This is a genomic window from Arthrobacter sp. IK3 (assembly GCF_051337705.1).
Lineage (GTDB): Bacteria > Actinomycetota > Actinomycetes > Actinomycetales > Micrococcaceae > Arthrobacter_B > Arthrobacter_B koreensis.
This window is the reverse complement of record NZ_JBPPSW010000007.1, coordinates 165,780-220,043: the sequence shown is the minus strand read 5'-3', so window position 1 is coordinate 220,043 and position 54,264 is coordinate 165,780. Positions and strand designations below refer to the sequence as shown.

Below are 54,264 nucleotides of genomic sequence, written 5' to 3'. Positions count from 1 at the left end.
CAAAGGAGGTTGACATCGTGCCGATGAGGCCGATGTTGCTGGTCCGCGCCGCCAAAGCGGAAAGAACACTGATGGGTTCGTAGAACCCGTTCATCATGATGTCGTCACGGAAAAGGTTGTTTGCGTGGACGATGTCCCCGAAGAAGACCGCATCCAGCTTCGCTTCCTCGGCCATCTGCGTCAGGTCCGCGACGAAATCGAGGTTCCCCAGTTCCTCGGCCCGGCTTCCGGGCCGCCGCCACGCGTCCCGGTGGTACCCCGCCGGGAGCATAAAGGTCGTCAGCACCATATGGTCCGGTTGCATGTTCTTTTGGCTCATGGCTACACCTCATCGTTGGTTGGTTGCGGGGATGGGTTCGCGCTGCCCTGCGCGGGTTGGAAAAGTGGTAGGGCCAGGTAGGTCTCAGCGCCCGGCCCACTGTGCACGGTCCAGGTGCCCTTGTTCCTCAGGTCCGCATGCCTGATGACCGGAGAGTTTAGATCCGGGTCCCGGTGGACAAAGTCGTGGCCCAGAATGGAGAGCACCAGTTTCTCCCCTTGGTCGAAGTGCACCCCGGAGGGCCAGACTTCGACATCCAGGGCCCGGGGCTCGCCGGGGATCAGCGGTTCCTCTGCAAGGTGCAGGTGCACGGGCCGCAGCTCGGTGGACCGTTCTTCATCCAGCGGCTGATGGCTGGCGCGCAGCCATCCCAGCGCGACGGGACCGTCGTCGAATAGCGCATTAAAGGCGAACCGCACTTCGGCGCCGTCTCGCGCGAACTTCCGAACCGCCACGAAGATGTCCGCATCCTCTGCATCGTTGGCCCGCAGGAAAAGCCGAAGCCGCATCGGGCCCACCAGGTCGGCCGGTTCCTGGAAGACGTACTCCAGGTCCAGACTCTCCGCCATCGGGTCGAAGGTGACCTGGCTTGATGCAGCCGGCGCCGGGGTAGCAAGTGTGCGTTCCTCCAGCCCTGCGTACAGGCGCACGGCTTGTGTATCGGGAACCGGCCAGAAAATGTCGCTGCGGATGCGCATGGTTTCCGCGGTATCCAGGACTTCCAACTGCACCTGCGGCCAGGAGAGCGGTCCCGGACCGTTGTCGAGGAGGTAGTAATCGAAGAACACCCGTTGGGCTTCCACATTCTCCGGGTCGTAGAAGTATCGCCACTTCTTCTGCCCATGGACCCTGAGCCATTTTTGCGGTGAGGACATCTGTGCGAAAGCCTCCAAGGTGCCGCGGGTGTGGAGTCCGTGATCGCTCCAGCTCGCCACCACGAAGGCTGGGACCTGGATGTCTCTCAGGTCGGGGTATCGGCTCTTGTAGTAGTCCGACATCAGCGGGTTGGCTGCCACGTTGGCCGCCGTGTCTTCCGTCGAGGCGAGCGAATAGCGCATGTTCCGTGAGGCACGGGGAATGAATCCCGTCTCTGGAATTCCCCCGTGATAACAGAACTCCCGGTACCAGTCGGAGAAGCACTCCCATGGACTGATGGCTTTCAGGGATGGCGGCTGCATGGCACCGGCGATGTACTGGATACCAGCCAGGTAGGAGACGCCCAGCATACCGACGCGGCCGTTGGACCAGTCCGCTCCGCCCAGCCACTCAATGGCGTCGTAGACGTCCTCGGCTTCCTGCGGTCCGTTGTGGACGCCGTTGCCCTCCGAATGCCACATGCCGCGGGGATCCACATACGCCACGGCATATCCGTTGCGGCACCAGTACCGGGGATCAGGTGCTTCGAAGCCCGTCAGCGGTGACATCCAGCCGGCTTCGATCCCTGCGGAGGGCCAAAGCATGTCCTTCTGGTTGTGCTTGCCGTACGGCCCCCAAGCAAGGAGCACCGGCAGGTCCCTGTCCATGCCGGCGGGACGGTAGATGTCGCCGTAGATGCGGATCCCGTCCCGCAGCGGGATGGCGGTGTTGCGTTCAACGGTGAGCCCGCCCAGGTCTTCAGTGACATGTTCGAGCGGAGGAAGCGGAGGCTTCCCCTCTGCAGTTGCCGGGTCGAGGCCGGGGCAGGTGATGGGCTGCATAGTCTGGATGTTCATGGGGTCCTTCACGGCTAACGGTCCAGGATGACGAGTGATTCGGATGGCACCCACAGCTGGACACTGGTTCCCCCAAGCCGGTATGAATCGGCGTTGATGGCCGCATCTGGTACGGCTACCGTGATGCTGCGGTTTCCTGGAAGATCCACGATGACCGTCCGGGCCTCCGCTGAGAACGAGGCATCCCGGATCCGCCCTGCCCCGGCCAGGCCCGGCTGTGCGGTTTCACCCAGGACGACGTCGGAGCTGCGGAAGGCTGCGAAGGATCCGGGTACGGTGCGGCTGGCCAGCTCGCTGGACGTCGTCCTGAGACCGCCCTCGAAGGTCGCTTCCGGAGCCCCGGATTCCTGCGTGATGCCCCGGCATTCCAGGATGTTCTCGAACCCGACGAAATCTGCAGCAAAACGGGAAACAGGTCGCCGCTGGACCTCCGAGGGGGTCCCGACCTGCTCGATCACGCCGTCCCGCATGATGATGACCCGGTCCGAGAGGGCGAGGGCCTCGTCCTGGTCATGGGTGACGTAGAGCGAGGTGTTCCCGAACTCGTCGTGCAGCCGCCGTATCTCGCTGCGCATCGCAATTCGCAGCTTGGCATCAAGGTTGGAGAGGGGCTCATCGAAGAGCATGACTCCCTTGGCGGAGACCAGCCCCCGGGCCAGTGCAACGCGCTGCTGCTGGCCGCCGGAGAGCTCATGGGGGTAACGCTTGGCATGGGAACCCATGCCAACGGCTTCGAGGCTCGTGGCTACGCGTTCGCGGAGCTCTGCTGCCGGGGTCTTGCGGCGCTTCAGGGGGTACGCAACATTCGCGGCCACGGACATGTGCGGCCATAGGGCGTAGCTCTGGAAGACCATTCCCACTTTGCGCTTATGCGGCGGAACCATGGTCCTGGTCTCGGCATTGACGAACTCATGGCCGTCGACGGCGATGCTTCCGTGGTCCGGTGACTCCAACCCGGCGACGCAGCGTAGGGTGGTCGTCTTGCCGCAGCCGCTGGGACCGAGGAGGGTAATGAACTCGCCGGACTCAATGGAGAGGTTCAGGTCCTTGAGGATCTGGTTGCCGTTGAAGGCCTTGCTGACTGAACTGATGTTGATGCGCATGGTTTGTCCTCGTTCGGTTGGGAGTTCCTAGCGGCTTCGGGCCAACTGCTGGGCAGGGCCGGCGCTCTCGGTCGTGGGATCCGGCCCCACGGGATCCTGCAGGTCCGCCGGCGTCCCCCCGCCAGGCCCTTTCCCGGCCCTTTGCTCCGGCCGGGTCAGTGCCAGCAGGCGGCCGGCGAGGTAGGCGATGCCGGCCACGACGAGGAAGCTCGCGATGAGCAGCAGGGCAGCCGCCGCGGCGATCGGGGCTTTTCCTTCCACGTAGCGGCTGTAGATCTGCACAGATAGATAGTCGGCGCCCGCGGTCGAAAGCAGGAGCGGGATGGAGAGCACACCACTGATGACCACGAAGCAGAGCAACCAGCCGCTGACGAGGCTGGGCAGCATCAGGCGGATGATGATGTCCCAGATCGCACGGTACTTGGAGGCACCGGAGACCCAGGCCGCTTCTTCCAGCGACTTCGGTATCTGTGCCATCGCCGCGGTGGCTGTCCGGCTTGCCAGCGGGATCGTCGCCACGAACAGCGCAAAGACCATCAGGACCGGTGTCCCGTAGAACGTGGAGAGGAACGGCAGGCCCAGGAACAGCCAGAGCACACCGAGTGCCAGGATGAGCCCCGGCATGGCCAGCCCCAGCCACTGGCTGTATTCGATGAACCGGGACAGCACCCCACTCTTGAAGCGTGCAGCCCAGGCGAAGGCCGTGGCCGCCAACACAGCGAGCAAAGCTCCCAGCATGGCGGTTCCCATGGTGTTCCAGTACCCGGAGACCATCCGGCGGTTAGTCAGTACTTCTTCATAGTTGTCGAAGGAGAAGCCCTCGCTGGCGCCCAGGAACGGGGAGAGCGACACACGGATCAGTTGAACCATTGGAAGGATGATCGTGACGGCTGCGAAGCCCAGCACGAGTGCGGAAAACAGCCAGCGCCATGGACCGATGTCCCGGCGCAGGGCCCGCGATTCCTTCCCTCCGATGGTGACGAAGGACCGGCGCCCGAGGACCTTGATCTGGATGAACACAAGCACCATCAGCACCACCATGAGGAGCACCGAAATGCTGCTGGCCTGCGCGAAAAGCGGGCCGGTCGAATTGGACAAATAGGCGTAGATCTCGGTGGGAATCACGAAGATGCCCGCGGGTACGCCCAGGATCTGTGGCGCATCGAAGGATTCCAGGAAGAGGACGAAGCCCAGGATCATGGCGCCGGTGATGGCCGGAGCCATGATCGGGAGTTCGATCTGGAAGAACGTCCTGACCGGCCCCGCACCGCTGAGCCGGGCTGCTTCGTCAAGGGAACGATCCATGGCCAGGAACGGGCCCAGAAGCAGGAAGAACTGCAGCGCGATTAGGCGCAGGGAGGAGACGAACACGATCCCCCACCAGGACTCCATGTTGAAGATCCGTCCGGCTTCACCGAAAGCTCCGGTCATCAGCTGGTTCAGCAGACCGACGTTCTGGTTTCCGAGCAGGCCCCAGGCGATCGCGAAGAACAGGCCCGGCGTGGCAATGACAATGAACATGATGACCGGGATGGCCTGCCGGAAGACCGTGTTCGTCTTGGCGTAGATAGTGGCGAAGAGCAACGCGAAGAAGGTCGACAGCACGATCGTCGCCAGGCCCATCAGCACTGTCTGGATCATGACTGAATGGGTGTCTGTAGAGCGCAGCACTTCCCAGAACATTTCTGCGGTGTAGGAGCCGCTGGAACCGAACATCTGTGTCTTGAAGGCGCCCTGGACCACCATGGCGGCGGGGCCGACGAAACAGACGAAACAGACGATCGCAATGACCCACTGGGGGTTGCCGGTAAAGGCCCTCCACCCTTTCAGCATTGCAGGGGCTCCCGCTCAGTATCCGTCTGACGGTAACCTCCTCCGATAACCTCGCCCTCCCGGAGGCTGGCGAGGTCATCGTCGGAGTCCGGACGCAGCACCCGGAACCACAGGTCCTTGATCTTCCACTCTCCGTCGACCCGGACGTAGCGGCACTTGTATTTGCCCTCCGACCACGGACCCCAGACGCGCATCATTCCAAATGAGGTCCGGAAGTCGCACTGCATCCTGTGCCAGGTCCATTCGCCGTACGCCGTGTCACCGGACACGGTGATCGACGGAGAGGAGAGAATGTACGCGTCCTGGCTTTTGACGACGTCGGCCAGATCCGCCTGGAACATCCCTGCGATGGCGTCCCGGCCCTTATGGACTCCATGGTGACGTATGTCGCACACGGCGTCCTCGGCGTAGGCACGGGCAACGCCCGCCCAGTTCCGGTCCCCAAGGTCACGAACGTACTGCTGCTGCAGCTTCTCGATGGCCTTGACCGATTCGAGTGCATCGATCCTGCGGCGGAGGTTGGCGAGTTCCTCCGCGAGTTCTGTGTCATTCACTAGGTGCTGCCTTTCCCATCAAGCCGGTGGAGCCGGAGCTAGTTTGCGGTGATCGACTTGAAGAGGTCGCCGTATTCGGTCATCTTCTCCCGCATCACGGTTTGTGCAGGGAGTTCGACGAATGCAGCGTCTTCGAGCTTGGGCCATCCGTGAGGGGACTCGAGGGAGTCGTGCTGGTTGATCGGGAAGTTGCCCGACTCAAGGGTCAATTCCTGGGCTTCTGCGGTGAAAAGAAAGTTCAGCAGGAGCTTTCCCGCGTCGCTGGAGGGCGCATTGGCGGCCAGCATCCACTTCTCGGTGGCAATGACGTTGTTCTCATCGAAGAACTGAACCTCAACCGGCGCGCCGTCCTCCTTGGCGTTCAGGACGGAAATGGTGGCGGACAGGGGCTGGTAGGCGAATTCTCCGGCGCTGATGGATTGGAGGGCCAACTGGTCCTGGGCGACGATTTTCGCGTTGGCTCCGACACTCCGCAGCCATGCCTCGTCAACGGCGCCGGCCTGAAGGAGGGCAGTCGAAACGGTCATGGTCCCACCGGGGGTTGAGGGCGTCATGAAGGTGAGTTTGCCGGCCCACTCCTCACCGGCCAGATCGGCCCAGGACCCGGGCAGATCTGATTCGTCGAGCAGGTTCGTGTTGTAGGAGGACGCGAACATCAGTGCCCAGGGCGAATGGTAAAAACCCTTCGGGTCTGCAATCTGGTCCTCGCTGATACGGCCGTCGATCCAGGCGGGCAGCTCGAAGGTGGCTGGCTGATACTTCTCGGCGAACCCCTGTTCGGCGTACCGGTCCGCGTTGGGGTTGGAAAGGACGTCGACAACGTGGTTTCCACTCTGGCGTTCCGCTTCCAGCGTTGTCTGCAGCTCGGCGCCGACGTAGGTCTGCGGGTCGACGGTAAGGCCCGGGAACCGCTCTTCGAATGCGGCGTAGATCCCCAGAAACTCATCGTGGTGGCCTGCGTAGATGGTCACCTCCGTGTCGCCTGACTCAATCGCGGCGTCGTACAGCGTCTGGAGCTCTTCCTCCTGGGCGCTCTGAATACCGAGGGGACCGAGATCCAGCTCGCCGGAGCCCTGGGCAGAGTCGGCGCCGGCGCAGCCGGATAGGGCAAGGCTGCCGGCTGCGAGGCCGGCAATGACGGCGAGGGGAAGTTTGGTGATCCTGAAGTTCAGCTTCATTGATGTTTCCTTCGTTTCACAACCGGGGGAAGGCTGTGGCGGACACTGTGGTCCTGGCTCCACGCGATGGGGCCTGGACACCACCATTGAGCCAGCACCGTCGAGATATAGTCAATAGGTATACATAAATAAGTATGATTGACGTCACATTTGAATCGCTTTAGTGTTGCAAACACGGCATAGGCTCGTCTCCGAAGACCACAAATCTAGTTTATATTCGTTCTATATTGAGCACAGCTGCGTTCGATTGAGCGCGTTTGCCGCGACTACGAAAGCGATCCGTCGGGAGGCCGAAGAATGCCAGCTTGGAACTACATCATCGTGGGGGGCGGAAGCGCCGGCACAGTGCTTGCCGCCCGCCTGTCGGAGGACCCGAAGTGCAGCGTCCTGTTGCTGGAAGCCGGCCCCGACTACCGGGCCGCCGACACTCCGAAAGAGTTCCGGGACCGGACAAAGGGACTCGGACTGGCACTGGAGGCACCTCGGAACGACCTCAACCCGGACTTTTACTGGCAGGGAATCACCGCCACCAGGGCGGCCGGCCAGCAACCCTTCCCCTACCGGCGCGGCCGTGGCCTGGGCGGCAGCTCAACCGTGAACGGCCTGTATGCCATCCGCGGCGTCCCTGACGATTTCGTGGAATGGGAACGGCTGGGGGCGGTGGGTTGGAGCCCGGAAACTATGCTCGCCGCCTACTGCCGCATTGAGGACGAGCATGACTTTCCGCGGTCGCCCCACCACGGCAAGGATGGTCCGACGCCGGTCTACCGCGAGCCCGAAGCTGGCTGGGGCGGCGTCGACCGCGCGCTGCGGGCTGCAGCAATGGACGCGGGCCATCCATGGCAACCGGACCACAACGAGCCACGGGCCACCGGCGTCTCGCCGATGGCCATGAACATCCGGAACGGGCAGCGGGTCGGTACCAACCACGCCTACATCGATCCTGCACGGGGCCGTCCTAACCTCACCATCCGTGGCGGTGTCCTCGCGGATCGAGTCACCTTTGAAGGAACGACGGCCACGGGTGTGGTGGACGCCGACGGCGCCGTGCATGGGCTCCTACACGGCGGCGAGGTCATCCTCTCCGCCGGATCATGCGGCTCGCCAGCCATCCTGATGCGCTCGGGAATTGGAAGGGTGGAGGACCTGGCCGAGGCAGGAGTCCGCCAGGTCGCGGATCTACCTGTCGGCCGTGGTGCGCAGGACCACGCCGTCACTTTCGTTGAACTGCCGGTGCGTCCCGAGGCCCAGACCTGCGTGGCAAACCGGCCAACGAACGTGGTTCTGCGTTACAGCTCCGGATTTCCCGGCAGCAGGACGAACGACATGATGATCATGGCCACCAACCACAACTACTGGTTCGGGAAGGAGACGGCGGGCCTGGCAGTGTCGCTGGAACAGCCCCTCTCCCGTGGGCGGATGTTGCTCCGGTCAGCCGATCCGCACGCCGATCCCCATTTCGAACTCAACCTGCTCTCCGATCCGCTCGACATGGCCCGGGTCAAGGACGGACTGGACCGTGCACGGCGGCTGATGGAGCACCAGGCGTTCCAGAGTATCGCCACCGGACCCGCCACCTGGCCGCGGGACGATGGCGAAATACAAGCTTCCGTCAAGGACACTATGCATCTCACCAGCACGGTGCGGATGGGAGACCGGGAGAGCCCTGACACCGTAGTTGATCCGCAGTGCCGGGTACTCGGAATGGAAGGGCTGCGGGTCGTGGATGCCTCCATCATGCCCACCGTCGTCAGTGCAAACACCTACCTGACCGTCCTGGCACTGGCAGACGAATTTACTCAGCGGCTCCTGCGGGAGCGCGACACCCTAGCCACTGCATACGAAGGACGGGCCTGATGCCGGATTTGAGCACCACTGGTCTCCACGACCTCGCAGCTTCCATCGCCGCCGACGCGCGGCACCTCATCGGCGGGAACCTCCAGAAGGGGACCGTTCACGCCGATGTATCAGCTCCCTGGGACCGACGCTTGAAGGTCAGCTACACCCAGACGGGACTGGATGACCTGGCCGCGGCAGTATCCGCCGCCCACACCGCCCGTCAGGGCGGCCGCTGGCACCGGTCCCAGGCGAGGAACTGCCTGCTCACCTTGGCGGACCTTCTCGCAGCAGAGCAAGACGTCTTCATCGGACTCATCTGCTTCGAGAATGGAAAGCTGGAATTGGCGGCCCGGGGCGAGGTCCTCGGGGCTATAGCAGGACTCCGGTACTGGGCGGAACAGGCGCCGTCCGAATCTGTCGTAACCCGCACGGAGGCCCGGCTGACCCGCCTGACCCGGGACCCGCTGGGCGTGGTGGCAGCTATCACGCCGTTCAATATGCCGCTGCTCATGATGGTCAACAAGATTGGAGCGGCATTGGCTGCCGGCAACACGGTCGTGTGCAAGCCCTCACCTGACACACCTCTTTCCGCACTGCACTTTGCCCGGCTGGCAGCCGGTGCCGTCCCGGCGGGCGTGCTCAATATCTTGGCAGGGGGACCGGAAACCGGCCCCGCTCTCACCGCCAGCCCGGAGGTCAGCATGGTCTCATTCACTGGAAGCATCGAGACCGGCAAGGCGATCATGGCTGCTGCTGCGCCGACCATGAAACGACTCCAGCTGGAATTGGGGGGAAACGATCCGGCCATCGTGTGCAGGGACGCCAATGTTTCCGACGTCGCCGTGAACATTTTCCGTTCCGCATTCGGCTCCGCCGGACAAGCCTGCGTTGCCGTCAAAAGGGTCTATGTCCACGAGGACCTCCACGACGAGCTCGCCGAGGAACTGGCAGCACTGTCTGCTCGAGCTGTTCCGGGCAGACCCTTCTCCGAGGACGCCACCATGCCTGCCCTGACGACCAGGCGACAGCTAGATCACCTGCGATGGCTGGCCGAGGACTCCCGGAAGCGCGGCGGAAAGTTCATCCATACAGGCGCGATTGACGACACGGTAGGCAACTTCGCCTCACCATCGATCGTTACCGGCCTCACCGACGGGGCCCCGTTGGTGGATGGGGAACAGTTCAGTCCTATACTTCCCCTTGTCCCCTTTTCCGACGTCGATCCCGTCGTTGATAACGTCAACGCGGGCCGTTTTGGCCTAGGCGCCACGGTCTGGACCGAAGACACGGAGCGAGCCGACCGCATCGCAGAAAGACTGGAGACTGGCATGATCTGGGTCAACGCACTCCCGCATCCAGACCCTACGGTTCCCTTCGGCGGAGCAAGGGAGAGTGGCCTGGGGCGTGAGGGTGGACAGGGCGGATTGGACGAGTTCACTGAAGTGAAATGTACTACCTTCAACTCAAAGGAAGCCCAACGATGAGCAGCCCTGAGCACGGCAGGACCAGCATCGGTTCGGCAGGCGAACACCGTCACCCGACGGGGGGCGGCCGGTTCGAATCCTTCGTAGACGCCGCAGTGACCAGGGCTGAGTCCACCCTCGAGTTCGAAGACCCTATGGTGCTGAAGCTGAGCCTGATGCTTCGGAAGGTAAACCAGCTGATGACGGATGATGCCAACCGCCAGGTCCATCAGGCTGAAGGATGGACGCAGGCCAGTTTCAGGGTGTGCTTCGGGCTTTGGGTCGCAGGCCCCATGCCGCCGCATCTGATAGCGGCAACGACCAATATGAGTCGGGCAAGCGTCTCCGCCGCCATCAAGAAAATCGAAGAAGACGGGCTCATTAGCCGCGAACCGTCCCCTGTCGATCAGCGCTCAACAGTCTTGCGACTAACTGACGCAGGCGAACAGGCGGTGATCAGGACCTACCAATCCCACATCGCTCTGGAACACCATTGGCTTGAGCCGCTCAATGAGACGGAACGGCTCATGCTCTTTCTACTCCTGAGAAAACTCCTCACAGGACCAGCAGCTTCCGAAGGCCGAAGCTGATCGCCGCAGCAGCGGTGACCGGGACAATCCCGGCGCGTAGACTCTCAGGCACCGCCAGCGAGAGGAAACCCGGCCATGAGCGATCCGCACCAGCCCGCGTGGTGGACCAGCGCCGTCGTCTACCAGATCTATCCGCGCAGCTTCGCTGACGGCAACGGGGACGGGATCGGGGACCTGCGGGGCATCCTCGCGCATCTTGACTACCTGCAGGACTTGGGCGTGGACGTCATCTGGCTGTCCCCGGTGCACGAGTCACCGCAGCGGGACAACGGGTACGACATCTCCAATTACCGCCGGATCGATCGGCTGTTTGGCACCGAAGAGGACTTCGACGAACTGCTGGGACAGCTTCATGTCCGCGGCATGAAGCTGGTGATGGACCTGGTGGTCAACCACACTTCCAGCGAGCATCCGGTGTTCCAGGAGGCCCGGAAGTCACGGGACAATCCGTACCGGGACTATTTCTGGTGGCGGGACGCACGGCCCGGCTTCGAACCCGGGGAGCCGGGTGCGGAACCGAACAACTGGGGTTCGCATTTCGGCGGACCTGCCTGGACCTACGAGCCCGAGACCGGGCAGTACTACCTGCACCTGTTCACCCCGCACCAGCCGGACCTGAATTGGGAAAACCCCGCCGTCCGGCATGCGGTGTATGAAACGATGCGCTGGTGGCTGGACCGCGGCGTAGACGGCTTCCGGATGGACGTCATCAATTTCATCTCCAAGGACCTCACCCTGCCGGACGGCCTGGTGACTCCGGGCAGTATCTGGGGAGACGGCTCCCCGCACTTCACCAACGGGCCACGGATCCACGAATTCCTCCAGGAGATGCGCCGCGAGGTCTTCTCCGGGCGCGACGGCGATTTCCTCACCGTTGGTGAGACCCCCGGCGCCACCGTTGAGCAGGCCCTGCTCTACACCGACCCGTACCGGGCGGAGCTGGACATGGTGTTCCAGTTCGAGCATGTGAGCCTGGACCAGGTGGGCGGGCGGAAGTGGGATTACCGGCCACTGAGCCTCCCGGATCTGAAGACGTCCTGGAACCGCTGGCAGCGCGGACTCGCGGACCGCGGCTGGAACAGCCTGTACCTGAGTAACCATGACCAGCCCAGGCACCTGTCCCGGTTCGGGGACGACGCCGGTTTCCGCTACGAATCGGCCACCCTCTGGGCCACCCTGCTGCACCTGCAGCGCGGCACCCCTTACGTCTACCAGGGCGAGGAGATCGGCATGACCAACGCCGGCTTCACCTCGATCGACCAGTACCGGGACGTTGAGTCACTGAACTTCTATGCCGAATCGACGGCACAGGGCATGCCCGCGGTGGAAGCCCTGGAGGCCCTGCGTGCCATGAGCCGGGACAATCCCCGCACACCGATGCAGTGGACAGCCGGGCCGAACGCCGGTTTTACCGAGGGGCAGCCGTGGATCGACGTCAGCCCGAACCATGCAGACATCAATGCCGAGACCGACCGTTCCACGGACAAGTCGGTCTTCCGCTACTACCAGGACCTCATCCGGCTGCGGCACACCCAGGATGTGGTGGTCCTGGGCGACTTCCATCTGGAAGCCCCTGAACACCCGCACCTGTTCGCTTACCGCCGCCACCTCGATGAAACGGCATGGTTCGTCCTCGCCAACGTGTCCGGTGACGTCCTCGAGGTTCCGCTGGGTCTCGCCTCGGACGGCCCGTTGATTCTGGGCAACTACGCCGAGCCGGGGGACCCCGCTGAACTGCGCCCGTGGGAGGTGCGGGTCCTGGACGTTTCTGCGACCGAGAGCTGGGTTGGCTAGGCTCGAACAACAGCCAGAGTGAAAGGAAGCGTCATGCCGAACTCCACCGTCCCCACCGTCACCCTCCGCAACGGACTCGAGCTGCCCGCCCTTGGAATGGGCACGTGGCCGATGGACAACGCGCAGGCGGCCGACGCCGTTGCCGCCGCAGTAGAGGCCGGTTACCGGCTGTTCGACACAGCGGAGAATTACGGCAACGAGGCCGGAGTGGGCGAAGGCATCCGGCGCAGCGGCATCGCACGCAGCGACGTTGTCATCACCACCAAGTTCAACAAGCAGTGGCACAGCCGCGACGGCGTCCGCCGCGCCTTTGACGCGTCTGCCCGGAGGCTCGGTACCGAATACATTGACCTGCTCCTGGTGCACTGGCCCAACCCGGACCAGGACCGGTACGTCGAAGCCGTCCTAGGCCTGGCGGGCCTGCTGGAGGAGGGCCTGATCCGCGGGATCGGCGTCTCCAACTTCAAGCCCGCCCACCTGCAGCGCCTTGCTGAAGCAGGCGTCATCCCGGACCTGAACCAGATCCAGGTGGATCCCCGGCACGTTCGGGAAGCCTCCCGCCAGGCAAACAACAGGCTGGGCATCGTCACGGAGTCGTGGAGTCCGCTCGGACGGGACGGCGGGTTGCTCGAGGACACCGTAGTCACCGCACTTGCTGCAAAATACGGAAAGAAACCCGGGCAGATCGTACTGCGCTGGCACGTCCAGCAGGGCCTGGTTCCCATCCCGAAGGCCTCGTCGCCGGCGCATCTCGAGGAAAACCTGGCGGTCTTCGATTTCGCTTTGGAAGAAACAGAAATCGCGGATCTGTCCGCCCTGGACACCGGGGAAGCCGGAATTCTGGACTCGGACAGCTTCGGTCACTGATCCCTGCCGCCTGCCGCCTCGCTTTCCGGCGGCAGGCGGATGCGTTAGCGTCAGGGCATGTCCCGCAGCCCGCTGATCCGCTCCCTGACCGCCCGCGCTCCCCGGTCCAGCCGCCCGCGCCGGGCCGCCGCCGTCGTCCTGGGCCTGTTCCTGGCCTTCGCCGGTACCAGCCATCTGACCTTCGCCCGGGACGAGTTCCAGGCCCAGGTCCCCGGATGGGTTCCCCTGGACAAGGACCAGGTGGTGCTGCTCTCCGGTATCGCGGAAATCGGGCTGGGGTCCGCGCTGGCCCTGCTGCCCAGCCGAAGAGTCCCGGTGGGTCTGGCTGCGGCCGCTTTCTTCGTCGCGATTTTCCCGGGCAATATCTCCCAGTACGTGACGCGGACGGACGGCTTTGGGCTGGATACTGACCAGTTGCGGTTCATCCGCCTGTTCTTCCAGCCCCTGCTGGTCATCTGGGCCCTCTGGTCCACCGGGGCCTGGCAGGCGCTGCGCAACCTCCGCCGGCACTGACGGCGGCGTAACCCGGCGCACAGCACGCCGTGGCCAACACCACGGCACTATATCAGCGGATTGTGAGCCGCGTTATGCAAGTGCCGGTTGCCGGGCCCCTAGGCTTAATGGAGGCACAGCGGCGCGGGCACTCCGGCCTGCGTGCTGGTCCCCTCCCCGTTCTGGAAAGGAGGACATACCTATGTTCCAGACCCGGACAAGCCAACGGACTTCACACCGGACAACCGCCCTCCTCGCAGGGATTGCGGTAGCCTCGGCCCTCGTGGCCGGAGGAGTTTCCGCCGTAGAAATGAGCTTCGATACCGCTCCCGCGCTCTCCAGCTCCGCAGCATCCGCTGCCGTTGAGGCGCAGGTTTAGAGCCGTTCCGGAAAAAGCCGGAAAAGGGCCGCAGGCAATTGCCTGCGGCCCTTTTTGCTGTTCCGGAGCAGTGGCAGAATGTCCCGCAGAACGGCAGCATCCACGCACCATCCCCAGGAGCTGATCGCATGGCCGCATCCCAGCGGGCACCCCACGGACCCGACTACGGCAACGTCCCCGTCATCGCCTCCGGAGTCATCGCCGGATTCGTGGCAGTTACGACGGCGGTGGTTTCCACGGGCGGCGCGGAGAACGAACTGCGCTGGCAGCTGGGGCTGGCTGCCGGGTGCATCACGTTCATCGTGTGCCTGCTGACCTTCCTGCTGATGATCATTGCGGGCAAACCGAACCCTGACTCGATGGGACACGGCTCGGGCGTCAACCGCAGGTTCGGAGCGGTTCCGCGCTCCGAGGACAAAGAGCCGGAGAATCCCGGACGGGATTAAAAAGACTGGGCGGCCGGTTTCCCGGCCGCCCAGTCTCTTCAGCGGGTTAGCTCCTGCTTCCCCGGCGGCGCTTGGCTGCTGCTACTCCTGCTCCGCCCGCGGCGATCAGTCCGGCACCGAGGGCCAGGAAGCCGCCTGCGAACTCAGCACCGGTGGACGGCAGTCGCTTCTTGCCCGGCCGGTCCGGTGTGGGACGCGGTGCCGGCTGCGTTGCGGTGTAGGTGTTGACGACGCGCAGCTCGGATGCCCCGGCGGCGGTGATGCCAACCGGTTCGGGGAGGACCGTGCTGACTTCCAGTCCGCTGCTCACGCCCGTTGCCGTCTCCGTCACTTCGCACTCAGTGCCCTGGGCCAGCCCGCCGAACGTGGACATCACCTCGCCGGTGGCCCCGGCCGGAACGGTCACCGTTTCATCCAGTACCGTTTCCTCGGCCAGGATGCAGACCACGTTCAGCACCACTTCTCCCTGATGCCCCGCGGCCGCACCGGCAATCTGCTTAGTGACGACGAGGGTTCCGGGATTGAAGGTGTAGGTGTTCGTCACCGTTGCTTCGCTGACCGTGGCCGCGGCTATGGTCACCGGTTCCGGCAGGACCGTCGTCACGGCGACGGCGTCCGTCGCGCCGCTGCCGGGTTCGGCGACCGCACACTCGGTACCCACGGGAAGGTCTTCGAACTCCTGTGTTTCGGTACCGGTGGTTCCGGCGGGGATCGTCACCGTCTCATCCAGCACGGTCTCGCCGTCCAAGGTGCACACGATGCCCAGGACAATGTCCTCCTGCGCGCCGGCTGCTTCGCCGTCGATCACCTTGCTGACGCTGAGCGAACCGGGATTGAAGGTGTACGTGTTGGTGACTGCGGCTTCAACCCCGGCACCGGCCGCGATGGTTACCGGGTCCGGCAGCACGGTGCTGACGCCAACCGTTTCCGTTGCGCCGTCCTGCGTCTCGGTGACGGTGCATTCGGTGCCTACCGCCAGGTCCTCATACTGGGTCGATTCAGTACCGGTGGAACCTGCCGGGATGGTGAACGTTTCGTCGAGGACGGTTTCGCCGTCCAGGGTGCAGACCGTTTGCAGGACAATGTCGTCCTGGTTCCCGGACGCTTCACCGTCGATGACCTTGCTCACGGAGATTGATCCGGGAGCGAAGGTATAGGTGTTCGTGACGGTGGCCTCGACGTCACCTCCGGCAGGAACGGTGAACGGATCCGGAAGATCCGTCTCCACCAGGATGGCCGGGGTGCTGCCGTCCTCCAGTTCCGTTACCGAGCAGGACGCCCCCGCCGGCACGTTCAGGAAGCGGCCGAAGACCGGGGAAGCCGCCTGCGGCGGGCCCTGGAAGGTCTCCTCCAGGACGGTCGCCCCGTTCAGCGTGCAGGTGACCTCAACCAGGACAGCTTCCTGGCTGCCGGCAGCCGGACCATCGAAATTCTTATAGACCGTGATGATGCCGGGTTTCTGCGTGTAGGTGTTGGTGACCGCGGCAGTTGCCGTGCCTCCCGCCGGGATGGTCGCGGTGTCCGGCAGGTCGACGACGACGGCGATCTCGTCAGTCTCGCCGGTGGCCGACTCCGTCACTGCGCACGCGCTGCCGGCCGGGATGTCCGTGAATGTCTGCGATTGCGGTGCGGTAGTCCCCGCCGGAATCGTGACCGAAGTGCTGAAGGTCGTGACGTCGTCGAGCCGGCAGAGGATGTCTATCTGTACCTCACCCTGCTGTCCCGCCGCTGCTCCGGCGATGGCCTTGGAGACAGTCAATGAGCCCGGGTTCACCGTGTAGGTGTTGGTGACGGTGATTTCCACACCGTCCTCCGCAGGAATGGTGACCGTACCCGTGGCCGGTTCAAACACTGTCTCGACGCCAATCTCGGTGCTGGACCCGTTGGCCGTTTCAGTGACGGTGCAGCTCGTGCCGGCGAGCAGGCCGGTGTATTCCACCGGATCGGTCTCGGTTGCTCCCGCCGGGATGGTGATCGTTTCGTTGAGGGTAGAGGCGCCGGTGCAGACGACGTTCAGCGTCACGGGGCCCTGCTGGCCCGCGGCTGCGCCCTCGATCAGCTTCCGGACTCCCAGGACACCGGTCCTGAAGGTGTAGGTGTTGGTAACGGCGGCTTGGACACTGCCGGCGGCGGGAACGGTGTACGTGCCCGTACCTGTGGTCTCCACAGCGATGCTGGTGGTTTCTCCGCTGCTGGTTTCCGTGACCACGCAGCTGGTGTTAGCGGGCAGGTTTCCGTACTCGGTGGGGGTGACCTCCGTGGCGTTGGCCGGGATGGTGATGGTGTCATTGACCACCTGCGTTTCGCCTGAGGTGCAGACCACCGTGAGAACTACCTCGCCCTGGGCGCCGGCAGCTTCGCCGGCGATGGTCTTGCCCACGGAGATCGTTCCGGGTACGAAGGTGTAGGTGTCCGTGACGGTGGCCGTCGCGGTGGTCCCTGCCGTGATGGCCACCGGGTCCGGCAGGACGGTGCTCACCGCTACGGTAGCCGTGGCTCCGTTGGTGGGCTCGGTGATGGTGCAGGTGGATCCCACCGGAATCTCGCTGAAGGTCTGGCTGACGGATCCCGTGGTCCCCGCGTCGATGTTGAACGTGAACTGGTAGCCCTCGCCGCAGTCGATGCTGATGGCTACGGCTCCCTGGCTGCCGGCTGCCGCACCGTCGATCGTCTTGGTCACGGCAAGGGAACCAACTTCGAAGAACTCCGCCTCCGCGGTGGCGTTGGAGGTCAGCGTCCGGGTGGCGGCGAGGATCAGCTTCTGGGCAGTGGTTGTTCCTGACGTGGCGCCGTCGTACAGGTACACGTTTCCTGTCGGAACCGATACCGCCGCCTGCGCCAGGATGGTGGCCGGCCCCGTGTCTCCGGCATCACTTCTCACCCATACCTGGGTCCCGGACTCAACCGGGTTGGTGATGGGCACGGTGCCGGCTGCGTCGGCATAGAGAGTGAACCCGTCGGACACGCTGACGGTAATCTCGGCACCTTCCTGCGCCTGCACGGTGTAGGGACCGGCCACGCCGTTCACCGAGGCCTCTGCCGCGGCAGGAGTGACGGAGATATCCGGTGCAGGAGGCTCGGTCTGGGGGCCGGCGGCGATGGTCGCGTTCACGATTCCAGCCACGGCCGAGTAGATCGGAGAGCCGGGCCTCACCACGTAGCCGTCGGTAAAGAACCAGATGGCTGCCTGCACTGCCGCCGCCCGCTGGTTGTTGTTGAGCCCCGCTGGCAGGTTGGAGGACGGATAGTAGGTATTCAGGATCCGCTCCACGTACCCGATGTTGGGGACATTGGCCTCGGACCAGGTGCCGTTGACGTAGCCGATGCCCACACGGGTAGAAGTGCGCAGGTCGATGCAGTACATCTGGGCGGTGGTGGTGCCCTGGGCGTCCTGGGTCTCGATGATTCCCGCGAAGTCAACATTCTCTGTTTCGTAGCCGGCGGGAATGGACGTGGGATAGGAATCGATGGGCCAGGTGGTGCCGACCGGCGGCAGCGCCCCGTTGACGGCCTGCCCAAATCCCAGGGACGTGATGACGATGTCCGTCTCTTCGGAGGTGCCCACCGGATCGTTCCGGACTGGTTCGCCTATGCGCGCCTGCACAGGGCCGGCGAAGGGGAGCAGCAGCAGGAATGAGAGCACCAGGACGGCGATGCCCCTGAGCCTTCGGAGCAGCTTGCGGCGTGTGGTTCCACGGCGGGCAGGAGACTGCTCAGTGTTCATGGTTCCCCTCGGGTGCGAGTAATGAGGTGGAAACGTTCCCGGGGTGACATTGGGACCCTTGTTTCCTACCCTGGCCGCCGAGACTAATCCCGCGCTCAACCCGCCACCAGAGGGGCGGCCCAATGTCCGGCCGCTAGGAGCGGATAATCCTCCGCTCCCGCGCCACAGCAATGGCGGCGGTGCGGTTATCCACACCGAGCTTCTCGTAAATGTGGACCAGATGGGTCTTGACCGTGGCTTCACTGATGAACAGCCGGCGGGAAATGGCGCGGTTGGACATACCGGTAGCGAGGAGCTCGACCAGCTCGATCTCGCGGGCACTCAGGGAAGGTGCCGGGTTACGCATCCGCCCCATCAGCCTCGCAGCCACTTCAGGTGCCAGGGCGGTCTGCCCGGCCGCAGCTGACCGGGCCGCATCACGGATACTGCCTGGCGGAGCGTCCTTGAGCATGTAGCCGCTGGCACCTGCCTCCACTGCTGCGAGGATATCGGCGTCCGTGTCGTACGTAGTCAGGACCAGCACCGGCAGATTCGGGTACTGCTCCTTGATTCGCCGGGTCGCCGTGACCCCGTCCATGCCCGGTGCCATCTGGAGGTCCATGAGCACCAGGTCGATTCTTCCGCCTACCGCAAACTCACGTTCAAGGATCCGCAGAGCTTCATCCCCGTTGGCCGCTTCCTCGGCGACGGACACGTCCTCGAACCCGGAAAACATGGCGCGCAGGCCGGCCCGCACTACGGGGTGGTCATCCACCAGCAGTACCCGCAGTTCAGCCACGGCTTTCCTTTCCTGTGCCTTGAACGGATGCCTGCGGCCCGGGTGCGGACCCGGCCTGCTGTGGTTCGGGAAGCGGAAGCCGGATTCCCACTGCCGTCCCTTCCCCCGGAGCTGATTCAACGTCCAGGCTGCCCCCCAGCGCTGCAATCCGGTCCGCGATGGAGATCAGCCCGTAGCCGGTGCCGTCCCGGCGCGGACCTGATCGGGCACGTTCAGCGTCCACATCGAATCCCCGCCCGTCGTCGAAAATATCCAGCGTGATATCCCCGCCAAGGAAGGCCAGCGTGACCACTGCCCGGCTGGCGTCCGCATGCTGGAGGACGTTGGCAAGCGTGGCCTGCACCGCCCGCAGCACAGCAACTTCGTAGGGTGCCGGCATTGGTACGGGGTCACCTTCCAGCCGGAAACTGCAGGCCAGCTGCCGGCCCTGCGCGGCGGCACGTTCCTGCACCGACTGGCAGACCCGGGCCAGGCGTTCCGACAGGGAGCCGCGGGCATCCTCCGGTTCGCGCAGGTCCCGGACGAAACGCCGGGCTTCGGACAGGTTCTCCGCAGCGGTGTCCTCGACCGTGTCCAGCCTGCCCCGCACGGTTTCGAGGTTCCCGCTGTCCAGCGCTTCGCGGGCAGAGCGGCTCATCAGCACGATGCTGGCCAGTCCCTGGGCCAGGGTGTCGTGGATTTCTCGGGCCAGGCGCTCACGTTCTTCCAGCACGCCCTGTTCGCGCTGGCTGCGCGCCAGTTCTGCACGGGTGCGGCGCAGTTCGTCCAGGGCTTCTCCCTGGCTGGTGACCTCCGCATACAGGGCCCGGTAGGCGAGCGCCATGATGACGGCGAATGCCGCTCCGATCAGCGGCCCCAGCAGCATCGCCGCGTGGAACTCCTGGGCGTGCGCCCACTGCGCGGCAACGACGGCGGCAGTGGTCACCGCAACGGTGAGGAGGGCCGGACGCAGGGGCAGCAAATGCAGCTGCAGGAAGAACAGCGGAAAGGCCAGCCAGGAAAAGTCCGGGCTGAGCAGCAGGAGCAGGGCCCAGAGACCGGTGACCACCCCCAGCCAGGCCAAGACGTGCCGCTCCGGATCGAAACGCAGCCCCCGGCGTCGCCGCACGCCGTCGGACGCGCGCTTTTCGGCGACCGTGCCCACCACATACACCGCAGCCAGCACGGCAGAAAGCAGCAGGGCTGCTGCGGAATTCCAGGACAGCGGAGCCATCAGGAGCATCCGTCCCACTGCAACAGCCAGCAGAAGGGCAAACCCGACGTGCAGGGCCAGGCGCAGCACACGCAGGACCCGCTCGCCGGCCCGCGGCCGGCCCAACTCGGCGGACATACCGCCAGCCTAGCCACCGGGTCACAGCACCGCATCAACCGAATGGTTGACCGCCCGCTGCACCCTTTGATGCGCCCGGACCGTACGGTCCACCGATGCCGGGCAGCCTCCCCGCCGGAAGAGTTGAAGCAGGGGGAAATCCCGAGAAAACCGGTCTACACGATCAAAGGAAAATCCACATGTACCTGGCCCTGCGAGAAATGCGCTTCGCGAAAGGCCGTTTCGCCCTGATGGGAACGGTCGTTGCGCTCATCAGCTTCCTGCTCGTGATGCTCTCCGGCCTCACGGCCGGCCTGTCCAACCAGTCCACCTCCAGCATCAAGCTCCTCCCGGCTGACGAGGTGGTCTTCGGCGCGCCTGCGGGCACCGAACCCAAAGCCTCCTTCACCGAATCCTCGGTCGCCCCCGAGCAGCTGCAGGCGTGGCAGGACGCGCCCGGGGTGAGCAGTGCCGAGCCGCTGGGCATCACCCAGGGACGCATCCAGGCCGGAGGCACGGCTTCCGCGGCGATCTTCGGAGTGAACCCCGGCGCCGGCACCGCGCCGGAGGGCGTTTCTCCGGGGAAGGCCGTGATCAGCCGGCAATTTGCCGATGATCTGGGACTGAAGCCCGGCTCGGAGGCGTCCGTCAACGGCCAGCCGTTCACCGTTGCCTCCGTGGTGGAAGACCAGTGGTACAGCCACACCCCTGTCATCTGGATCTCGCTCTCTGACTGGAAGGACGCGGCCCACACCGAACCGGATGTTGCCGGTACGGTCCTGGCCGTGGACTACGACGGCGGCACGCGGGACGGTGCCGCGATGGACGCTGCGAACAGCGCCGCCGGAACCACCAGCCTGGAACGCTCGGACAGCCTGACGGCGCTGCCCGCCTACAGCTCCGAGAACGGATCCCTGCTCATGATGCAGGCCTTCCTGTACGGCATTTCCGCGCTGGTGATCGTGGCTTTCCTCACCGTCTGGACACTGCAGCGCACCCGGGACATTGCAGTGCTGCGGGCCCTGGGCGCAACCCGTTCCTACGTGCTGCGGGACGCACTGGTCCAGGCCGCCGTCATCCTCGCCGCCGGGGCGGCAGCCGGGGGCCTGCTCGGAACCGCTGCGGGTGCCGTGGCCGCCACGGCTGCACCCTTCGCCGCCACCGCCGCCACCACGGTGCTGCCCGTTGCCGGCGTCTTCCTCCTTGGCCTGGCCGGCGCAGCGCTCGCCGTCCGCCGCGTCACCAAGGTTGACCCCCTCCTGGCCCTGGGCGGGAACTGATCCCCCGGGCACTCCACCAGCTACAGACAGGAACACTCCCATGAACAACACCACCACGGCCCTGGTCCTGAAGGACGTCACCCTCGAATACCCGGACGGGCAGAACAACACCGTCCGGGCGCTGGACAACGTCAGCCTGTCCGCCGTCCGCGGCACCGTCACCGGACTGGCGGGGCCCTCCGGTTCCGGCAAGTCAAGCCTGCTGGCGGTCGCGGCAACCCTGATCCCGCCTACCTCCGGAACTGTGGAGGTCAACGGGTCCGACGTCGGCGGGCTGGATGACACCGGCCGGGCCCGGCTGCGGCGGGAGGAAATTGGGATCGTCTTCCAGCAGCCGAACCTGCTGCCCTCCCTCACCGCCGTGGAACAGCTCGTTGCCGTGGCGCACCTGCGCGGCGAATCCACCGGCCCGGCTGCGGAGCGAGCTGCGGAGCTGCTTGGCATCGTTGGGCTGGGCGGGCAGGCGAGCCAACGCCCGCACCAGCTCTCCGGCGGCCAGCGGCAGCGCGTGAACATCGCCCGGGCCCTGATGGGGAACCCGTCACTGCTCCTGGTGGACGAACCCACCGCTGCCCTGGACCATGAGCGCTCCGCCTCGATCATGAAGCTGCTCCGCGAGGTCACGGAGGAATTCAAGGTGGCCACCATCCTGGTGACACACGACGTCGAGTTCCTCCCCCTGGCGGACGTGGTGGTGCGGATGCGGGACGGCGTGCTGACCCACCCGGCTCCGGTGGACACTCCCTAGTTACCCCGTTACCCCACGGACCGCGAAACGTGCCGCAGCCAGCGGCTCACGGTCTCCAGTTCCTCCTCGGTGAATCCGTTGGTGATGAGGTGGTTGAGGTCCGTGATTGCCGCCCGGACATCCTCAAGGGCGTCCTCACCGGCTTCGGCAAGGTTCACCCGAATGGTCCGGCGGTCCTCCGGATCAGGTTCCCGGTGGATCAGCCCGGCCTGCTCCATCCGTGCGAGCAGGCCGGAGGTACCGGCAGCGGAGCCGTGCAGCGCGGCTGCCACCTCGCCGGTGGTGGTTCCGGGCGCGGACGCGACGTGGAAGAGAACGCCTGCGGCCGGAGCGCTGATTCCGCGGCTGCGTCCCCGGCGGCTGATCCACCGTGCCAGCCGCCGTTCGGCTTCCAGCGTGAGGAAGACCAGCCGAGGAGGTTTGCCGGATTTCATGGCCCGGTAATCCCCGCGCGCTCTGCCAGCCAGCCGGCGGCGTCCGGCCACAGCACGGCCCCGGGACCACGGCGGAAGTACCCCATATGCCCGATTGCCGGCACACCGGCGTCGGACGGCGCGTAGGTCCGGGTCTGGACCTGCGCGTTGACCAGCTGGCGGGCAATCACGCCGATCTGCGCGGGCGTCGCCCAGGGGTCGTCATCCAGGCCCACGCACAGCACGCTGGTCCGCACGCGTGCCGTCCGCTCCCGGGCATGCATGGTGGGGTCGTCGAAGAAGTACCCGGGGGTCCTGGACCATTTGCTCCACTCCAGCATCGCAGCCGCGGGCATGTCCTCCCCGAGCCCCATCCGGCGCCCGGGAACGTAACCCAGCACCCGTGCCGAGCCGGGACCCAGTACCCGCAGGATCAGTTCCACCCGTGCCCGCTCCGCCCGGTCCGGAATTGAACGGGTGACCCCGGCGTGGGAAGCCACGGTCATAAACCCGAGCAGCCCTTCTCCTCCGTTGTCCAGTGCGAGTGCATGGCCGCCCAGGCTGTGCCCGACGGCCACGTGCGGCAGGTCCGGATACCGTGCGCGCAGCCACGCCGCGGCTGCCGGAACGTCCACGTCCATCCAGTCCCGCATCCGCAGCCGCCGGTTCTCCCGGGCGCTGCCGGAGGATCCGGTTCCGCGGTAGTCGTAGGTCAGGACGGCGAAACCCCGGGTGGCCAGATACTCGGCAAAACCGCTGTACAGCCGCTGCGGAACAGCGGTGGCCGGATGGATGGCGACGGCGGCCTGAGGGCCGCCGTCCGGCGGCAGCCGCAGGATCCCGCTCAAACTGTCCTTGGTCCGCACGCCAATGCTGACGTGCTCTGAAGGCGCCCCCGGCAGCCCAATATTTCGCATGCGAAATACCATAGGCCCAACTTTCTGACTGCACCAGAGCCCCCTCACTGGCTTCGGAACCGTTGCGTTAAATGACCTTGTGGCGTTTGCCAGTTTCGCCTCCGGCTCCCGCACCATCGCCCTCAGTGACACCTGGACAGCCCTGACCAACTTTGACCCTTCCCGGGATTCCCACCTGCTCGTGCGCCAGCTGCGGCTGCCACGCACGTTCCTGGCCATCACGGTCGGCGCGGCCCTCGGCCTGGCCGGCGCGCTGATGCAGGCGCTAACCCGCAACCCCCTCGCCGAACCCGGCCTGCTCGGCGTCAACGCCGGCGCTGCCTTCGCGGTAGCCATCGGCCTGGGGTTCTTCGCTATGCGTTCCCCCTACGAGTACATGTGGCTGGGCTTCGCCGGTGCGGCGGCTTCCTCCGTGCTGGTTTACCTGCTGGGACGGGCGCACGACGCCGGGACCAATCCCGTTCGGCTGGTGCTGGCCGGTGCAGGGCTCTCCGTCATGCTGGGTGCCGGCACCAAGATCATCCTCATCGGCGGACCGGACGAGACCATCACTGCCTATGCCGCCTGGGCCTCCGGCTCCCTTCAGGGCCGAGGATACGACGTGCTCCCCTGGGTCCTCGGAGCTTGCCTGGCAGCCATGCTGGCATCCCTGCCGCTCTCCCAAAGCCTGGATTCAATGTCACTGGGCACTGACCTCGGCCGGACCCTGGGCGTGCGGATCCGCCGAACCTGGGTCCTTGGCGCCTTGTCCATCCTTGTACTGGCAGGCGCGGCCACTGCCGCAGCCGGCCCCATCGCGTTCCTGGGCCTGGCGGCACCGCATGTGGCAAGGCTGATCACCGGACCCAACCACCGGCGGCTGCTGCCGCTGTCGATGCTCTTCGGGGCCCTGCTGCTGCTGTTCGCCGATGTTGCCGGCCGCCTGGTGGCCGCACCCGCTGAGATCGGTGCCGGAGTCATGAGCGCGCTGGTTGGTGCCCCCTTCTTTATCGCCCTCGCCCGGCGGCGAAAGCTGGCAAAGCTGTGATCCGCTCCGAACCCTCCCGAACCCGCACACTCTCACTGGGCCCCTTACGCCTGCGCTACCGCCGCCGGACACTGGTGACCGGCGCAATACTGGCAGCTGCCGCCGTCGTCCTGGGCCTTGCCGGCATGCAGACCGGGACCATCTCGCTGGCCTTCGGCGACGTGCTGGGTGCACTATTTGGCCAAGGCGAGAACCGCAGTATCAAAGTCATCCAGAAGATCAGGCTGCCGCGCACACTCACCGCCCTGGGCGTCGGTGCATGCCTTGGTGCAGCCGGCGCCACGTTCCAGTCCATCTCCCGCAACGCGCTCGGCTCACCGGACATCATCGGCTTCACCACCGGTGCGGCCACCGGAGCGGTGGCCCAGATCATCCTGTTCGACGCCGGCCCCGGCGCCACTGCACTCGCAGCGGTTGCGGGCGGCCTGCTTGCCGCCGGCATCGTTTACCTGCTCTCGCTCAGCGGCGGCGTGACCGGGGGCTACCGGCTCGTCCTGATCGGTATCGGCGTGGGAGCCATGCTGACCGCCGTCAACACCATCCTGCTGGCAAAGGGAGACTCGGACCTCGCTGCCGAGGCACATCTGTGGCTTTCCGGATCCCTGGCGGCGCGCAACTGGGGACACACGGTGCCGGTACTGGCCGCCGTCGTACTTCTGCTCCCGGTGCTGCTGGCGCTGTCCCGGAACCTGAACCAGATGGAAATGGGCGACGACGCCGCGCAGGCGCTAGGGATCCGCACCGAGCGGACGCGGATCCTGGCCATGACCGCGGCCGTGGGACTCACTGCCGTGGCCACGGCAGCCGCGGGACCGATCGTCTTTGTTGCCCTTGCGGCTCCGCAGCTGGCCTCCGGCTGACCCGCTCCACGGGCGTCCACATAGGTACCGGCGCCCTGATGGGCGCGGTGCTGGTGGCCGGCTCGGACCTGCTCTCCCAGCGCCTGCCAATCCAGGCCGCGGTGCCGATCGGCCTGATGACCGGGCTGGTGGGCGGCGTGTACCTGCTCTGGCTCCTGACCCGCAGCAAGCAGGTGTAACCATGACCAGCAAGGAGAATCCCATGGAAGACGTCCTTTCCGGCCGAGACCTGACCATCGGTTACGACGGCCGGACCGTCTCCGAGCACCTGGATGTGGTGATTCCGCCGGGCTCATTCACGGCCATCATTGGCCCGAATGCCTGCGGCAAGTCCACCCTGTTTGCGCGCCCTTTCACGCTTGCTGAAACCCCAGGCCGGCCAGGTGTTCCTGCAGGGAAAGGACATCGGGTCCTACCCCACCCGGGAGGCAGCCAGGCGGCTAGCGCTCCTGCCGCAGAGTTCGACGGCTCCGGACGGGATCACCGTAGCGGACCTGGTGGCGAGGGGACGCTTCCCGCACCAGTCGTTGCTGCGCCAGTGGTCCGAGGAGGACCAGAGCGCGGTCAGCGCTGCCCTGCAGGCGACCGGAGTTCAGGACCTGGCGGACCGGACGGTATGCGAACTTTCAGGCGGGCAACGACAGCGCGTGTGGCTGGCCCTTGTATTGGCGCAGGACACCCCGGTGCTGCTGCTGGACGAACCGACAACCTTCCTGGACATATCGCATCAGCTGGAAGTCCTGCGCCTGTGCCGCACCCTGCACCGGACGGGCAGGTACACGCTGGTGACCGTGCTGCATGAACTGGGACTGGCGTTTCGGTTCGCGGACCACGTGATTGCCATGAAGGACGGGCGGATCGTGGCGCAGGGGGCGCCGGCGCAGATCGCGACTCCGGAGCTCATGAAGGAGATCTACGGAATTGACGTCCTCGTCATTACGGACCCTGCCACCGGTGGTCCGATGGTCGTACCCCTGGAACCCGAGTACAGCGATGCGCGCTGAGACACCGGGGGCTGCACCGGCGTTCCTGCCACCTCGCGAGCCTGTCCCCCAGCCACCGGCCGCCATCCATGTCCTGCCCGGGCATTTCCGCGCATACTGGGACTCACTGTCCGGACCTGAACGCGTGCAGCTACTGACCGGACGCGACGCCTGGGAAACCCCGCTCATTGAGGACGCGCCCGACGCAGGACCGGATTACCGTGCCGTGACCTTCCTTTGCCGAAACCCGGAGGCATCCGCCGTGATCCTCTCCGCGAACGCCATGGTTCACCCGGACACCCTCGGATCCTGTGAGTTCGAAGCCCTGCCGGAAGGACTGTGGGCACTGACCTGGATCATGCCGGCTTCATGGGAGGCCAGCTACCGGATCACCGTACATAAAGGGCCCGGTACACCGCCCTGGCGTACGGCTGTGGACCGCCGCGGCGTCCGCCTGGCAGCAGACGCCGGAGGAACGGATCCCCGCAACCCGGCGCGGTCCACCGGCATGTCGGGAGCGGCGACGTCGGTGGCCCGGCTGCCTGCGGCGCCCCCATCCCCGTGGCTCGCAGCCCCGGTTCCCGCTGCAGCGGACGGGTCCATTATGGGCGTGGGGCTCCGCCTAAACGGACTGGCTCCGGCCGGAGCCGCGGCAGGAACCGGAACTGCTGCCGCGCACCACGTCCACGGTGTCCCCGGGCTGGAATTGCGCCACGTCCGTGACCGGCACGCCGGCAGGTCACGCAGGGTTTGGCTGTACCGGCCGCACCAGCCCCAGTCGGGCCCGGCTCCGCTGCTGGTCCTGCACGATGGCCAGGTGTGGGCGCAATACCAAAACCTCGCCGCCACCCTGGATGCAGCCATCGCTGACGGCACGCTGCCGCCGCTGTACGTTGCGATGGTGGACTCGGTGGACGCAGCAACACGGGCACGGGAGCTACCCGGACCGACCGGCACTGTGGATTTCTCTGCCTGCGACCTCATTCCGGAGCTGCGGCGCTCGCTGCCGCTGTCACCGGATCCCCAACGGACCATCGTCTCAGGGGCCAGTTACGGTGGCCTGGCTGCCTTGTGGCACGTGGCCCGATACCCGGAAACGTCCGCCGTCGCCCTGGCGCAGTCGCCGTCGCTGTGGAGGTACAACCTGGAGGAGCCGCTGCTGTCAGTCTCCGGCCGGATTCTGGTCCGGGTGCAGGCCGGAGTGTACGAGCCGAGTATCCATGTCCCGGCGCAGGCTCTTCACCACACGCTGGCTGCTGCCGGGGTGGACACCGGATTCCGTTCGATTACCGGCGGCCACGACTGGGCATGGTGGCATCCATGGCTCATCCGGGGACTGGCAGGAATCCTCTAGCGGTGCCGGCTACTCCCCGTCGTCCGGGAACTCCTCCCCCGCGTTCCGGGGGTAGTCGTCCTCTCCGTCGGCGGCGGAGCCATCACGCTCCTGGTCCAGGCGGTCCGCTTCGGACCCTCCCGGCAGGAGGGGATCGCCGTGTGGCCGGACGGGATCGTCAGCGCCGCCGTCTTCTTCCGGTTCGGGAACGGCAGGCAGCTGCTGTTCCAAGGTGTCTTCCTCAGTGCGGGAAGGAATTGCCGGTTCCTCAAAGGGCGTGGCCATAGCCGATTCTCCTTTGCAGCACGTGCGATGCCTTCACCACAGGCGCGGGCATCGCGGGACGGGGTTAAAACCCTAGGCCATAGAACTCAATGAATCACCAGTCCGAGTAAGTAGCCTGGCTAGTATTCCGTTCGGCTAGACTTGTGCGCATGCCTGAACACGCCAATCCCACAGGGGCCGGATACTGGTACGACCAGTCGCCTTCGACGGCAGGCGGCGTGGACGTACTCAATGCACTCCGCGCCTACCGTGCTGCCGAAGCCGCAATGCGCCGCCGCACCCGAGATTCAATGCGCATGAACGAGACCGACCTGCTGGCCATCCGCTACGTCATGCAGGCCCGCCAGGCCGGTAAATCGATTGGACCCAAGGACCTATCCCGCGTCCTGAACATCTCCACAGCGTCCACCACCGCCCTAATTGACCGCCTGCAGAAGGGCGGATATCTGACCAGGCGGCCGCACCCTACTGACCGGCGGGCCCTGGAGATCATTCCCACCGAAAACGCTGACCTCGAAGTCCGCGACACGCTCGGTGCAATGCACCGCAAAATGCTGGACACAGCCGAGGCTCTGACCCCGGAAGAGGCAGGAACCATCACCCGGTTCCTGCGGGAGATGGCCCACGTTCTCGACGCCGACGGGTAGTATGGATGTCCAAACTTTACATAGCAGGAGCCTTAGTTTATAAATAGTCTGTCTAGCTAGTTGCTAGCCTACCTATCGAAGGGTGCAGTCATGACGGTTATTAATTCCCAGCAGGTCCCCGCTTTCTCCGCCACGGATGATGAATCCCTTTCCTCCCTCGCCATGGCTGCCTCGAATCTCGAAGCCCAGCAGTGGGCCGTGGACCGCGCAGAGCAGGTCCTTACCGAACTGGTGCAGAGCGCGGTGAACGAGGGGCTGGAGACCGGCAGCATCGCCGCCGTTGCCGGACTCACCCAAGAGGAAATCGAACAGATCTCGGCAAAAGGCGCCGGCGCCTAAACCTCCAAACCCCGCCGCCGCGCTTCTCGCCGCAGGCTGCAACGTGTCACATATCTACTCTTAGCCCGAGCGCCCCAACCTCGCGCTAACGTGGTGCATGACACATCCGCAGCTGCAAAGGAGAAGCGTGGCGGTTTTCAGCAGGATGAGGAAGGCGCCGCCCGTCCGGGCAGGCCTGGCCCTGACCGGAGTCCTGCTGATCGGCGTCAACCTCCGCGTCGCCTTCGTCTCCGTCGGCCCCCTGCTCGCGGACATCGGCCGCGAATTCGACTTCTCCAGCGCACAGTCCGGGCTCCTCACCGGCCTTCCGCTCATCGCCTTCGCCCTGTTCTCCCCGCTGGCCCCGGCCGTTGCCCTGCGGACCGGACTCGACCGGGCCCTTTGGCTCTCACTGGCACTTCTGGCCGCCGGTACCGTCTTACGGTCAACTCCGGCCCCGGCGGCGCTCTGGAGCGGGACCCTCCTGATAGGCATAGCCATTGCCTTCCTCAACGTCCTGCTCCCTTCGCTGATCAAGCGGGATTTCCCGGGCCGGATCAGCCAGCTCACCGGCCTGTACATAGCTGCGCAGAGCCTGGTCACCGCCCTGGGCGCCGCAATAGTGGTGCCCGTGTCCCTGATTCCCGGATCCGGTTGGCGGCTTGCCCTGGGGATTTGGGCCGGGCTGGCACTGCTCGCAATGGCCATCCTGCTCCCGGGACTGAAACGCGGAACGGGCGACGGCGGTGCCGCCGCGGCGGGCGCCCCTGCGGCACCGGTACGCTTCCGGTCCCCCTGGAAGACGCTCCTCGGTTGGCAGGTCACCCTGTTCATGGGCCTGCAGTCGGTCGGCTTCTTCGTAGTGACAACCTGGCTGCCCAGCATTGAACGTGATCAGGGAATCTCCGAGACCACTTCCGGGCTGCACGTCTCCGCCTTCCTGGTAGTGGGCACCGCCTCATCCCTGATGACCGGCGCGGTCCTGGGCCGGTTTTCGGACCAGCGGCTGCTGGGCATGGCGGGCAGCCTGCTGGCCATGGCAGGCTTCCTCGGGCTCCTGGTTGCTCCGCAGCTGTCCCTGGTGTGGGTGGTGGTCAGCGCCTCAGGCTGCGGCAGCATGATTGTTACGGCCCTGTCCCTGTTCAGCCTGCGGACTACCAACCATGTCCAGGCGGCTGCCCTCTCCGGCATGGCACAGTCAGTGGGCTACGCCATCGGAGCCGCCGGGCCCGTGCTTTTCGGGTTCCTCTATGACCTCAGCGGAGGCTGGACCGTCCCGCTGGCTGTGAGCGCCGGGATCATGGGGCTGAGCTGTGCCATGGCTTTCCTCGCCGGGCGGGACCGCGTGCTTCCGGAACACCCCCGGGAGCGCCCGGAAGTTCGGCACGGAGCCTAGCTCCGCTCGTAGCGCCAATCGCTGCCGCGCATCACCAGGCGGTGCCGGCGCCCGGGCCGCCCTGCGCCTTCGGCGGGGTACTCCTCATCCCCGTGCCAGGCAATCACCGCGTCCGGTTCATATCCGTCCAGAAGCCGGCTGCTGTAGGTTTCCGGGGCTGCGGCAGCGGCAACCGCCAGGGCCGCCGCCGCGTTCGGGAACTGCTGCAGCAGCGTCAGGGTGACGAAGGTGGGAGCAACCAGAAGCATCTTGCCCCCGCGGTGCAGCTCCAGGGCTGCGTCCGGCGTCAGCCAAGCGGAATCGATCAGTTCACCGGGATTCAGCCGGATTTCTCCGTCCGGCGCCGGCGCCAGGAAGAACCAGGTGCGCAGGCGTTTGGGCGCCTGCAGCGGAGGAACCCAGCAGGACAGTTCCACCAGCGCGTCCGGCTCCAGCACCAAGCCGGTTTCCTCCACCGTCTCCCGCGCTCCCGCGATCCTTGCCGCCGGCACATCTTCCGCCGGGGAGCGCGGCTCGGCCCGGAGATCGGGCGGTAAGGACCCCGCCGCGGCGTAATCCTCGGGATCCACCCGGCCGCCCGGAAAGACCCAGGCTCCCGCGAACGTACCCGTGTGCCGCGGCCGTTCGAGCAGGAGGACCTCGAGGCCGTCCGCGCCGTCGCGCAGCAGGACCACCGTTGCGGCTGTGCCTACCAGTGTCATTCTTCCCCTGTTCTGTTCCCGCTCCACGGAGCGGATGCTTCCTTGGATCGTAGCGAATGCCGAACCCTGCCGCGCACCGTTGCCCCCGGGGGCCCGGGTGACCTTTGATGGTTCTCAGGAGGCGCCCCATGAATTCATCCCCAGGCCCGGCAGGAAGCCAGGCCAAGTATGACGTCAAGAAGGCACTGCGGCAGCTCTACTCCCCTGGGCGCAGCTTCACGCTCTTGGAGGTGCCTCCGCAGCGCTTCCTGGCGGTGGACGGGCACGGGAACCCCAACACTTCGCCGGATTATGCGGCCGCGGTCCAGGCACTCTACGCGGTGGCGTATTCGCTGAAGTTCGCTGCGAAGCGCAGCAGCGGGCAGGACTCGGTGGTGGCACCGCTGGAAGGTCTCTGGCGGGCAGAGGACCCGGCAGCGTTCCTCCAGGGCAGCAAGGATTTGTGGGACTGGACCATGCTCATCAGCCAGCCGGAGTGGGTCAGCGAAGAAACTGCCCTGGAAGCGGCCGCTGAGGTCCGGGCCAGGAAGGACCTCGACGCCGCGGCACGGATCCACTGGCTGGAGCTGAAGGAAGGCCTCGCAGTTCAGGTGATGCACATCGGTTCCTATGACGACGAAGCTCCCTTGCTAGCACAGCTGCACCACGAGTTCATGCCCGAGAACCAGCTGGACTTCAACGGCGACCACCATGAGGTCTATCTCAGCGACCCGCGGCGCACTGCGCCGGAGAAGCTAAAGACCATCCTGCGCCAGCCGGTCCGGCGAAGATAAAAACAGTCCACCTGTTGCAATATCGTGCGTGACACACCATAGTGTGAGTCATGGACGAAGACCTGCTGGGTGGACATCTCCAGGAACTGCGCCGCGGAACGGTGGTGCTGGCCTGCCTCTCCATCCTCAAACAGCCCGGCTACGGCTACGGCCTGCTTGAAGCCCTTGAGCGGGCCGGGTTCGCCGTCGAGGCCAACACCCTCTACCCGCTGCTGCGACGCCTCGAAAAGCAGGGGCTGCTCACCAGCTCCTGGGACACCGAAGAGGCACGCCCGCGGAAGTTCTACACCACCAGCGAACAGGGCACTGAGCTGTTAGACGCCCTGCTGAAGGACTGGGAAGCGCTCCACGCCTCCATCCGCCGGCTCAACGAAGGAAAAGCATCATGAGTACTCTCACTGACCGTTATGTCTTCGCCGCCCTGCGTTCACTCCCGGAGGGAGCACGGGCGGACATTGAGCGGGAACTGCGCGGTTCCATCGCGGACGACGTCGAGGCACGCGTCGAGGCGGGCCAGCCGCCGGCCGAAGCGGAAAACGCGGTCCTCACGGAACTCGGGGATCCGGCACGCCTGGCCGCGCAGTACAGCGGGCGGCCCCTCTACCTGATTGGGCCGGACCTTTTCCTGGACTGGTGGCGGTTGCTGAAAACCCTCGCCGTCATTCTTACGCCGCTTGCGTTCCTCGGCTCGGCCGTGGTGCAGATGGCCCTGGAGCCCGGGGACGCCGCCGGAGCCTTCGGCGCCGCGATCGGCACGGCCATCAGTGTCCTGGTGCACCTCGGTTTCTGGGTCACCCTGGTCTTCGCGGTCATCCAGTTCAACGGCACCCGGCGGAAGGACCTGGGCCTGCAGCCGTGGTCACCGGCCATGCTGCCGCAGGTTCCGCGGAAATCCCAGGTCTCCCTCGGCGACACCATTGCCTCGGTGGCGCTTGCCGCCTTCTTCATCGGCGTGCTGCTCTGGCAGCGGGTGGGTTCCGTGATGTACCTCGACGGCGAACCCGTGGTGGTCCTGCAGGAAAGCCTGTGGAGTTTCTGGCTGCCGTACGTGATCGTCCTGCTGGTCATCGAGGCGGGCTTCGCCGTCGTGCTTTACCTGGCCGGACGCTGGACCTACGCCTTTGCAGGGGTTAACGCCGTGCTGGCGCTGGCGTTTATGGTGCCGGTGCTGTGGCTGCTGTCCACGGGCCAGGTCTTTGAGTGGGCCTTCCTGGCTAACGTGGACTGGGGTGCGGACGCGTCCACCTGGATCAGCGGAATCACCGCTGCGGCCGTCCTGTTCATCGGGCTGTGGGACATTGGCGACGGTTTCCTCAAGGCCAGGAAGTCGGGGCGGTCTGGCCATGTTCCCGCTGCGGTCCGGTAGATACAACGACGGCGCCGGCCGGGCAGTGTCCCGGGCAGCGCCGTCGTGCGTGGCCGTGTCTTAGGAGCGGCGGCGCGCCAGCCACGGCTGCAGGAGGCCGGTGACCCAGGGCAGTACCCAGTACGCCATGATCGGGGTGAGGACCGCCGTCGTAATCAGTACCCGCAGCGGCATGGGCAGTTGCTCCCAGCCGGGGAAAGCCAGCCCTACCAGCCAGGTGAAGGCCAGGTTGACCGGAAAGAAGCCCAGCCAGATGGCCACGGCCTGCTTCCAGCGCGGAGGTGTTCCCGGGGCCTCCAGGTCAGTGGTGGAGGACGGCGAATCGAACCAGCCTTCAATGCCGGTGCGGCGGGTGACGGTGCGGTCCTCAACCATGTCCCGTCCGCGTTCCAGCCATTCGCGCCGCGGTTCGGAGTGTTCCCAGGCGTCCAGGGCCGCGGCATCGGCGAAACGGTAGAGCATGTGCCATTCGTCGGAAGTGGCGGAGGCGCGGACCCATCCGGAGCCGAGGAACCCGGGCCAGGTGTTGGCGAGGTTGACGCCCTCCTGGACCCAGTGTGTGGCCTCAGGCACCCGGCGGGGATCGACCCGCCGTGTGATGGAGACCGTCACCGCCTCCGGCCCGCGGGCCGGAAGGGTGTCAGTGTGCGTTGATGTCATGCCTCCAAGTATCCGGACGGGTTTGGCGGGCGTCGAATTCCGGGAACGTGCTTCCTGCCACATCCGGCCGCCGTACTGCTGTCACCGCGCCCCCTCCTTCCCTCGAGAGGCCAGTTACGGCTCCTTTCAGGCCTGAAAAAAGCCGTAACTGGCCTCTCGAGGGGCGGCGGTCAGCCGTAAAGCTCCGCCGCGAGGCTGAGCATCGCCGCCACACTCCGGGATGGCCGCAGCGCTGCCGGCCACACCATGGAGACGGGAACCGGACGTGCCGCCGGCCGCAGCGGCCGCACCACGAGCGGACGGCCTTCATAGGACAGCTCCCCTGCCGGCTGCTGGACCAGGATGGCGTAGCCCATCCCGCGTCCCACCAGCGAGCGCGTCACCTCATAGTCCGTGGTCCGGAACCGGACACTGGGTGTCAGGCCGGCGGCGCCGAACATGGTCATGGTGTTCTCCCGGCTGGGGTCCACGTCCAGCAGGATCATGGGTTCGGACGCCACATCGGCCAAGGACAGTTCGCTGCGCTCCGCCAGCGGATGTTCGGCGGACAGCACCACGGCCGGTTCGGCAGCGAACAGCGGCTGCCGGTTCAGTCCCGCCGGAAGCGAGAGATCGTAGGCAATGGCGACGTCGAGCTGCCCGTCCGCCAGGCGACGGTGGATTTCCGACTGCGGACCGTCGTAGAAGTCCAGCTCCACCAGCGGATACCGCCGTCCGTAGTGTTCGATCAGCCGGGCCAGCACCGTCGGCGCCAGCGTCAGGTAACAACCCAGCACCAGCGAACCGCGCACCTCGGCGTCCGTGCCGCCGGCATGCAGCTGCAGATCCACGGCATCCACCAGCAGGTTCCGTGCCCTTCCCAGTACGACCTGCCCTGCCGTGGTCAGGGTGATGCCGTGCGCCTTCCGCCGGATGGCCAGCTGTGCCCCGAAGGCCCGCTCGAGGTTGTTCAGCGCCCCGGCTACGGCCGATTCAGAGACGTGCAGGCTCCCCGCAGCGGACGCGATGCTGCCGTGGTCCGCCACGGCGGCGAACACTTCCAGCTGCCGCAGGGTGTACCGGAGCATCCATAACCTCACTAAAGACGTGGATATTCAATGATTTCTTGTACTTTACCGGGGATATGACGCAGGGCACACTGATAGCCAGGCGGGTGCCGCCGCGACGCATACGAGGAGATCACCGATGACCACCCCGGATACCACCCAGTCCCCCAGCTGTCCCTATTCCGGCGTGCAGGCAGACCACGACGCCGCCGCGGCCGCACCCGCCGCCGTGACGGCTACCGTGCCTTCCGCAGTCGATGTCCGGGAAGCACCCGTGGCCGACTGGGTCACCATCCCCGACCTGTACCGGGATCCGTTCCCCATCTACCGGCGGATGCGCGAGGAAGCACCGGTGCACTGGGTCCCGGCGGTGAACCGCTACATGGTGACCAGTTACGCCGCGTGCCACACCATCGAGCAGGACGATGCGACCTTCTCCGCCAACGAAAACGGCTCCCTCATGAAGCGCTCCATGGGCCACTCAATGCTGCGCAAGGATGATCCGGAGCACCGCATCGAACGTGACTCCTACGGCTCCACGCTGCGCCCGGGCACCATCAAGAACCATTGGAAAGCCCTCTTCGAGGCGAACAATGAGAAGTACCTCGGCGAGCTGGAGGCGAAGGGGCCGGGCGCCGACTTTGTCTGGGATTACGCCGCGCCCTACGCCGCCGAGAACCTGCGCCTGGTCTGCGGCTTCCTCAACGCGACGCAGCAGGACCTGCAGCGCTGGAGCCAGACGATGATCGACGGCACCGGAAACTACGCAGACGACGCCGATGTCTGGGAGAAGAGCGCGCGCTCGTCTGCGGAAGTGGATGCCGCGATTGACGAAATGCTGCCGTACTTCCGGGAGAACCCGGACCACTCGCTGCTCTCCGGGCTGGCCTCCATGCCGATCCCGCTGGAAGCCATCCGCGCCAACCTGAAGATGACCATCGGCGGCGGGCTGAACGAGCCGCGGGACGTCCTGGGCACCACGGTCTGGGCCCTGCTGGAGAACCCGGACCAGCTGGCCTCGGTGCGCCGGGACCCGAAACTGTATGCCGCGGCCTTCGAAGAATCCGTCCGCTGGGTGGCTCCGATCGGAATGTATCCGCGGGAGGCTACCCGCAACACCGTGCTCGAGGGGGTCCGGCTGCCCCAGGGAGCCCGCATCGGCGTCGTTATCGGTGCCGCCAACCGGGACCCGGCCGTCTTCGAGGACCCGGAAACCTACAACCTGCACCGGCCCAAGAAGCCGCACCTGGGATTCGGCGGCGGAACGCACTTCTGCGCGGGAACCTGGGTGGCCCGCACCCAGGTGGCCCAGGTAGCCATGCCCGCCCTCTTTGAGCGGTTCCCGCGGCTGCGCCTGGACCCGTCGGCAGAAACGGTCGACGCCGGCTGGGTCTTCCGCGGCATGCTCAAGATGCCCGTGCTCTGGGATTAATCCCGCCTTTCCTAGGAGAACCATGAATTCCATTACCTTTATCCAGCCCTCAGGCACGCCGGCCACGGTGAGCGTGGAGCCGGGAACGTCCCTGATGCGCGCCGCCGTCACGAACGGAGTGGACGGCATTGTCGGGGAATGCGGCGGCCAGGCCATGTGCGCCACCTGTCACGTCTATGTCCGCCCTGAATTCGCCGCTGCCCTGCCGGAACCCAGCGACGACGAAGAGGAAATGCTGGACTGCACCACCGCCGAGCGGACCGAACTGTCCCGCCTGGGCTGCCAGATCAAGGCCTGTGCGGAACTGGACGGGATCGTCGTCGACGTTCCTGCGGAACAGGTCTGAGATGTCCGTAGTCATCATCGGCGGCGGGCAGGCCGGACTGCAGGTGGCGGACTCGCTGCGCAGCGGCGGCTACCCGGAGGCCGTCACCGTCATCGCCGACGAGCCCGGCCTGCCCTACCAGCGTCCGCCGCTGTCCAAGGACTACCTCTCCCCGGAGGGCAGCCCCGCTCCCCTGCCGCTGCGCGCGGCGTCGTTCTTCGCGGACAAGGAGATCACGCTGCGCAGCGGGGTGCGTGCCGCAGCCGTGGACCGCGCCGCGCGGACCGTCACACTCGGCGACGGCGAGCAGGTGGACTACCGGCACCTGGTCTTCGCCACTGGCGCCGCAAACCGTGCACTCACCTGCCCGGGCGCAGATTTGCCTGGCGTCCATCTTCTACGGACACTTTCCGACGCCGAGGCGCTGCACGCAGACCTCGCTGCGGCACGCCGCGTAGTGGTGGTCGGAGCTGGATTCATCGGGCTGGAAGTTGCCGCCGCGGCCCGGGCACGCGGCTGCGAAGTGACGGTGCTGGAGTTCGCACCGGGCCCCATGGGGCGCGCCCTGAGCCCGGTGACGGGCGCCTGGTTCGCCGCCGCCCACACCCGTGCCGGGATCCGGCTGCAGTTCAGCGAAGGCATTGCCTCCCTGGAGCCGGGCATGGACGGCAGGGTTGGCTGGGCAGTGTCCACGACCGGCGCCCGGTACCGGGCGGACCTGGTGGTGGCGGGCATCGGCGTCGTGCCCAATGATGCGCTGGCCGCCGCGGCCGGGCTGGAAACCGGGAACGGCATTGTGGTGGACGCCGCGCTGCGCACCTCGGATCCGTCGGTCCTGGCGGTGGGCGACTGCGCCAGCTTCCCGTCGGCGCACACGGGGGCACGGATCCGGGTTGAGTCGGTCCAGAACGCCACCGACCAGGGACGGCATGCGGCGCGGACCATCCTCGGAGCCGCCGAGCCGTACACGGACCTGCCGTGGTTCTGGAGCAACCAGGGCAGCCTGCGGCTGCAGATCGCCGGCCTCTCCGTGCCCGGGGACCAGCTGGTGATCAGCGGGGATCCGGAGAGCGGGAAGTTCTCCGTGCTGTGCTTCCGGGACGGACGGCTGGCTGCCGTGGAGTCGGTCAATTCGCCCGGCGAGCATCTGGGGGCGAGGAAACTGCTGGCGGCCGGGATCAGTCCGGCCCCCGAGGAGGTTGCTGTCCCCGGCTTCAGCCTGAAGACCCTGGCACGCCAGGCCGTCGCGGCGGCGTCGCCCGCCTAGCACCCGCCGTCACCCGCGCCCACCTCCATCGAGATGGCAGAAACTGCTCTTTTGAGCCCTCAAACGGGCAGTTTCTGCCATCTCGATGGGCGGTCCGGGCTGAGCAGACCGGTTCAGGCCAGCAGCAGGAGCCGCTCGCCGAGCAGGACCAGCGCCACGCACACCATCAGGATCCCGCTGACGAGGGTGACTGCCCGGGCTGCTGCCGGGCGGGAGCGCAGCAGCCGCCGGGCGCCGAGGGCAACGAGTGTGTAGACGAGCACGGAGACACCAAAGTGGGACAGTCCCAGCACCAGCGACTGCAGCGGCAGTGCAAGCGCGGCGGCCGGGTCCACAAACTGCGGGATCAGTGCGAGATAGAGGAGCAGGGCTTTTGGATTGGTACCAGAAGTTCCCAGCCCTTTCAGGAATTCCCGGCGCTCGACGGCGCGGCGGGAGCGTACCGGTGCGCGGACTGCCAGCGCCACAGATCCGCCGGAACCGGAACCGGTCTCCGCAGACGGTTCCGGCTGCCCTTCGGCCGCGGGCACCGGCGTCGTGGTTCCGTCAGTGAACCCGGCACCGCGCCATGACCGCATGGTGGAGACGCCCAGCCACAGCAGGTAGGCGGCGCCGGCCAGCGTCAGGCCGGTGAGGAGGCCGGGCGAGGCCGCGATGAGCGCGGCGAGACCAGCGACGATCAGCGCAGTGTGGAAGAGGTAGCCGGTGCACAGTCCGGCTACCGAGGGGGTCACGCGCCGTGAGCGCAGGCCGGAGGAGATGCAGTACGCCCAGTCAGCGCCCGGGGTCATGGCCAGGGTGACCGAAACGGCCGCGAAACCCGCGAGCTGCGAAAAATCCATTCCTCAACCCTAGGAAAAACACGGCGCGAAGTGCTGACCGGAATGTGCTGCCAAAACCACCCTCACGGTATGATTTTTGCGTGATTGACGCGATTGATCGGGAAATTTTGCGCCTGCTCCAAAATGATGGACGGATGAGTGCGACGGCGGTTGCCGCCCGGGTGGGACTGACGGTCGCCCCGTGCCATCGACGGATCAAGGAGCTTGAACGTGCCGGTGTCCTTACCGGCTACCGTGCCGTGGTTGATCCAGCCGCAGTGGGGCTGGGCTTCCAGACCCTGCTGTTCGTCACCCTGCGCGACCGTGCGCAGATGCTGGCTTTCGAGAAGGCTGTGGGCCTGCACGAGCAGATTGTGAAGGCGGACCGTCTCTTCGGGGATCCCGATTTCCTGCTGAAGGTGATCGCGGCGGACCTCCCCGGCTACCAGCAGTTCTACGACGACGTGCTGGTGAACCTGCCCGGGGTGGAAAAACTCACCAGCACCATCGTGATGAAAACCGTCAAAGAGGAGGCCGGCCTGCCGCTGTGAGGTGAGCGGCGCGAGGACGTCCCGTAAATTGGAACGCATGCCAGTGCAGCAGGAGAACCTCACAGTCTCGGTTGGCGAGGGGACCGTCAGTGCCGTCTTCGCGCAGCCCGCCGGTGCCTGGGCGTCCATGGTGGTGGCGCATGGGGCCGGGTCCGGCATGGAGCATCCCTTCCTCACCGGCTTTACCGATGCGATGAACGACGGCGGCGTGGCTACCTGGCGGTTCAACTTTCCTTACCGGGAGGCCGGGAAGAAGTTCCCGGACCGTGCCCCGGCCGCGATCGCGGCGTGGCGGGCGGTCATGTTCGCCGCGGAAGACAACGCCGACGGCGTGCCGGTCTGGGCGTGCGGCAAATCGTTTGGCGGGCGGATGGCGTCCATGGCCGTGGCCGAGGGGATGCCGGCTGCCGGCCTGGTGTATCTCGGCTACCCGCTGCACCCGCCGGGCAAACCGGAAAAACTGCGCGACGAACACCTTTACGGGCTCGCCCAGCCGATGCTGTTCCTCCAGGGAACCCGGGATCCGTTCGCCCTGCCCGGCGAGCTGGAACCGGTGGCCGCCAAGATCGGGCCGAACGCCGTCGTCGAGCGCGTTGAGGGCGGCAACCACATGTTCGAGGTGGCGGGGAACAAGCGGCCGCAGGACGTCATTGGCGCGTCCCTCGCCGGGCCGGTGCTGGAGTTCATGCAGCAGCATCTTCCCTAGTCAGACGGTATTCTGCTGGGGTGAAAAAGACGCCTCAGGTTACCCCTCCATCCCCGGGTTCCTTCCAGGTGCCGGAAGGCTGGGTCCTCTCCCCGCACCGCAATACCAGCAGGTACGCCATGGAGGTGGCCTATGGCAGGCACGCCTGGCGCGGAATCTACCTCAACGACGGCGCCGGCAACGGTTATTTCGCGCCTGGTTGGAACGGGGTACGGTTGGCGCGAAATATGCGTGTGGTCCAGCGCGTGGCCGGGACCCTGACCATTTTGTCCCTGCTTTTCTTCAGCGGCTGGACTGTGAAAACGGTACTCGAGAATAAGGAGTACTACCGGCTCTCGGCAGAGGGCGTCCAGACCCAGGCCCTGGTGCAGTCGGTTTCGACGGAGACGTCCACCCGACACCGAAAAAACACTGACAGGACCTACACGACCGATACAGCAGCGGTTGTCACCTATTCCGTGGGAGGAGATTCGTTCTCGGGGACGGTGGAGCACCGGTCCCACTCGAAAGACGGATATCCCGAACCTGAATGGCGGCCGGGGGAATCTGTTGAGCTGTATGCCGATCCTGCTGCTCCGGAAAAAATTGTGGTTCTCAGTCCGTATCTTGAAGAACGGACCAACCCCGTCAACGGCTCAACCTGGTTCCTGATGATCATGGGCCTGGGGCTATCCGCTGTTCCCGCCGTCATTTACTTCGTCTCCCGCAGCAGCCGGCGCAAGGCAGAAGCACTTTAGTCCGCTGCCGCCTGTGACGGGTGCCGGTTTTGACGGAAGTGCAGCGTCCTGCCACGATCAGTCTGGGTGTTCGCCGTCGTCAGTGCCCGTCCGTTTTATGCGCCGCAGGGTCCTGCGGCAACCGTCCAGGAGGAACCTTTGTCGCCACATCCCGCCCTGCAGGCCGTTTTCTGGGACATGGACGGAACCCTGGTGGACACCGAGCCGTACTGGTTCGCCGCGGAGAAGAACCTGATGGCCCGGTTCGGGGTCAGCTGGAGCGACGAGCAGGCCATGGAACTGGTGGGCAATGCCCTTCCCGATTCGGCCCGCGCGCTGCAGCAGGCCGGCGCGGACCTGAGCATCCGGGAAATCCTCGACACCATGCTGGCCAGTGTGGTCAGCTCCGTGCAGAAGGAAATCCCCTGGCGTCCCGGAGCCCGCGAAATGCTCGCAGAACTCTATGCGGCCGGAATCCCGTGTGCCATGGTGACCATGAGCGAGTCCCTGCTCGCCCGGGTGATCGCGGACCAGCTGCCGGAGGGCACGTTCCGGTTCCTGGTAACCGGAGAGATGGTCGCTAACGGCAAGCCTGATCCGGAACCCTATCTGCTGGCGGCGAAGCTGATGGGCGAAGAACTGGGCATGCCCCTGGAGCTGGACCGCATTGTGGCCGTGGAGGATTCCCTGCCCGGAGTCGCTTCCGCCAAGGCCTCCGGTGCCGTGACCGTTGCCGTGCCCAACGCCGTCGACGTGCCGGAACAGCCAGGGATCACCCGCTGGGAGACGCTGGCCGGCCGCGGTGTGGCGGACCTGCAGGCACTTGTTGCGGAGCGGGTTTCCGCCTCGGCTTAGCCGCCTACCCCTAGTCCTGCTGCTCCTCAAACGGCGTGTGCTGGTGGACAGCGAGCTTCCACACACCGTTTTCCCGGGCATACACGCTGGTGAGCAGTGCTGTGTAGGGAGTACCGTCCCGGTCGGCACGCACCTTATAGGTGAGCACACCGACGTCGTCCGCCGCCAAGTAGTCCTCCCGCGGTTCGAGGATTTCGAAGGCGGTCCAGGGCGGACCGCCCATCGACTCGATGATCTGCTGCCGGTCCGTAATCCGCAGCCCGTTGGTCAGCAGGACCACGGGTTGGCTCGCCAGCACATTGGAGTAGAACGCCGTCGCCTCCCCCGGTCCGGTGGACAGCGCATGCCAGCCGGCGGTTTCGATTTCCACGAGTTCGTTTTCCATGGTCCGGCACTCTAGCCCCGGTCAGCGGACGGAAAAGTACCGTCCGGAATATCCGGGGCAATACATGCGCTGGCATGAATGTGAAGAAGATTGGATTCCTTTCCTTTGGCCACTATCAGGACGTCCCTGGTTCGCTGACGCCCACAGCAGGCGATGCCCTGCTGCAGGCCATCGAACTCGCGGTTGCTGCCGAGGAGGTGGGTGCTGACGGAGCGTTCGTACGGGTGCACCACTTCGCTCCGCAGCAGGCGTCCCCGTTCCCGCTGCTCGCCGCCATGGCAGCACGCACATCGCGGATTGACCTGGGCACCGGCGTCATTGACATGAGGTACGAAAACCCGCTGTACATGGCCGAAGAAGCCGCCGCGACTGACCTGATCAGCGGCGGCAGGCTGCAGCTTGGGATTAGCCGGGGATCCCCCGAGCCTGCGCTGCGTGGCGCGGAGTCATTCGGCTATGTTCCCGGCGAGGGACAGAACGACGCCGATATGGCCCGCCAGCACACCGAAATCTTCCGTGCCGCCATCACCGGCCGCGGCATGGCACCGGCCAACCCGCAGATGACCGGGCACGCCGGCCTGCTGCCCATCGAGCCGCAGTCCCCCGGGCTGAGCGACCGCATCTGGTGGGGTTCGGGAACCCGGGCAACCGCGAAGTGGACAGGCGAGCAGGGCATGAACCTGATGAGTTCCACCCTGCTCACGGAGGACACCGGCGTTCCTTTCGATGAACTGCAGGCCGAGCAGATCCACGCCTACCACGAGGCCTGGAAAGCCGCAGGGCACCCCGGGCAAGGCAAAGTTTCCGTCAGCCGCAGCGTCATCCCGCTGGTCAGCGAACAGGACCGGCGCTACTTCGGGCTCCGTGCGCAGGCTGAAGCGAAGGACCAGGTGGGCCGGCTCGAAGGCGGGCTGGCGCGGTTCGGTCGCAGCTTTGTGGGCGAACCGAACGTCATCGCCAACGAACTGGCCGACGACGCCGCCGTCCAGCTGGCAGACACCGTGCTGGTCACGGTGCCCAACCAGCTCGGGGTCGACTACAACGCGGCACTGCTGGAGAACATCGTCAAGCTCGTGGCACCCGACGCCGGCTGGCGCTAAGGCATGCAGGCCTCCTGCAGGGAAGCCCAGCGGTAGGATCAGGCACATGAAGAAAGGAAATGGCCCGGTGATCCTGCGAGCCTGCCGCGGTGAGGCGGAGTACCCGGCGCTCGTTGACATCTGGCGCAGCGCAGTCCGTGCTACCCATGATTTCCTCGACGGATCCGACTTCACCCGGATCGAATCCCGTCTCGCTTCCGACTACTTTCCGGCCGTAACCCTCACGGTCGCGGAGAAGGACGGGAAGCCGGTCGGGTTCGCCGGCGTCCACGGCGACTCGCTGGAGATGCTCTTCGTCTCCGATGCAGTGCGTGGGCAGGGCATCGGTTCAACTCTCCTCTCCGAGGTCATTGCCCATCAGGGGGTTTCCAAGGTTGACGTGAACGAGCAGAACCACGGCGCCTACGGGTTCTACGTCAGTCGAGGCTTCGTTCGAGTGGGGCGCAGCGAGCTCGACGCGGACTCTCGACCGTACCCGACCCTTCACATGGAGCTGTCGACAAACCGCTGAGTGGGCGGCGCCTGGCCGCCAGAAGCGGCGTCTTATAACGCCCGACGCCGGCTGGCAGCAGTCCGGCTCACCCGGCGGTGCCCATGATGGCGGCGGCGATCACCGCACCGGCGCCGTCCTGGATCTGACCGTTGAGGCGCAGCGCGTTGACCCGTTCGAGAGGCTCGTTCAGCGGCGCCGTGCGCGGTTCGCCGTCGCAGGCCAGGGTCATGACGTCCAAGCCGGTCCAGGATGACCCTGTACGGACACTTGCACCAAAGCTGGCTTCGCCGCCGCCGAAACAGGCCACGTTAACGCCCTCGATGCGGGCGTCCGACTCATAATCCAGCGTTATTCCTTCATCGGGCTGGGGAACTGCGTCGTGCTGCAGTGCGAGAAAGCTGCCCGCACCGAGGAAGTTCGCACTCACCGCCTCGCTTTCCACAAAGGCGTCCGCCTGCGCCTGGGCTGCCTGCAATTCAGGTTCCGGAAGCGAAGTGCAGGACGCCAGCGCCGTCGAAAGCACCACTGGAAGAACAAGAAGGTATCGGCGTCGGCGCATGGCAGGGAGCCTACACTGCCATGCCCGAAGGTGCCCGACGGCACTTCCTCCGAATCCACATTGCAGAAACTGCCCGTTTGAAGGCTCAAACGGGCAGTTTCTGCAATGTCGGGGAAGGGAGCCCGGTTACTTCCGGCGGCCGAACACCAGGGACGCCAAAGCGGTCGCTGCAGTGACGGTGTAGACCGAGGGCCAGGCGCCGAGCTTCTTGGCCAGCGGGTGGGAGAGGCCGAAGGCCGCCACGTAGGTGGAGGTGAGCGCGACGGCGGTGCCCGTGCCGGCGTCGCGCTTCCACAGGGCGAAGGCTGCGGCACCTGCAGCGGCCAGAACCGCGCCGCCGAGCTGCCGGTTGCCGGTGTCGCGGGCAGTCTTGAAGCCGCCGATCAGGCCGGCGGAAGTGATGAGCGGGGTCAGCAGGGATGCCACGGTGTTCTCCTTTGGATCGACTGCCTCCAGCCTAACCCCGCCTTTCGGAAGGACTGGGCCAGAGCCTCTCGGCACTCAAGTCCGCCGTCGATCCGCAGAACCTGTTCCGGCGCAACCACAACATCGCGCCCTCCGCGCCTGAGCCCCCAAGCGTTCAGCGCCAGTAGTTGTTGGCCGCAGCGATGGTGGCGAACTCAATGGCCACCACGTGCGACGACGCGATGAGCTCCTCGGGGTCCGTCGTGTAGACGTCGCGTCCGGCCCGGAGTACGTTCTCATCCGGCTGGATCGCATAAATGCTGTGCAGTGCCAGTTCCAGGGCCAGCTTGCGGCCCTCCTCCGGCGTCGCGGTCACAAGGGAGTTACCCGGAATGAGTTCCATGCTGCACCTGGTTTCGTGTAGGTCGGTCACAAACCCCATTCCAACGATTCCAGCCCGTCCCGCTTTTGGGAACGCCGCTAAGCTCAACACCATGAGAACGGACTTCGATCCCGCCGAAATGGGCGGCCGCAGCTTCTACCGCCTGCTTACCTCCGTGGTGGTCCCCCGCCCCATCGCCTGGGTTTCCTCCGTATCCGCGGCGGGAGTGGAGAACCTCGCCCCGCACTCCTTCTTCACCATCGCCTCGGTAAATCCGCCGGTGGTCTCCTTCACTTCCGTGGGCGAAAAGGACTCGCTGCGCAACATCCGGGAGACGGGCGAGTTCGTCATCAGCCTGACGCCCGAGGACATGTTCGAAGCCGTCAACGCCACCGGCACCGGTTTCGCCGCCGAGGTCAGCGAGTTCGACGCCGCCGGCATCGCCGCCGAGCCCAGCGCCACCGTCCGGCCGCCTCGGGTCGCCGGCTCCCCCGTGGCCCTGGAATGCAGGCTGCATGAGATCCACCCGGTGGGCGACTGCTTTGTTGTCTACGGCGAAATCCTCCGGGCGGCAGTCCGTTCGGACACACTCGACGCCGATTCACACCCGCGGATCGAGGCGCTGCGCCCGCTGTCCCGGCTGGGCCTGAACGAATGGGGAACAGTTGGCGGCGTCCGGGAAATCTCGCGGATTCCTGCCGATGAATGGCCCGGACACTACGGCGCGAACTAAGCGCCGGGAAGCCCCGTGAAAGAGGCAAGCGAGACTCCAGGGGCGCGTTTTTCCCCACGCGCCGAATCTCTTCCTCCCTGTCACTTTGTGCTACCAGTTTCAACACCCGGCGGTATCTCAGTAGGCTTATAGACGGTGCAAGTCGCCGCAGCAAGAGCATCCGCCAGAAAAAGTCTGAAGCGCTTGACAAAAGCGCAGGAGGAGAAACTGGGAATGACCGCCACACAAGGCGCTGGTACCGGAAGAGATACCGAAGCGAAAATAACGGAGACCGAGTCTCCGGCCAAGGTGGACCGGGAACCCCCCGCAGCCACACCCAAGCCAGGCAGCGGCATCGCCCGCTGGGTCTTCTGGCCGGCTGCCGCCATCATCGTAGTGTTCGCGGTCTTTGCCATCGTTTTCCCCGGCACCGCCACGGACATGTTCAATTCAGTGCAGAGCAACGTCATCCGCTGGTTCGGCTGGTACTACGTCGCCGCTATCGCCATCTTCGTGGTGTTCGCCCTGTGGATTGGGCTCAGCCGTTATGGGGACATCAAGCTGGGCAAGGACGAGGACGAGCCGGAGTTTTCGATGCGGTCCTGGTTCGCGCTGCTGTTCGCGGCCGGCATGGGCATCGGCCTGGTGTTCTTCGGCGTCGCCGAGCCGCTGAACCACTTCGCGTCACCCCGCCCGGGTGTTGAAGGCTCCCCCATCCAGCTGGCGCAGCAGGCACTGACCCAGACTTACCTTCACTGGGGGCTTCATGCCTGGGCCATCTACGTCGTGGTAGGTGTCTCCATCGCCTACGCCGTGCACCGCAGGGGCCGACCCATATCCATCCGCTGGACCCTGGAGCCCCTGCTGGGCAAGCGCCGCGTTTCCGGCGGCTGGGGCAACCTGATTGACGTCGTCGCCCTGGTTGGCACCCTCTTCGGTGTGGCAACTTCACTGGGTCTTGGCGTGCTGCAGATTTCCGCCGGCCTGGAAGAAGCCAACATCATGCAGGCCACGCAGATGACGCAGGTAGGACTCATCCTCGGCATCACCATGCTCACGATCGCTTCACTGGTCTCCGGTGTGGGCAAGGGCATGAAGTGGCTCTCCAACATCAACCTCATGCTGGCCGGGCTGCTGCTGCTGTTCGTCCTGTTTGCCGGGCCCACCCTGTTCCTGCTGCGCGAATTCGTGCAGTCGATCGGCAACTACCTGCAGAACGTTATTGGCCTGACCTTCAACACGCTGGCCTTCTCCGGTGCCGAGGGCGAGGCCTGGCAGGCCGCCTGGACCACGTTCTACTGGGGCTGGTGGATCTCCTGGGCACCGTTCGTAGGCATCTTCATTGCCCGTGTGTCCAAGGGACGCACCGTCCGGCAGTTCGTCGCAGGCGTGCTGCTGGTTCCCAGCATCGTCGGGTTCCTCTGGTTCGCAGTCCTGGGTGGCACTGCGATCTACCGTGAACTGTTCGGCGAAGGCGGCCTGGTAGGCGCCGACGGGTCAGTAGACACCGAAGGTTCGCTCTTCGGCATGCTGGGCGGGCTGCCCGGCGGCACTGCACTGACTATCGGTGCGATCCTTCTGATCTCGATCTTCTTCATCACCTCCGCTGACTCCGGCGCCCTGGTCACGGGCATGCTCTCCACCGGCGGCGATGTTGAACCGAAGAACTGGATTCGGATTTTCTGGGCACTCTCCGCCGCTGCCGTGGCCATTGCGCTGCTGCTAGCCAACGGCCTGGAGGCCATCCAAACGGCGGCCATCCTGACGGCGGTGCCATTCAGCGTGGTCATCCTGCTGATGTGCGTGGCGACGGCCAAGGCCTTCCATCAGGAACACGAGACCCTCATGCGTGCCCAGCGGAAGCTGGCCCGGGACCAGATCACGGCCCACGTGACCGAACAAGTCCAGGACACCATGCAGGAACACTACGAGGACCACGTGGCAACCCAGGTGGACGCCGCCGTGAAGAGACAGTGGCGGCGGACGGGTGGGTCCCACAAGGCACCGAAGTCCTGACGTTCCGTCCCCGTAACAGGAGAGGCCCTGCACCGTGTGGTGCAGGGCCTCTCCTGTCTGTAACCGTCTGGCGGAAAACCGTTCTAGTCCAGCAGGTCCCGCAGGACCGGGTAGGAGGACTGCGCGCCTTCGCGGGTGGCAGCCAGGGCACCGGCACGCGCTGCGAACCGGGCGGCCTCGGCCAGGGATTCGCCGGCAGCGAGCCGTGCTGCCGTGGCTGCCGTAAAGGCATCCCCGCACCCCGTGGTGTCCACTGCGGTCACCTTGGTCGGCTCAACGCGCACCACGCGCGCGTCCCCGGCCGCGGTTCCATCCAGTACGACGGCGCCGTCCCCGCCGAGGGTGATGATGGTCCGGCGCACCCCCAGTGCGTCCAGGGCAGCGAGAACCGCTTCCCAGTCCGCAGCAGGGTCCGCGAGCCCCGTCACCAGCGCGGCTTCGTGCGCGTTCAGCAGCAGCACGTCGGTCAGCCCGAGCAGTTCCGCCGGCACGTCGCGGTAAGGCGAGAGGTTCAGCAGCACCTGGGCACCGGCGTCGTGCCCTGCCCTGGCCGCAGCGGTGACCGCCTCAAGCGGCACCTCCAGGCTCAGCGTGAGCACGGCAGCGCCGTCGAACAGGTCTGCCGGCAGTTCAGCGCCCGTCACGGTTCCGTTGGCGCCCGGGGACACAATGATCGTGTTTTCGCCGGCGGCGTCCACGACGATCATGGCGGTACCCGTAGCGGTGCCGGTGCGGCGCAGCACGCGGGACGCGTCAACACCGGCACTGGAGGCGGCGTCGAGCAGCAGATCGCCGTTCCCATCCGCACCCACGGCACCGAACAGGCGCACGTCCGCGCCGAGGATCGCGGCGGCGGCGGCCTGGTTGGCGCTCTTGCCGCCCGGGACGATCACCAGCTCGGACCCGTTGAGGGTCTCCCCCGGTGAGGGGAAGCGCTCGGTGCGGACGGTCAGGTCCGCGTTGAGCGACCCAACAACAACGACTTTTCCTGCAGGCATGCGGGATTCTCCTTGGGAACGGGCTGGCGTCAGCGGTCAGCCGGGGCGCCGGCCGGCACCTCGGCTGCGACCGGTTTGGGGATGAGGAAGGACGCGGCGAGGGCCAGCACCAGGGTGACCAGACCGGCAACAATACCGCCGTAGTAGCCTCCGGCACCGCCGTCGGCCGGCGTGGTGGCCGTCTTGACCGCGTAGATCACGGCAAAGCTGAGGCCCGCACCCAGGTTGAACGCGCCCGCGTTCAGGCCGGGAAGGAAGCCCGGGTTCTCCTTCGGTGAGAGCACGATGCCCAGTCCGTTGAGCATGATGTTGCCGATTCCCGCGTAGGTGATGCCGATCAGCACGGACACGCCCAGCAGGCCCAGCTTCGAGTCGCTGCCCACCACCAGGAGCACCAGGGTGAGACCAATGACCGAACCGATCATGCCGATGCGGAGTACCTTGCCGTAGCCCAGGGTCGCCGCCAGGCGCCCTGCGATCGGGCCGACAATCAGGCCGGCGATGGCGTACGGGGTCAGGGTCCACCAGGCGGATTCCTCAGCACCCATGCCGAAGCCGATGACGCCGTCCTGCGCCAGTGCCGGAATAATGCCGTTCATGACCGCAAAGACGCCGGTCATGGTCAGCAGCGTGGTCAGCAGCAGGGCCCAGGTGGAGCGCTGCTTCAGCAGGTAGGTGGCAACCAGCGGCTGTTCGGTGCGGTTTTCAACCTGCCAGAACACGGCGAAAGCAACCACGGCCACCGCGATTAATCCGATAACCAGCGGCCAGTTGGCGTCCGCCAGCTTGCCGGCTTCGTTGAAGGCGGTCAGCAGGGTGCCAACGGAGATGACCAGCGGCACGACGCCGACCCAGTCCATCTTTTCCTTCTTCTCTGCCGTGGATTCCGGTGCCAGGAACAGCAGCAGCGCGGTGGCGACTGCACCAACAGCGGCCATGGCCCAGAAGACCGAGGCGAAGCCGTGGTTCTGCGCCAGGTAGCCGCCGGCGATGGCGTCGACGCCCGCAATGCCGCCGTTGACGGCGGTAATGACGCCCATCAGGGTTCCGTAGAGCTTGGCGTCGCGGATTTCGACGCGCAGCATGATCAGCGTCAGCGGAACAACAGGTCCGGAGACGCCCTGGATCAGGCGGGCAACGAAGAGGACCTCGATGCTGGGGGCAAGCGCCGCGACCACCGAACCGATGGTCAGCACAATCAGCATTCCGGCGAGGACCTTTTTGCGGCCAATGATGTCGCCAAGCCGGGGCAGGAACAGGGAGAACAGTGCGGCGGCGGTGAAGAACGCCGTCTGGGTCAGGCCAACGGCGGCAGAGGTGGTGTTCAGTTCCTCTTCGATGGTGACCAGTGCCGGGGAGAGCATGGAGGCGTTGAGCTGGAACGCAACGCAGGCGGCCAGCAGCGCCGCCATCAGCGCGCCTACATTGACGCGTCGCTGGGCGGTGGCGCTCACAGGTCCACCTCGCCGATGCGCTCGAGGGCGTCTACCACCAGGCCCCAGAACTTGTCCTGGTCCAGTTCCATGGCGACGGAAGTGTTGCAGTCAGCCGGCGCCGGGGCTCGGAAGTCCGCTACGGTCATGCCGAGGGTGAGGGTTCCGGTCAGCTCGACGTCCAGCGGCACGCGCCGGGTCGTCATCACCGAGGGGTCGATCACGTAGGCAACGGCACAGGGATCGTGCACCGGCGGGAAGTCGAAGCCCTGGGCGTCCTTGTACGTGTGGCCGAAGAATTCGAGCAGTTCACCGACGAACTTGGCCGGCTTGGTGCCGACGGCGGCGATGCGCTCGGCGACCTCGTCCGTGGCCAGCGCCTGGTGGGTCAGGTCAAGGCCCACCATGGTCAGCGGCCACTTCTCATTGAAGACGATGTGGGCTGCTTCGGGGTCGATGATGATGTTGAACTCAGCCACGGCGGACCAGTTGCCCACGTGGTAGCCGCCGCCCATCAGCACGACTTCCTTGACCCGCTCGGCCAGCCGCGGTTCCTTGCGCACGGCCATGGCGATGTTGGTCAGCCCACCGGTGGGAACCAGGGTGACGGTGCCCGGCTCGTGGGACATGACCGTGTCGATGATCAGGTCCACGGCGTGGCGGGAATCGAGTTCGACGGTCGGTTCGGGCAGCTCGGGGCCGTCCATGCCGGACTCTCCGTGGATGTCCGGAGCGTTTTCGATGGTGCGCACCAGGGGCCGGTCGCAGCCCGCGGCGAACGGAACACCTGTGATATTTGCGACACGCGCAATCGCGAGCGCGTTGCGGGTTACCTTCTCAAGTGTCTGGTTTCCGACGACGGTGGTCACCGCCAGGAGCTCGATCTCCGGGCTGCCGTGTGCCAGCAGCAGGGCGACCGCATCATCGTGGCCGGGATCGCAGTCCAGGATGATTTTGTGGGGCATTGCTTCTCCGCTTCGTTGAGGTTCCAAACGCCGGGGACCGTAGTCCCGGCGTCGCAGTGCCCCGCTCTGGCACTCCGGGGCGCGCGCAGCTGTGCGGACGCAACGGATGTGCAGGAGTGTCTTGGCTGCTGCCGGGCCGGCTCTCGGGGAGGGGGTCCGGTCAGTGCCTAAGGCCCGTGCTGGGCGGGCACAGGGTTAACGATATCGGCGAAGCTGGTCCGGATGCGCCGCCGCCCGAAACCGGATGGGCGCTGGCGCCGAGACGATTTGGTGCACCGCTCGGGGGTGCTTATCCTTTGCCGGGCTCCCCTCTCCGGGGCAATGGTGACCCGGCACGCGGCACGGAATTCCAGGATTTGCTACCTTGGTGGCAGGGCCGTGAATACTCCGGCCCCCGGACGACGGTTCAGTACCCGGCACGCGACAAGACTGGCCAAAGGAGCTAGCCATGTCATGGGTTGTCCTCATCGCCTCCGGGATGCTCGAAGCCGTATGGGCTACAGCACTGGGGAAGTCGAACAACTTCAAGAAACCCGTTCCCACCCTGATCTTCGCCGTCGCGCTTGCCGCCAGCATGGCCGGCCTCGCCTGGGCAATGCTCGGCATCCCCGTGGGCACCGCATACGCCGTGTGGGTGGGGATCGGCGCCGTGCTGACAGCCGGGTACGCCATGCTGTTCGGCGGCGAGAGGGCCACCATCATCAAGGTGGTGCTGCTGATGGGAATCGTCGGCTGCGTTGTTGGCCTGAAGTTGGTGGCATAGCCATGGCCTGGATCATTCTCCTGCTGAGCGCCGTCCTTGAAGCCGTCTGGGCCACCGCGCTGGAAGCTTCCAACGGCTTCACCGTCCTGGTGCCGTCGATCGTCTTCGCCGTGGCGGCTGCACTGTCAATGGCCGGCCTCGGCTACGCCATGAAGCACATCGCCATTAGTACCGCCTATGCGGTGTGGACCGGACTGGGAGCCGTCCTCACGGTGGCCTGGGCCATGTTCACCGGTACCGAGGAACCCGGCGTGCTGAAGGTGCTGTTCCTGGCCGGGATTGTCGGCTGCGTGATTGGCCTGAAGTTCGTGGACAAGCCGGCTCCCGTGCCCGCCGACCGCTCAGGATCCTGATCCGGCGGCCGGCAGCGCGCGGGGCGAGAGTTAGCTGCGCACAGTCTCCGGCAGGCTGGTACCGGTCTCGACGAACCGCTGGTGGAAGGCCAGGGACTCATCGAGCAGGTGCGGGGTGTGCTTGCCCACCGAATCCCGGCTGGCACGGTCGAAATAATCCTGCAGCAGGGGCTGGAAGTCCGGGTGCGCGCACTTGTCGATGATGGTCCGGGCCCGCTGCTTCGGGGACAGGCCGCGGAGGTCCGCCAGGCCACGCTCGGTGATGATGAGCATGGTGTCGTGTTCGGTGTGGTCCACGTGGGACGCCATCGGCACAATCCCGGAAATCTTTCCGCCTTTGGCCGTGCTCGGGGACATAAACGCGGACAGGAACCCGTTGCGGGCAAAGTCCCCCGACCCGCCGATGCCGTTCATCATGGCGGTTCCACCCACGTGGGTGGAGTTCACGTTGCCGTAGATGTCCGCCTCGATCATGCCGTTCATGGCGATGCAGCCCAGCCGGCGGATCAGCTCGGGGTGGTTTGAGATCTCCTGGGTCCGCAGGATGATCCGCTTGCGGTAGAACTCGATGTTGGAGTTGAACTCCTCGATCCCCGCCGGGCTCAGCGAGAAGGAGGTTGCCGACGCCACCCGGATCACACCGTCCCGGATCAGCTCCAGCATCCCGTCCTGGATCACCTCGGTGTATGCGGTGAGTCCGGTGTACCCGGCGCCGGCGAGACCGGCCAGCACCGCGTTGGCGATGTTGCCGACGCCGGACTGCAGCGGCAGCAGCTTGTCCGTCAGGCGTCCCGCCTGGATTTCAGACTCGAAAAAGTCCAGCAGGTGCCCGGCAATCTGCTGCGAGGTTTCATCCGGTGCGGCGAAGGGCGTCATCCGGTCCGGGGCATCGGTTTCGACGACGGCAACCACCTTTTCCGGGTCCAGGCGCAGGTAGGGCTCACCGATGCGGTCGTCCGGGTTGACCAGCGGAATCGGCTTGCGGTGCGGGGGCAGGGCGGTTCCGTAGTAAACGTCATGCATGCCGTCCATCGCGGCGGGCTGCTGCGTGTTGACCTCAAGGATGATCTTGTCTGCCTGCTCGATCCAGGTCTTGTTGTTGCCCACCGAGGAGGACGGGATCAGGCTGCCGTCCTCGTTGATGCCCACCACTTCGATGACGGCCAGGTCAATGTGGCCGTAGAACCCGAACCAGGCGTACTGCGCCACGTGCCCCAGGTGGATGTCGATGTACTCGAGTTCGCCGTCGTTGATCCGCTTCCGCAGCGTGGGATCCGACTGGTACGGCAGGCGCAGCTCCATGCCGCGGGCCTTGGCCAGCAGGCCGTCGAGCTCCGGGGCGGTGGAGGCGCCGGTGAGCACCTTGATCTGGAAGTCCTCGCCCCGGGTGTGGGCTTCTTCGATCTGCGAGGCGAGCGCCTGGGGCACGGCTTTGGGGTAGCCGGCGCCCGTGAAGCCGCTCATCGCTACCGTCATTCCCGGCTTGATCATCGCTGCTGCCTGCTCCGCAGACATGACGAGTTCGGAGAGTCCGGGATGGGAAATACGGTCGCGCATAACTGGCCTTTCAAAGAACGAATCAAACAACCCTATCCGCAGCTGAGCGCCAGCTCACATTCGGCACCGCTTCCGAACCTGCGTCCCATGACTCAAAATGTGCTCTGACGTGGCCTTATATAGGACACTCCGCGAAAAGAGAAGACTGCGCGCCCTTCGATTGACACATCCATCCGGCCCGGTTTCACTGCTTGGACCGCACCCCGCGCTACCTGAGGAGAGACCCCCATGAGGATCCCGAAAACAGCTGCAGCACTCTCGATTGCTGCCCTGCTCGCAGCCGGCACGGCAGTTCCCGCCGCCGCCGTCGGTGAAGGGCCGAACTACAACGGCAACG

58 protein-coding genes, 1 pseudogene and 1 riboswitch (2 of these 60 running past the window's edge) are annotated in these 54,264 nt (G+C 65.7%); of the genes and pseudogenes, 35 read left to right on the top strand and 24 right to left on the bottom strand.

The window, feature by feature from the left end; genetic code table 11:
• The 6 genes in view from ACSLGO_RS11470 to ACSLGO_RS11445 are tightly spaced (at most 38 nt apart) and all read right to left on the bottom strand, a layout consistent with a single transcriptional unit that may run on beyond the window.
• Positions 1-319, bottom strand: the start of a protein-coding gene (locus ACSLGO_RS11470; protein WP_091601371.1) for an NtaA/DmoA family FMN-dependent monooxygenase. Its footprint begins 1,010 nt before the window's first position; 319 of the gene's 1,329 nt are visible here — the first part of the coding sequence; it begins with the start codon at positions 317-319; the stop codon falls past the left edge of the window.
• A 2-nt stretch (positions 320-321) separates the two neighbouring features.
• On the bottom strand, positions 322-2,031 hold the full coding sequence (locus ACSLGO_RS11465) for a CocE/NonD family hydrolase (protein ID WP_091601369.1): 1,710 nt from the start codon (positions 2,029-2,031) through the stop codon (positions 322-324).
• Positions 2,032-2,045: 14 nt separating this feature from the next.
• The gene (locus ACSLGO_RS11460; protein ID WP_091601367.1) at positions 2,046-3,134 is read right to left on the bottom strand and encodes an ABC transporter ATP-binding protein; all 1,089 of its coding nucleotides are present in this window, start codon (positions 3,132-3,134) and stop codon (positions 2,046-2,048) included.
• A 27-nt stretch (positions 3,135-3,161) separates the two neighbouring features.
• A complete protein-coding gene (locus tag ACSLGO_RS11455) occupies positions 3,162-4,967 on the bottom strand; it encodes an ABC transporter permease (protein ID WP_325786034.1) in 1,806 nt (601 codons plus the stop codon).
• A complete protein-coding gene (locus tag ACSLGO_RS11450) occupies positions 4,961-5,521 on the bottom strand; it encodes a nuclear transport factor 2 family protein (RefSeq protein ID WP_091601363.1) in 561 nt (186 codons plus the stop codon). The genes ACSLGO_RS11455 and ACSLGO_RS11450 overlap by 7 nt, the downstream gene beginning before the upstream one ends.
• Before the next feature lie 38 nt (positions 5,522-5,559).
• Positions 5,560-6,699 (bottom strand): extracellular solute-binding protein, encoded by a 1,140-nt coding sequence (locus ACSLGO_RS11445; protein ID WP_176697510.1) that lies wholly within the window; start codon positions 6,697-6,699, stop codon positions 5,560-5,562.
• Between the two features lie 297 nt (positions 6,700-6,996).
• Here ACSLGO_RS11445 and ACSLGO_RS11440 point away from each other — a divergent pair, with 297 nt between their 5' ends.
• The 7 genes from ACSLGO_RS11440 (at position 6,997) to ACSLGO_RS11410 (ending at position 14,569) form a co-directional block, all read left to right on the top strand.
• Positions 6,997-8,556: a GMC family oxidoreductase gene (locus tag ACSLGO_RS11440; protein WP_436401148.1), complete on the top strand. Its 1,560-nt coding sequence runs from the start codon at positions 6,997-6,999 to the stop codon at positions 8,554-8,556.
• On the top strand, positions 8,556-10,022 hold the full coding sequence (locus tag ACSLGO_RS11435) for an aldehyde dehydrogenase family protein (RefSeq protein ID WP_263127739.1): 1,467 nt from the start codon (positions 8,556-8,558) through the stop codon (positions 10,020-10,022). Before ACSLGO_RS11440 ends, ACSLGO_RS11435 begins: the two co-directional genes overlap by 1 nt.
• Positions 10,019-10,591 carry a MarR family winged helix-turn-helix transcriptional regulator gene (locus ACSLGO_RS11430; RefSeq protein ID WP_176697509.1) on the top strand — a complete coding sequence of 191 codons (573 nt, stop codon included), beginning with the start codon at positions 10,019-10,021 and terminating at the stop codon, positions 10,589-10,591. The genes ACSLGO_RS11435 and ACSLGO_RS11430 overlap by 4 nt, the downstream gene beginning before the upstream one ends.
• Positions 10,592-10,666: 75 nt before the next feature.
• On the top strand, positions 10,667-12,385 hold the full coding sequence (locus tag ACSLGO_RS11425; protein WP_325786036.1) for an alpha-glucosidase: 1,719 nt from the start codon (positions 10,667-10,669) through the stop codon (positions 12,383-12,385).
• 33 nt (positions 12,386-12,418) lie between these two features.
• Positions 12,419-13,252 carry an aldo/keto reductase gene (locus tag ACSLGO_RS11420; RefSeq protein ID WP_436401147.1) on the top strand — a complete coding sequence of 278 codons (834 nt, stop codon included), beginning with the start codon at positions 12,419-12,421 and terminating at the stop codon, positions 13,250-13,252.
• 57 nt (positions 13,253-13,309) lie between these two features.
• Positions 13,310-13,765, top strand: coding sequence for a DoxX family protein (locus ACSLGO_RS11415; protein WP_152273932.1), 456 nt, complete (start codon positions 13,310-13,312; stop codon positions 13,763-13,765).
• 486 nt (positions 13,766-14,251) lie between these two features.
• Positions 14,252-14,569, top strand: coding sequence for a hypothetical protein (locus tag ACSLGO_RS11410; protein ID WP_091601335.1), 318 nt, complete (start codon positions 14,252-14,254; stop codon positions 14,567-14,569).
• A gap of 46 nt (positions 14,570-14,615) precedes the next feature.
• Here ACSLGO_RS11410 and ACSLGO_RS11405 read toward each other — a convergent pair whose 3' ends face one another.
• The 3 genes from ACSLGO_RS11405 to ACSLGO_RS11395 all read right to left on the bottom strand — a co-directional run bounded on the left by ACSLGO_RS11405 (position 14,616) and on the right by ACSLGO_RS11395 (position 20,401).
• Positions 14,616-18,293 (bottom strand): thioester domain-containing protein, encoded by a 3,678-nt coding sequence (locus ACSLGO_RS11405; RefSeq protein WP_436401146.1) that lies wholly within the window; start codon positions 18,291-18,293, stop codon positions 14,616-14,618.
• Between the two features lie 133 nt (positions 18,294-18,426).
• Complete coding sequence (locus ACSLGO_RS11400; RefSeq protein ID WP_263127749.1) at positions 18,427-19,071, bottom strand: response regulator; 645 nt, start codon at positions 19,069-19,071, stop codon at positions 18,427-18,429.
• Positions 19,064-20,401: a sensor histidine kinase gene (locus ACSLGO_RS11395; RefSeq protein ID WP_325786040.1), complete on the bottom strand. Its 1,338-nt coding sequence runs from the start codon at positions 20,399-20,401 to the stop codon at positions 19,064-19,066. The genes ACSLGO_RS11400 and ACSLGO_RS11395 overlap by 8 nt, the downstream gene beginning before the upstream one ends.
• Positions 20,402-20,580: 179 nt before the next feature.
• Here ACSLGO_RS11395 and ACSLGO_RS11390 point away from each other — a divergent pair, with 179 nt between their 5' ends.
• Both ACSLGO_RS11390 and ACSLGO_RS11385 read left to right on the top strand, forming a co-directional pair.
• A complete protein-coding gene (locus tag ACSLGO_RS11390; RefSeq protein ID WP_436401145.1) occupies positions 20,581-21,660 on the top strand; it encodes an ABC transporter permease in 1,080 nt (359 codons plus the stop codon).
• A gap of 40 nt (positions 21,661-21,700) precedes the next feature.
• Positions 21,701-22,408: an ABC transporter ATP-binding protein gene (locus ACSLGO_RS11385; protein ID WP_263127752.1), complete on the top strand. Its 708-nt coding sequence runs from the start codon at positions 21,701-21,703 to the stop codon at positions 22,406-22,408.
• An 8-nt stretch (positions 22,409-22,416) separates the two neighbouring features.
• Here the strand turns inward: ACSLGO_RS11385 and ACSLGO_RS11380 are convergent, their stop codons facing one another.
• Positions 22,417-22,842 (bottom strand): MarR family winged helix-turn-helix transcriptional regulator, encoded by a 426-nt coding sequence (locus tag ACSLGO_RS11380; protein WP_277664809.1) that lies wholly within the window; start codon positions 22,840-22,842, stop codon positions 22,417-22,419.
• Positions 22,839-23,738, bottom strand: a complete 900-nt coding sequence (locus tag ACSLGO_RS11375; protein WP_436401144.1) for an alpha/beta hydrolase family protein — start codon at positions 23,736-23,738, stop codon at positions 22,839-22,841. The genes ACSLGO_RS11380 and ACSLGO_RS11375 overlap by 4 nt, the downstream gene beginning before the upstream one ends.
• Before the next feature lie 79 nt (positions 23,739-23,817).
• On the opposite strand from ACSLGO_RS11375, the gene ACSLGO_RS11370 reads away from it, so the two are divergent.
• From ACSLGO_RS11370 to ACSLGO_RS11350, 5 genes and pseudogenes are all read left to right on the top strand, one after another.
• Entirely contained in the window at positions 23,818-24,765 is a 948-nt protein-coding gene (locus ACSLGO_RS11370; RefSeq protein ID WP_436401143.1) for a FecCD family ABC transporter permease, read from the top strand.
• A 74-nt stretch (positions 24,766-24,839) separates the two neighbouring features.
• Positions 24,840-25,625 (top strand): FecCD family ABC transporter permease, encoded by a 786-nt coding sequence (locus tag ACSLGO_RS11365; protein WP_436401142.1) that lies wholly within the window; start codon positions 24,840-24,842, stop codon positions 25,623-25,625.
• Between the two features lie 38 nt (positions 25,626-25,663).
• Positions 25,664-25,804: an iron chelate uptake ABC transporter family permease subunit gene (locus ACSLGO_RS11360; RefSeq protein WP_436401141.1), complete on the top strand. Its 141-nt coding sequence runs from the start codon at positions 25,664-25,666 to the stop codon at positions 25,802-25,804.
• Between the two features lie 2 nt (positions 25,805-25,806).
• Positions 25,807-26,629, top strand: a pseudogene (locus ACSLGO_RS11355) (ABC transporter ATP-binding protein).
• A complete protein-coding gene (locus tag ACSLGO_RS11350; protein WP_436401140.1) occupies positions 26,619-27,962 on the top strand; it encodes an alpha/beta hydrolase-fold protein in 1,344 nt (447 codons plus the stop codon). Before ACSLGO_RS11355 ends, ACSLGO_RS11350 begins: the two are co-directional and overlap by 11 nt.
• A gap of 9 nt (positions 27,963-27,971) precedes the next feature.
• Here ACSLGO_RS11350 and ACSLGO_RS11345 read toward each other — a convergent pair whose 3' ends face one another.
• Entirely contained in the window at positions 27,972-28,226 is a 255-nt protein-coding gene (locus ACSLGO_RS11345; RefSeq protein ID WP_091601313.1) for a hypothetical protein, read from the bottom strand.
• Positions 28,227-28,375: 149 nt separating this feature from the next.
• Here ACSLGO_RS11345 and ACSLGO_RS11340 point away from each other — a divergent pair, with 149 nt between their 5' ends.
• The 3 genes from ACSLGO_RS11340 (at position 28,376) to ACSLGO_RS11330 (ending at position 30,587) form a co-directional block, all read left to right on the top strand.
• A complete protein-coding gene (locus ACSLGO_RS11340) occupies positions 28,376-28,873 on the top strand; it encodes a MarR family winged helix-turn-helix transcriptional regulator (RefSeq protein ID WP_387003775.1) in 498 nt (165 codons plus the stop codon).
• Between the two features lie 90 nt (positions 28,874-28,963).
• Positions 28,964-29,212: a hypothetical protein gene (locus ACSLGO_RS11335; RefSeq protein ID WP_263127756.1), complete on the top strand. Its 249-nt coding sequence runs from the start codon at positions 28,964-28,966 to the stop codon at positions 29,210-29,212.
• A 127-nt stretch (positions 29,213-29,339) separates the two neighbouring features.
• Positions 29,340-30,587, top strand: a complete 1,248-nt coding sequence (locus tag ACSLGO_RS11330; RefSeq protein WP_436401139.1) for an MFS transporter — start codon at positions 29,340-29,342, stop codon at positions 30,585-30,587.
• Here the strand turns inward: ACSLGO_RS11330 and ACSLGO_RS11325 are convergent.
• Positions 30,584-31,288: an NUDIX hydrolase gene (locus ACSLGO_RS11325; protein WP_436401138.1), complete on the bottom strand. Its 705-nt coding sequence runs from the start codon at positions 31,286-31,288 to the stop codon at positions 30,584-30,586. The two genes, ACSLGO_RS11330 and ACSLGO_RS11325, sit on opposite strands and share 4 nt — an antisense overlap.
• 128 nt (positions 31,289-31,416) lie before the next feature.
• Here ACSLGO_RS11325 and ACSLGO_RS11320 point away from each other — a divergent pair, with 128 nt between their 5' ends.
• From ACSLGO_RS11320 to ACSLGO_RS11310, 3 genes are read left to right on the top strand one after another with little or no spacing between them, the layout of a single operon-like run.
• On the top strand, positions 31,417-32,061 hold the full coding sequence (locus tag ACSLGO_RS11320; RefSeq protein ID WP_152273942.1) for a GyrI-like domain-containing protein: 645 nt from the start codon (positions 31,417-31,419) through the stop codon (positions 32,059-32,061).
• 50 nt (positions 32,062-32,111) lie between these two features.
• Positions 32,112-32,450, top strand: a complete 339-nt coding sequence (locus ACSLGO_RS11315) for a PadR family transcriptional regulator (protein ID WP_091601301.1) — start codon at positions 32,112-32,114, stop codon at positions 32,448-32,450.
• Positions 32,447-33,427 (top strand): permease prefix domain 1-containing protein, encoded by a 981-nt coding sequence (locus ACSLGO_RS11310; protein WP_436401137.1) that lies wholly within the window; start codon positions 32,447-32,449, stop codon positions 33,425-33,427. Before ACSLGO_RS11315 ends, ACSLGO_RS11310 begins: the two co-directional genes overlap by 4 nt.
• Before the next feature lie 60 nt (positions 33,428-33,487).
• On the opposite strand, the gene ACSLGO_RS11305 is transcribed toward ACSLGO_RS11310, so the two are convergent.
• Both ACSLGO_RS11305 and ACSLGO_RS11300 read right to left on the bottom strand, forming a co-directional pair.
• Positions 33,488-34,087, bottom strand: coding sequence for an antibiotic biosynthesis monooxygenase (locus ACSLGO_RS11305; protein WP_091601572.1), 600 nt, complete (start codon positions 34,085-34,087; stop codon positions 33,488-33,490).
• A gap of 170 nt (positions 34,088-34,257) precedes the next feature.
• Positions 34,258-35,154 carry a LysR substrate-binding domain-containing protein gene (locus tag ACSLGO_RS11300; protein WP_436401136.1) on the bottom strand — a complete coding sequence of 299 codons (897 nt, stop codon included), beginning with the start codon at positions 35,152-35,154 and terminating at the stop codon, positions 34,258-34,260.
• A 118-nt stretch (positions 35,155-35,272) separates the two neighbouring features.
• On the opposite strand from ACSLGO_RS11300, the gene ACSLGO_RS11295 reads away from it, so the two are divergent.
• Genes ACSLGO_RS11295 through ACSLGO_RS11285 form a run of 3 tightly spaced genes read left to right on the top strand, consistent with a single transcriptional unit; the run spans position 35,273 to position 38,157 of the window.
• Positions 35,273-36,565: a cytochrome P450 gene (locus ACSLGO_RS11295; protein WP_436401135.1), complete on the top strand. Its 1,293-nt coding sequence runs from the start codon at positions 35,273-35,275 to the stop codon at positions 36,563-36,565.
• A gap of 22 nt (positions 36,566-36,587) precedes the next feature.
• Complete coding sequence (locus tag ACSLGO_RS11290; protein ID WP_091601294.1) at positions 36,588-36,911, top strand: 2Fe-2S iron-sulfur cluster-binding protein; 324 nt, start codon at positions 36,588-36,590, stop codon at positions 36,909-36,911.
• 1 nt (position 36,912) lies between these two features.
• Positions 36,913-38,157 carry an NAD(P)/FAD-dependent oxidoreductase gene (locus tag ACSLGO_RS11285; protein ID WP_436401134.1) on the top strand — a complete coding sequence of 415 codons (1,245 nt, stop codon included), beginning with the start codon at positions 36,913-36,915 and terminating at the stop codon, positions 38,155-38,157.
• Between the two features lie 113 nt (positions 38,158-38,270).
• Here ACSLGO_RS11285 and ACSLGO_RS11280 read toward each other — a convergent pair whose 3' ends face one another.
• Positions 38,271-38,999: a LysE family translocator gene (locus tag ACSLGO_RS11280; protein ID WP_436401133.1), complete on the bottom strand. Its 729-nt coding sequence runs from the start codon at positions 38,997-38,999 to the stop codon at positions 38,271-38,273.
• Positions 39,000-39,079: 80 nt separating this feature from the next.
• On the opposite strand from ACSLGO_RS11280, the gene ACSLGO_RS11275 reads away from it, so the two are divergent.
• The 4 genes from ACSLGO_RS11275 (at position 39,080) to ACSLGO_RS11260 (ending at position 41,806) form a co-directional block, all read left to right on the top strand.
• Complete coding sequence (locus ACSLGO_RS11275; protein ID WP_091601289.1) at positions 39,080-39,529, top strand: Lrp/AsnC family transcriptional regulator; 450 nt, start codon at positions 39,080-39,082, stop codon at positions 39,527-39,529.
• Between the two features lie 37 nt (positions 39,530-39,566).
• On the top strand, positions 39,567-40,235 hold the full coding sequence (locus ACSLGO_RS11270; protein WP_325786055.1) for an alpha/beta hydrolase family protein: 669 nt from the start codon (positions 39,567-39,569) through the stop codon (positions 40,233-40,235).
• Positions 40,236-40,255: 20 nt separating this feature from the next.
• The gene (locus ACSLGO_RS11265) at positions 40,256-40,972 is read left to right on the top strand and encodes a DUF3592 domain-containing protein (RefSeq protein ID WP_263127764.1); all 717 of its coding nucleotides are present in this window, start codon (positions 40,256-40,258) and stop codon (positions 40,970-40,972) included.
• A 138-nt stretch (positions 40,973-41,110) separates the two neighbouring features.
• Positions 41,111-41,806, top strand: a complete 696-nt coding sequence (locus ACSLGO_RS11260; protein WP_436401132.1) for an HAD family hydrolase — start codon at positions 41,111-41,113, stop codon at positions 41,804-41,806.
• 10 nt (positions 41,807-41,816) lie between these two features.
• Here the strand turns inward: ACSLGO_RS11260 and ACSLGO_RS11255 are convergent, their stop codons facing one another.
• Positions 41,817-42,191 carry a nuclear transport factor 2 family protein gene (locus ACSLGO_RS11255; RefSeq protein ID WP_436401131.1) on the bottom strand — a complete coding sequence of 125 codons (375 nt, stop codon included), beginning with the start codon at positions 42,189-42,191 and terminating at the stop codon, positions 41,817-41,819.
• A gap of 74 nt (positions 42,192-42,265) precedes the next feature.
• Here ACSLGO_RS11255 and ACSLGO_RS11250 point away from each other — a divergent pair, with 74 nt between their 5' ends.
• The gene (locus ACSLGO_RS11250) at positions 42,266-43,291 is read left to right on the top strand and encodes an LLM class flavin-dependent oxidoreductase (RefSeq protein WP_419242365.1); all 1,026 of its coding nucleotides are present in this window, start codon (positions 42,266-42,268) and stop codon (positions 43,289-43,291) included.
• Positions 43,292-43,337: 46 nt separating this feature from the next.
• On the top strand, positions 43,338-43,802 hold the full coding sequence (locus tag ACSLGO_RS11245; protein ID WP_436401130.1) for a GNAT family N-acetyltransferase: 465 nt from the start codon (positions 43,338-43,340) through the stop codon (positions 43,800-43,802).
• Positions 43,803-43,869: 67 nt separating this feature from the next.
• Here the strand turns inward: ACSLGO_RS11245 and ACSLGO_RS11240 are convergent, their stop codons facing one another.
• Both ACSLGO_RS11240 and ACSLGO_RS11235 read right to left on the bottom strand, forming a co-directional pair.
• Positions 43,870-44,343, bottom strand: coding sequence for a hypothetical protein (locus ACSLGO_RS11240; protein WP_325786059.1), 474 nt, complete (start codon positions 44,341-44,343; stop codon positions 43,870-43,872).
• A gap of 126 nt (positions 44,344-44,469) precedes the next feature.
• On the bottom strand, positions 44,470-44,769 hold the full coding sequence (locus ACSLGO_RS11235; RefSeq protein ID WP_091601273.1) for a hypothetical protein: 300 nt from the start codon (positions 44,767-44,769) through the stop codon (positions 44,470-44,472).
• A 53-nt stretch (positions 44,770-44,822) separates the two neighbouring features.
• On the opposite strand from ACSLGO_RS11235, the gene ACSLGO_RS11230 reads away from it, so the two are divergent.
• Positions 44,823-44,936, top strand: coding sequence for a BBE domain-containing protein (locus ACSLGO_RS11230; protein ID WP_411800945.1), 114 nt, complete (start codon positions 44,823-44,825; stop codon positions 44,934-44,936).
• Here the strand turns inward: ACSLGO_RS11230 and ACSLGO_RS11225 are convergent.
• Positions 44,924-45,151: a hexameric tyrosine-coordinated heme protein gene (locus ACSLGO_RS11225; protein WP_091601569.1), complete on the bottom strand. Its 228-nt coding sequence runs from the start codon at positions 45,149-45,151 to the stop codon at positions 44,924-44,926. The two genes, ACSLGO_RS11230 and ACSLGO_RS11225, sit on opposite strands and share 13 nt — an antisense overlap.
• A 91-nt stretch (positions 45,152-45,242) precedes the next feature.
• On the opposite strand from ACSLGO_RS11225, the gene ACSLGO_RS11220 reads away from it, so the two are divergent.
• Complete coding sequence (locus ACSLGO_RS11220; protein WP_436401129.1) at positions 45,243-45,863, top strand: flavin reductase family protein; 621 nt, start codon at positions 45,243-45,245, stop codon at positions 45,861-45,863.
• Positions 45,864-46,076: 213 nt separating this feature from the next.
• The gene (locus tag ACSLGO_RS11215; protein ID WP_436401128.1) at positions 46,077-47,858 is read left to right on the top strand and encodes a BCCT family transporter; all 1,782 of its coding nucleotides are present in this window, start codon (positions 46,077-46,079) and stop codon (positions 47,856-47,858) included.
• An 83-nt stretch (positions 47,859-47,941) separates the two neighbouring features.
• Here the strand turns inward: ACSLGO_RS11215 and ACSLGO_RS11210 are convergent, their stop codons facing one another.
• From ACSLGO_RS11210 to ACSLGO_RS11200, 3 genes are read right to left on the bottom strand one after another with little or no spacing between them, the layout of a single operon-like run.
• On the bottom strand, positions 47,942-48,856 hold the full coding sequence (locus ACSLGO_RS11210; RefSeq protein WP_263127772.1) for a ribokinase: 915 nt from the start codon (positions 48,854-48,856) through the stop codon (positions 47,942-47,944).
• 29 nt (positions 48,857-48,885) lie between these two features.
• Entirely contained in the window at positions 48,886-50,268 is a 1,383-nt protein-coding gene (locus ACSLGO_RS11205) for an MFS transporter (RefSeq protein ID WP_436401164.1), read from the bottom strand.
• A gap of 38 nt (positions 50,269-50,306) precedes the next feature.
• Complete coding sequence (locus tag ACSLGO_RS11200) at positions 50,307-51,254, bottom strand: nucleoside hydrolase (RefSeq protein WP_436401127.1); 948 nt, start codon at positions 51,252-51,254, stop codon at positions 50,307-50,309.
• A gap of 370 nt (positions 51,255-51,624) precedes the next feature.
• Positions 51,625-51,692: riboswitch (guanidine-III (ykkC-III) riboswitch) on the top strand.
• 10 nt (positions 51,693-51,702) lie between these two features.
• Between ACSLGO_RS11200 and ACSLGO_RS11195 the strand changes: the two genes are divergently transcribed.
• Both ACSLGO_RS11195 and ACSLGO_RS11190 read left to right on the top strand, forming a co-directional pair.
• Positions 51,703-52,017: a DMT family transporter gene (locus tag ACSLGO_RS11195; RefSeq protein ID WP_436401126.1), complete on the top strand. Its 315-nt coding sequence runs from the start codon at positions 51,703-51,705 to the stop codon at positions 52,015-52,017.
• A 2-nt stretch (positions 52,018-52,019) separates the two neighbouring features.
• Positions 52,020-52,370, top strand: a complete 351-nt coding sequence (locus ACSLGO_RS11190) for a DMT family transporter (RefSeq protein ID WP_152273954.1) — start codon at positions 52,020-52,022, stop codon at positions 52,368-52,370.
• Between the two features lie 30 nt (positions 52,371-52,400).
• Here ACSLGO_RS11190 and ACSLGO_RS11185 read toward each other — a convergent pair whose 3' ends face one another.
• The gene (locus ACSLGO_RS11185) at positions 52,401-53,927 is read right to left on the bottom strand and encodes an acetyl-CoA hydrolase/transferase family protein (protein WP_436401125.1); all 1,527 of its coding nucleotides are present in this window, start codon (positions 53,925-53,927) and stop codon (positions 52,401-52,403) included.
• A gap of 228 nt (positions 53,928-54,155) precedes the next feature.
• Here ACSLGO_RS11185 and ACSLGO_RS11180 point away from each other — a divergent pair, with 228 nt between their 5' ends.
• On the top strand, positions 54,156-54,264 hold the beginning of the coding sequence (locus ACSLGO_RS11180; protein ID WP_436401124.1) for a M14 family zinc carboxypeptidase. 923 nt of this gene lie beyond the right edge of the window; 109 of the gene's 1,032 nt are visible here — the first part of the coding sequence; it begins with the start codon at positions 54,156-54,158; the stop codon falls past the right edge of the window.

Coding starts and splice junctions, on each gene's coding strand:
- ACSLGO_RS11465 (WP_091601369.1), bottom strand. CDS start 2,031: ATGAACATCCAGACTATGCAGCCCATCACCTGCCCCGGCCTCGACCCG.
- ACSLGO_RS11460 (WP_091601367.1), bottom strand. CDS start 3,134: ATGCGCATCAACATCAGTTCAGTCAGCAAGGCCTTCAACGGCAACCAG.
- ACSLGO_RS11455 (WP_325786034.1), bottom strand. CDS start 4,967: ATGCTGAAAGGGTGGAGGGCCTTTACCGGCAACCCCCAGTGGGTCATT.
- ACSLGO_RS11445 (WP_176697510.1), bottom strand. CDS start 6,699: ATGAAGCTGAACTTCAGGATCACCAAACTTCCCCTCGCCGTCATTGCC.
- ACSLGO_RS11440 (WP_436401148.1), top strand. CDS start 6,997: ATGCCAGCTTGGAACTACATCATCGTGGGGGGCGGAAGCGCCGGCACA.
- ACSLGO_RS11435 (WP_263127739.1), top strand. CDS start 8,556: ATGCCGGATTTGAGCACCACTGGTCTCCACGACCTCGCAGCTTCCATC.
- ACSLGO_RS11430 (WP_176697509.1), top strand. CDS start 10,019: ATGAGCAGCCCTGAGCACGGCAGGACCAGCATCGGTTCGGCAGGCGAA.
- ACSLGO_RS11425 (WP_325786036.1), top strand. CDS start 10,667: ATGAGCGATCCGCACCAGCCCGCGTGGTGGACCAGCGCCGTCGTCTAC.
- ACSLGO_RS11420 (WP_436401147.1), top strand. CDS start 12,419: ATGCCGAACTCCACCGTCCCCACCGTCACCCTCCGCAACGGACTCGAG.
- ACSLGO_RS11415 (WP_152273932.1), top strand. CDS start 13,310: ATGTCCCGCAGCCCGCTGATCCGCTCCCTGACCGCCCGCGCTCCCCGG.
- ACSLGO_RS11410 (WP_091601335.1), top strand. CDS start 14,252: ATGGCCGCATCCCAGCGGGCACCCCACGGACCCGACTACGGCAACGTC.
- ACSLGO_RS11405 (WP_436401146.1), bottom strand. CDS start 18,293: ATGAACACTGAGCAGTCTCCTGCCCGCCGTGGAACCACACGCCGCAAG.
- ACSLGO_RS11395 (WP_325786040.1), bottom strand. CDS start 20,401: ATGTCCGCCGAGTTGGGCCGGCCGCGGGCCGGCGAGCGGGTCCTGCGT.
- ACSLGO_RS11390 (WP_436401145.1), top strand. CDS start 20,581: ATGTACCTGGCCCTGCGAGAAATGCGCTTCGCGAAAGGCCGTTTCGCC.
- ACSLGO_RS11385 (WP_263127752.1), top strand. CDS start 21,701: ATGAACAACACCACCACGGCCCTGGTCCTGAAGGACGTCACCCTCGAA.
- ACSLGO_RS11380 (WP_277664809.1), bottom strand. CDS start 22,842: ATGAAATCCGGCAAACCTCCTCGGCTGGTCTTCCTCACGCTGGAAGCC.
- ACSLGO_RS11375 (WP_436401144.1), bottom strand. CDS start 23,738: ATGCGAAATATTGGGCTGCCGGGGGCGCCTTCAGAGCACGTCAGCATT.
- ACSLGO_RS11360 (WP_436401141.1), top strand. CDS start 25,664: ATGGGCGCGGTGCTGGTGGCCGGCTCGGACCTGCTCTCCCAGCGCCTG.
- ACSLGO_RS11350 (WP_436401140.1), top strand. CDS start 26,619: ATGCGCGCTGAGACACCGGGGGCTGCACCGGCGTTCCTGCCACCTCGC.
- ACSLGO_RS11345 (WP_091601313.1), bottom strand. CDS start 28,226: ATGGCCACGCCCTTTGAGGAACCGGCAATTCCTTCCCGCACTGAGGAA.
- ACSLGO_RS11340 (WP_387003775.1), top strand. CDS start 28,376: ATGCCTGAACACGCCAATCCCACAGGGGCCGGATACTGGTACGACCAG.
- ACSLGO_RS11335 (WP_263127756.1), top strand. CDS start 28,964: ATGACGGTTATTAATTCCCAGCAGGTCCCCGCTTTCTCCGCCACGGAT.
- ACSLGO_RS11325 (WP_436401138.1), bottom strand. CDS start 31,288: ATGACACTGGTAGGCACAGCCGCAACGGTGGTCCTGCTGCGCGACGGC.
- ACSLGO_RS11320 (WP_152273942.1), top strand. CDS start 31,417: ATGAATTCATCCCCAGGCCCGGCAGGAAGCCAGGCCAAGTATGACGTC.
- ACSLGO_RS11315 (WP_091601301.1), top strand. CDS start 32,112: ATGGACGAAGACCTGCTGGGTGGACATCTCCAGGAACTGCGCCGCGGA.
- ACSLGO_RS11310 (WP_436401137.1), top strand. CDS start 32,447: ATGAGTACTCTCACTGACCGTTATGTCTTCGCCGCCCTGCGTTCACTC.
- ACSLGO_RS11305 (WP_091601572.1), bottom strand. CDS start 34,087: ATGACATCAACGCACACTGACACCCTTCCGGCCCGCGGGCCGGAGGCG.
- ACSLGO_RS11300 (WP_436401136.1), bottom strand. CDS start 35,154: ATGCTCCGGTACACCCTGCGGCAGCTGGAAGTGTTCGCCGCCGTGGCG.
- ACSLGO_RS11295 (WP_436401135.1), top strand. CDS start 35,273: ATGACCACCCCGGATACCACCCAGTCCCCCAGCTGTCCCTATTCCGGC.
- ACSLGO_RS11290 (WP_091601294.1), top strand. CDS start 36,588: ATGAATTCCATTACCTTTATCCAGCCCTCAGGCACGCCGGCCACGGTG.
- ACSLGO_RS11285 (WP_436401134.1), top strand. CDS start 36,913: ATGTCCGTAGTCATCATCGGCGGCGGGCAGGCCGGACTGCAGGTGGCG.
- ACSLGO_RS11280 (WP_436401133.1), bottom strand. CDS start 38,999: ATGGATTTTTCGCAGCTCGCGGGTTTCGCGGCCGTTTCGGTCACCCTG.
- ACSLGO_RS11270 (WP_325786055.1), top strand. CDS start 39,567: ATGCCAGTGCAGCAGGAGAACCTCACAGTCTCGGTTGGCGAGGGGACC.
- ACSLGO_RS11255 (WP_436401131.1), bottom strand. CDS start 42,191: ATGGAAAACGAACTCGTGGAAATCGAAACCGCCGGCTGGCATGCGCTG.
- ACSLGO_RS11250 (WP_419242365.1), top strand. CDS start 42,266: ATGAATGTGAAGAAGATTGGATTCCTTTCCTTTGGCCACTATCAGGAC.
- ACSLGO_RS11245 (WP_436401130.1), top strand. CDS start 43,338: ATGAAGAAAGGAAATGGCCCGGTGATCCTGCGAGCCTGCCGCGGTGAG.
- ACSLGO_RS11240 (WP_325786059.1), bottom strand. CDS start 44,343: ATGCGCCGACGCCGATACCTTCTTGTTCTTCCAGTGGTGCTTTCGACG.
- ACSLGO_RS11225 (WP_091601569.1), bottom strand. CDS start 45,151: ATGGAACTCATTCCGGGTAACTCCCTTGTGACCGCGACGCCGGAGGAG.
- ACSLGO_RS11220 (WP_436401129.1), top strand. CDS start 45,243: ATGAGAACGGACTTCGATCCCGCCGAAATGGGCGGCCGCAGCTTCTAC.
- ACSLGO_RS11215 (WP_436401128.1), top strand. CDS start 46,077: ATGACCGCCACACAAGGCGCTGGTACCGGAAGAGATACCGAAGCGAAA.
- ACSLGO_RS11210 (WP_263127772.1), bottom strand. CDS start 48,856: ATGCCTGCAGGAAAAGTCGTTGTTGTTGGGTCGCTCAACGCGGACCTG.
- ACSLGO_RS11205 (WP_436401164.1), bottom strand. CDS start 50,268: ATGGCGGCGCTGCTGGCCGCCTGCGTTGCGTTCCAGCTCAACGCCTCC.
- ACSLGO_RS11200 (WP_436401127.1), bottom strand. CDS start 51,254: ATGCCCCACAAAATCATCCTGGACTGCGATCCCGGCCACGATGATGCG.
- ACSLGO_RS11195 (WP_436401126.1), top strand. CDS start 51,703: ATGTCATGGGTTGTCCTCATCGCCTCCGGGATGCTCGAAGCCGTATGG.
- ACSLGO_RS11190 (WP_152273954.1), top strand. CDS start 52,020: ATGGCCTGGATCATTCTCCTGCTGAGCGCCGTCCTTGAAGCCGTCTGG.
- ACSLGO_RS11185 (WP_436401125.1), bottom strand. CDS start 53,927: ATGCGCGACCGTATTTCCCATCCCGGACTCTCCGAACTCGTCATGTCT.